Below are 57671 nucleotides of genomic sequence, written 5' to 3'. Positions count from 1 at the left end.
CACCAACTTCCCCATCACCTCAGCTGCTTTTCAAACCATCACTACTGGAGGAACTTTCAATGCCTTTGTCAGTAAAATAAATGCAAGTGGGTCTTCGCTTCTCTACTCTACCTTTCTCGGAGGAAGCACCGGTAGTAGCAGTACCGGAGAGGATATCGCTCTTGATGGCAGCAACCAAGCATATATCGTAGGCACTACCGACACGTCCAGCTATCCCATAACGAGCGGCGCCTTTCAAACCATTCTTCGTGGAACAAGCGACGCCTTTATCACCAAACTAAATCCCTTCGGCTCTGCTCTCGTCTACTCCACTTTTCTCGGAGGTAGTGAAGATGAAAGCGGAAATGGAATCGCTGTAGATGCCTCCAATCAAGCTTACGTGACCGGCCAAACGACTTCGACCAATTTTCCCACCAGCGCTAGTGCCTTTCAGCTCACTCGGCGAGGTCCGGCAGACGCTTTTGTTTCTAAACTAAACGAAGCCGGCTCTTCTCTTCTCTACTCTACCTACTTAGGCGGGGCAAGTTCAGAAGAAGGGTTATCTATCGCTGTAGATATAGCCGAAAATGCTTATGTCACCGGGGAAACGATCTCCTCCACCAGCTTCCCTGTAACTGCGAATGCTTTTCAAACTAGTGCAACACTATCAAGTGCCTTTGTCAGTAAAGTAAACAATACAGGAAGTGAACTCCTCTATTCTACCTATCTCGGGGGGAGCCTTCAAGACGGTGGGTGTGGGATTGCTGTTGATTCATTCGGAAAAGCATGGGTAACTGGTTTCACTGACTCAATAGACTTTCCTACCACTTCCGATGCCTTTCAAGATAGTTTAATAGGGCTAGGAAATGATGCTTTTCTCACTCAAATGAGCTTTTCTGGGGATGGTATCTGCTTTTCTTCCTATCTAGGCGGCACATCCGCTGACAGTGGGGTGGATGTTGCTGTCGACTCTTTTGGCAATGTGTACATTATCGGTGAAACAATTTCTGCGGATTTACCTACCACCTTCCAAGCCTTTCAACCCCGTATAGCAGGCTCTCAAGATGCTTTTGTCGCAAAAGTGGGAAGGTTTATCGTTACAGGAGCAACTGGTGCTACGGGCGCACTGGGTCCAACTGGCGCAACTGGGCCAAGTGGACCAGATGGTGCTGATGGTGCACGCGGGCCGAGAGGAAGACGAGGTCCTCGGGGACCGCGGGGAATCCGTGGAAGCGGAAACGGGGAGCTGTCCACCTGATTCCATTTGTTCAAAACAGAAATGAAAACCATCGCGTATAAACGCTGACCATGTCACCAAAGTCACTGTGATTCCATACTGTATGAAAATTGCGTTCATGGAGGGAGTTCATTGAAACATAAGGTACTTTTAGATTGTCCACTTCTCTTTCACAAGGTAAGCATGGGAACAAAACACCCTTCCTGCTTTATCGGAAAGGATAAAAACCTCACAGCAACCTTTCTTCCCGGGGAAGTTCGCTATGCGCATCGAGGAAATACATGTCTGCACTTTATTTTCAAAGATAGTAGACCTGCCCGACCTCAAGGCCAACATATTCACTCCTTAACTGAAAACACCAGCGCTTATAACGCTGTGATATATAAAGAAGTGTGGCAGGGAATTGATCTCCTGTTCTCAGGACAAGAGGGCTACTTCAAATATGATATCGTTGTTCATCCTGGTGCATGCGTAGATGATATTGCATTTACCTACAGAGGAAACACTCATCTTCTTCTCGATGAGGAGGGAGACTTAAGCATCTGCACAGCAAGCGGGATCTTTCACGAACAAGCGCCATTCAGCTATCAAGTAACCGAGGGAAAAAGGATCACAGTCCCTTCTTCCTTCCAGCTTCATTCCGATCACTCCATCGGCTTTAGAGTAGACGCCTACGACGTTTCCTCTCCTCTTATCATTGATCCCGTCGTCTTCTATTCCACTTTTCTCGGGGGAAGCTCTTCCGATATCGGGAACGGTATTACAACCGATACCACTGGCAATGCCTATATTGTCGGGCAAACTTCATCCACCAACTTCCCTATCACCTCTGGTTCGTTTCAGACTACTATCTCCGGGTCCCCCAATGCCTATGTAACAAAGTTAAATCCGGCGGGCACATCCCTGATCTACTCTACCTACCTCGGAGGAACACCTGCCCCGGGGGGAGGATTGGAAGACGCTGCAGATGTGGCTGTCGATATAAGCAATAACGCTTATGTAGTAGGTTCCACCTCTTCTACTAATTTCCCCATCACAAGTGGAGCTTTTCAAACCATGCTGCTAGGTACAATTAATGCGTTCATCACCAAATTAAACCCAACAGGATCCTCCCTTCTCTACTCTTCCTATTTAGGTGGAGCTGGAGTTGGTTCCCTTGGCGAAACACTCGGCCTCGGAATTGATGTGGACGCAAGCACACTTGCCTATATCGTCGGTTCAACCAGCTCTACTTCCTTTCCCATCACCTCCGGAGCTTTCCAAACAGTACTCAAAGGTTCAACGGATGCAATAGTCACAAAATTTAATGCCACTGGTAGCTCGCTCCTCTATTCTACCTATTTCGGGGGAGCAGGACTAGAATCAGGAAACGGAATTGCCCTCGATCTGTCCGGTCAAGCATATATTACTGGACAAACGACTTCTACTAATTTTCCTACTTCTACCGGAGCCTTTCAGGGGATGCTCAACGGACCTAGCGATGCGTTTGTCGCTAAATTAAATGCTGCAGGCAGCACCCCCATCTATTCTTCGTATTTAGGAGGGAGTGAGGCTGAGGAAGGTCAAGCAATCGATCTCGACGGTGCAAATAATGCTTATGTCACTGGACAAACTGCTTCAACCGACTTTCCTATCACCATCAATGCGTTCCAACAAACACTGGTGGTATTCCCAGGTACACCCCCCGGAGATGCCTTCGTCACTAAATTTAATAAGGGTGGGACTGCACTAACCTACTCCACCTTCCTCGGAGGTGGCGACACCGATATTGGTAACGGCATAGCCGTTGACTCCTTCGGAGAAGCCTGGGTAACAGGACAAACTTTATCTACGAACTTCCCTGTCACCTCTGATGCGTTTCAAGATAGCATAGGCGGGATTCCCGCTGCATTTGTCACACAAGTAAGTTATTCGGGACAAGGGATCTCCTACTCCTCCTATCTAGGGGGAGTAGGAGAAGAAAACGGGGCCGCAATCACTGTTGATGACGAAGATGATGCATATCTGACCGGCTTTACTACATCAAGTGACTTCCCCACCACCTCCCTCGCCTTTCAAAATGCTTTAGCAGGTGGGCAAGATGCCTTCGTGTTGAAAGTGGGACCGGAACCTTCTGAAGGGATAACTGGGCCCACCGGAGCGACAGGGGCAACCGGACCCACCGGAGCGACAGGACCTACAGGAGCTGATGGTGCACGTGGACCCCGGGGAAGAAGAGGTCCACGCGGACCGCGGGGACCAAGGGGTGTCAGCAATGGGGGCGAGACGAGTACGTAAAACGAGATACAAGTAAACAATAGATGAACCATTGTCCACTTCCTATTCTCGTCCTTCTTAACCAGCCATTATGAAAAAGGGAGCATATCCAAAAGAAGAACCCGGTGGTATACCAGGTTCTTCTTTTGGGCGGTTTTATCATTTCCTTTATATTAACGTAGTCAAATGCTGCTTTGCATCGTATTCTACCAGGTCTTTACCGTTTTTTATACGCTGGAGATAGTCAGGATTGGCTATCAGAGGACGCCCAAATGCAGCCACATCCATAGTTCCTGCACGCAATCCATCTTCTGCTGTAAGAGGATCCAACCCACCTACTCCTATAACGGTTCCCTTCCAATGTTTACGCACGAGTTCATGCAAGGTTTTTCCATCTGCTATAACTTGTGTATAGTCCATCGTTGAGGGATGAATCATCGTCACGCCCACTTCATGAAAAGCCTCAATAAAGGTGCGAATTGCTGTCTCAGGGTCTTCCCACATATAATCCAACTGGTCTATTTTCAGTGCAGAGAAGCGAATCAATGTGCGCTCTGTACCTACAACATCTATGACAGCGCGCAATACCCTCTTCATAAAGGTAAGACGATTAGCAAGATCTCCTCCGTACTCATCCGTGCGTGTGTTGGAAATATCACTATTAAACTGATCAATCAAATACCCATGCGCTCCATGAATTTCAACACCGTCAAAACCGGCTTCCAAAGCGTTTCTAGCCGCTTGTGCGTACTGTGCAATCACGTTATCAATCTCTTCTTTACTCATCTCTTCGGGAACATCATATGGCTTACCAAAACGACTTACTTTTCCGTCTATACCAATAGCGGAAGCAGATTGTGGTAACATCCCCTCTAATAAGTCCCGATGCGAGGCACGCCCAACATGCCATAACTGTGCGATAATTGTGCCTCCTTCTTCATGTACCGCATCTGTAACCCGCTTCCACGAATTCGTTTGCTCCTGCGTGTAAAGTCCAGGAATCCCTGGATTCCCTTTACCACGAGGACTTACTAGTGTTCCCTCTGTAATGATCAGTCCAATCCCATCTGCTGCTCGCTTGCGATAATATTGCACGATATCTTCCCCAACAACTCCCGTGTCATCATCAGCAAAACAACGTGTCATCGGTGCCATCGCAGTCCGACTCTGTAATTGCCATGCCCCTATCTGCACAGGTTCAGCTAATTTGATTACTTTGTTTTTGGTTTCCATTTTTCATTCTCCCTCTATTTTATCTGTGTCTGTATCCATCTCTCCAAGTCGCGCAACTGCTGTGGTGAACAATTTGTTTCCATCTCCGTTACCATCTTTGCTAACGTCTCTTCTTCCAATACCTGAACCCATGCAGCTTCTGCTCGTGCCATCAACCTGGCAAAAGTACAATCGCTCCCGTCTGCCATCGATTCACATGAAAAAAAGCGATCCTTCACACCCTCTGCTCGATAAAGGGATCCCTTCCCCTCAACCGCTTGATACACTTCTAGCATCGTAATTTGAGAAGCAGGACGTGCAAGCGAAAACCCGCCACCTACCCCTGGTGTAGAACGAACTAAATCTGCAGTTACGAGCTGTCTCATCCCCTTTTTAAAATAAGATGTGGAAACAGACAGCCTCGTACTAAGAGCTTCTGCACTTAAACTTGTTCTACTCGGAATTTTAGCAAGAAGTGCTAACGTATACATAGCATGTTCCATACCCGATTTCATTCGCATCATCATCGATCCAATCAACACAAATATAGATAAAGATTATCTACAATAACCATAATAAGAAAGAGGAACGATGTCAAGGAAAATAGACGTCGCTCCTCCTCAGATTTTCTTTTACCGTTCTCCTGGTTCAAAAGGAGAAACAGGTTGATACTCCGCTGGCTCCTCTTCTTGTTGATTCTCTTTTTTAAAAATAGAGAGGATCTTGACCAGCGTGGTACGAGCCCCTTCTTCTAAACCTGTCCCCACTTGATTTCCCCATATTGCCAATTGATTGGAAGAGGGACCAATCGTCGCCTCGCTTGCTTCCTGTTTCAATGTTTCGACCGCTCGAATGTTAATCTTGTCCACTGGATACTCTGTCGTAAACTCTTCGCCCAAAACCTCTATCTCTACCCATCCATCTTCAGGACGAATCTCCAATGCTTGCGAAGCGCCCTCCTGCCCCTGCATCTCCTGAATGCTATCTTCTGCCGTATCTATTCCTAGAAATATGCCAAAGAGGAGTACGAGCAGGAGCAAGGTTACTTGTCCAGTATATTTCATCTTCTTGTCATCTCCTCAATCACTAGGTTTTGCATCTACTGGCGTCGCTTCAAAATGAATTTCAGCCAACACATTGGCTAATGCCTCCGAGGTTCGATACGCCTCTTCCATCGTATTGTCTACACCGCCCACTTCAACCAATACGGCTTTAGCAGAGAGGGATTGATTGTACTCGCCGTTGCCCATAGCGCGACTCTTGCGAAAGACTCCTTTAGATAATCCCGGATAGAGTTCGTCCAATTTCTTGTGTAACTGCAGGGCAAACGCTTCATTTTTCTGCCAATTCTTATGTGCTGTTCCAATCACAAATGCTATACGAGCATATGACTTCTCTTTAATTTTTATCGTGGTTTTATCTCGGCGCTGAGAGTCACGATGAATGTCGATAAAATACTGTAAATCATCTTCGCTTTTCATCGCTTGTACAACAGATTCGCGTGAGGCTCCATAAAGCTGATTCCAACCTACTTTATATTGCGTATCCGATACTTCTGCTCCGATTCCCAATTCGGCTAGCTCCTTGGCAAACCGTTTACCCACCATCGTTATATTGGTCTTCGCGTCGTACGCTTCATTCGGTTTTTTCTTCGTCTTCAGTTGCGGCAGGTACGATTCGCTATAATGTGTATGGTATATAAACACCCGCTTTTTGCCAGTAACAACAGGCTTGTCTGTCTTTTTTTGCTCATTGCTCGCCTTCGCCGTTTCCCCCGTATCGCTTGTTGCCAACTTCTCCTCCACAGCTGCAGGTGGCGCAGATTCCATCGGAACCGACGTGTAATCCACCCCTTCTCCTGCCACCACAATTTCTGTATCGAACAGGGCAAAGCCAGGAAGCTCTCCTCCCAAAAAAGTGCGTGGATCTTCTGGATTCACACTAGTAATCAGTTCAAAAATTACCTGTGAAAATATCCCTTCCTGCTGCGCTGCCTCTTCTGTTATTCCTAGGTATGGAACTTCTCTTCCCATTACCATCATCAGCGATTGCACGGACAACTGAGACGTCACCCTACCCAAGTGGATCCCTGTAACGCTTCGCTCTGCTTCTGCCATCGCTACTAAGCCGCTTATCATCAAGACACATACCATTGCCAGTATGATGATTACCATGATTTGTCTTGCCCGAGGCTTGGCCAAATTTACTTCAGTAAAGCGACTACCTCGGCTCCCACTACTCATGGTTCATTCCCCTCTTTCTCTTTCATATCTCTTAAAAAGAGCCTATGTAAATGAAAGATAGAGTAGAACCGATCAGCTAAAGGTTTTAGTGAGAATGAGCGGCTACATTATCCATCGTGACAGCTTCATGCAAAGCACAATTAAGACCGCTTGCGATCAGTTGTGCCATATCACCGATAAAATCATCTACTTCTTTCGGTGTAACAATCAAGTTTTGACCTAACGGACTTAGTACTTCATGAATGAGTGCACGCTTCTCATTCTCTTCTAACCCTCCCATTAGACCCAAGTAGTTATTGCGTGTCGTCTCATCCACTGTCATTCCTTGTAGTTCACGCACTGTGGCACGATTTAATGGATCAAGGGGATTAGTCGGCTTCTCGTTAGATACTTGTCGCTGTAGATGTGCCAGAATGAAGTCGATCGTATCATGAGTAATAGTAACCGCATCTACCACTGTTGGAATACCAATAGCGATCACAGGTATACCCAACGTCTCCTTCGTTAAGCCCTTTCGTTTGTTTCCCACACCCGAACCAGGATTTATCCCTGTATCTGCAATTTGAATTGTTGTATACACTCGGCTGAGAGCACGAGAGGCAAGTGCATCAATCGCAACGATGAAGTCAGGTTTACACTTTTCTACCAATCCATGAATAATTTCACTTGTCTCCACGCCTGTCGTTCCCAATACACCGGGGGCGATTGCACTGACCGGACGATAACCCTGCTCCACTTGCTCCGGCATCAATTCAAACAGATGACGGGTTACCATTAAGTGTTTCACCACAAAGGGACCTAACGCATCTGCCGTCACATTGCGATTCCCTAACCCTACGACCAAACAAGAAGCATTCGGCGCGATCTGGCACTCCGTCAAGAATTGAGCAAAGGTTTGAGCAAAATGAGCCGTCACCCGTTTTTGCAGATTTGAATCCTTACTACGCAAGCCAGGAACCTCCAAAGTTAGATATGTGCCTGGCATTTTTCCCAATCGATCAGCTGCATTCCCTTCTTCAATGCGAATCCAACTCGTAATAATACCGTCCTGTTCATATTCTTCATTTTCAATCCCTTGTATTCCACTTTCATCAGACTCTCTTTGTGAAGCCATATCATGTGCTTCACGGGCGAGATCGGTACGGATCGAATAATCCTCCAAGTTACTTAAAGCTCCTTGCATCTGTTCTTCCTTTGCCATGTTGAAACCCCCAGTCCCTACTACTTACACCTTCCTCCCCATTTTTTCCAATATGCCCTCAATTTTATTCCCATCTTGCGTTTTCTTCGTTCACATGGTAGAATGCAGGGTGTTGTTCGATTAGGAAATCGATCGGATTGAAGAAGTTTTTTGCTTCTTAGGAGGTGAAACCTAATGCCAAACATTAAATCTGCCATCAAACGGACTAAAATCAACGAAAAACGTCGCGAACACCGTGCTATGCAAAAGTCGGCTCTGCGCACTTCCGTGAAGAAGTTCTTGGTTGCCGTTGAAAAGCAAGATAAAGAGCAAGCACAACCTTTGCTACAAGATGCACTTCGCAAATTGGACAAAGGGGTGACCAAAGGCTTGTTGCACAAAAATACAGCTGCTCGCCAAAAGTCCCGCTTAACGCAAAAACTTAACAGCCTCTAAAACTAAAAAACGACCCGCACGGGTCGCTTTTTTAGTTGGGACGTTATGATTGCACCACATCAATAATCACATCGCCTTTCTTATGGCCCAAATCGACGTATTGATGTGCCTCCACAATCTCTTCTAATTGGTAGTGTCGATCGATAACAGGCTTTAACTTCTCTGACTCCATCAAATCTCGCAGAAAATCGAGATGTTCCACCTTGCTGTCTGCTATTCCGCCCATCACTTTTTTCTTTCCCATAAGCGATGTCCACAGCATCAATGCTACTTGGGGGAAATCAAAGACAGCGAGGAGATAGCGTCCATTCTCTTTTAATAATGCTTTATAAGAAGAGTACGTTGTTTTGCCCACCGTATCAAAAATGATATCGTATGTACGGTCCGTCAGAGTAATATCATCACAGGTGTAGTCCCAAACGTGATCTGCCTCCAAGGACTTTACCAGTTCCGCATTGGCACCACTACATACCGCTGTCACTTCCGCACCAAAATACTTCGCCAATTGAATCGCATATGTACCGACACTCCCTGAGGCTCCATAGATTAACACCTGCTGTCCCTCACTAATTTTCCCTTGATTTTTTAAGAAATGAAGCGCTGAAATCGCCCCAAAGGGAATGCCTGCTACCTCAGCATATGAAAGATTAGCAGGTTTACGTGCAATAGCACGCTCCTCTGACACTTGAATATATTCTGCATACGTTTTCCCACATGAACCATATACTTGATCACCAACACGAAACCGCGTCACGTTCTCTCCAATCGCTTCCACTTCACCTGCGAAACACATCCCCAGAATCGGATTTTTCGGTCTCCTCCACCCAATTGCCAACTTCGAAAACGGCCACAGTGGAAGGCGCGCACGTAAACCGCTCCGAATGCGTGTATCCCCCGAGGAGACAGCCGTAGCATAAATGCGAATTAGTACCTCCTTTCCTTCTGGTGTCGGTTTTTGAACCTCTTTCAGCTCTAAAACCGCAGGAGGTCCATACCGATCACAATAAACTGCCTTCATCTTTTTCACTCCCCTTTCGTTCTTCACTTCATTATATGTCACTACCTTGCTCACGTATATGTAATCAAATGATTATTCAGACTTTACTTATAAATCATTGTTTGGATGCGCTATTCTTAACCTTACACTGGAGCATTTAAAAGAGGCGGACATTTTTCGTCCGCCTCTTTTACTATTTCCGATAAGGTGAGACTAAGCCCATCGCAGAACGCATCCGCTCTAACACTCCTCCTGTTACCTCTTGCGCTCTTTTGGCACCTGTTATCAAGATCTCTTCGATCTCCCCCGTCTCTACTAATTTTTTATAACGCTCACGAACAGGTGTAAGATGATCAATAATCACTTCTGCTGTTTCAATCTTCAACTTCCCATAGCCTGCATCGCTATATTTTTCTTCTAAAGCAGAAATCGACTCTCCAGACAGCAAACTGTGAATCTCAAGGAGATTGCTGACTCCTGGCTTTTGCTCACGATCATAACGAACCACGTTCTCTGAGTCCGTCACCGCACGCTTCAACTTTTTCATGATCGATTTCGGATCTTCCAATAAGGTTATATAATTGCTTGCGCTTTCCGCACTTTTGCTCATCTTCTTTTCAGGGTTATCTAAACCCATGATGCGCGCTCCCTGCTCGGGAATCATCGGTACAGGCACTTTTAACACCTCACCGAAACGATGATTAAAGCGCTCCGCTAGATCGCGTGTCAATTCGATGTGCTGCTTCTGATCCTCGCCCACAGGAACAATATCCGCATCGTACAATAAGATGTCTGCCGCTTGTAAAATAGGATAGGTGAAAAGCCCCACTCCAGCCGTCTCCTCTCCTTTTCCTTTCTCTTTGAATTGCACCATCCGGTTAAGTTCACCCATACGTGCGATGCATTGCAATAACCATGCACCTTCTGCATGTGCAGGCACATGCGACTGAATAAAAAGAGTTGCTTTATTTGGATCAAGCCCTGCCGCCACATAAAGTGTCGCCAGTTCCATCGTTTTTTTTCGCAGCGCCTCAGGATCTTGCGGAAGGGTAAGCGCATGCAAATCTACCACGCAGAAAAATCCATCCCCCTCTTCCTGGTATTTAATATATTGCTTAATCGCTCCAAGGTAATTTCCTAGATGTAAATTCCCGGTCGGTTGACTACCCGAAAAAATTCGTTTCATCTGACTACTTCCTCCTTTATGTTTGTCACTGACACGAAAAAATCCCGCCCCTCCATAAGAGAAGGGACGAGATTACCCGCGGTACCACCCTGCTTCATCAGTATCCTGATGCGCTTTACTAAATAACGGTTAGTACCGGTTACTTCTACAGTTATTATCCGTAACTATAGCGGCAACAGCTCCAAAGCCCATTCACACAACCGACTGATTGGCTTGCACCTACCGCCAACTCTCTGAACAGTCCGTATCGTGCTACTCTTCTTCTTCTGCGCATGTCAGTTATGTCTCGTTTGCCCGATTAGTATTACCATCATACAATGCTTGTCACTTGGATGCAAGCTCGTTCGCTTACACTAGGGATTGTGTTAGAATGGGGGAAAGACGTATGTATTTTACGAACGGAGTGAACCACAGTGATCGCGTTACATCCCTATCTACCTTATGTAGCTACAATTGTTGCCATTATGATGGCAGGTGCGGCGGCTGTCGTTCGACTTAGATCTGCAAAAAAACCGATAAGCGCAAAAAAGATTCTGCTTCCTCCCTTGGGAATGAGCACGGGCTTTTTTATGTTTCTCTTTCCCTTTACACACATCCCTCTCTCATGGGCATTGATCTCTTTTACCACCGGGATGATTTTTTTCGCCTATCCACTCATTCGCACTTCCAATATAGAGATTCGCGAGGGCGATATCTACCTTGCCCGTTCCAAAGCATTTGTAGTCATTCTCCTCGCACTGCTTATCATCCGGATGGCACTTCATAGTTATGTAGAAGCACATATCTCCATCGCACAGACCGGCTCCGTCTTTTTTCTCCTTGCTTTTGGCATGCTCCTTCCATGGCGCATGGCGATGTATATTCAATTTGTCCAAGTACGAAGGCAGCTTCAACTAGCGGAAAAAGCCGCTTCTAACACATAAGCGGCTTTTTCTTATCTAGCAGGATACATATCACATAAGATCAGTCGCTGTAAGGCAAAACTTTTTTCAAGGCGACCTGATTTAATAGCTACATCGGTTTCTATCGCTTGTTGCAACAGAACTTGCAATGCTTCCACTGTAAAGGATTCCCCTTGTTTACGCGCCAATTTAACTGGATAAGGGTGCGCACTTAGTTGTGTAGCAATCTCTTTATCTGTCAATCCATGAACTGCTAATACCTTCACCTGCATTATTAAACGAATCTGCTTAGTCAAAAGCACCAAGATGCGCAGAGGTTCTTCGCGATTAAGCAATAGATCATCAAGAATGGATAATGCCTCTTTCCCTCTACGATTCCCTACACTATTTACCAATTTAAAAATATCTTCTTCCAGCGTACGAGGCACGAGCTCCTGCACCATCCCCGCCGTAATCTCCTCTTCTACCCCTGCATAGGTGCTCAGCTTTTCACATTCATTATCTAAAAGTAAGAGGTCTTTTCCAGCCCAGGTTACTAACCGTTTCAGTGTATCCATCGTAGCCCGCTTACCTCTCAACTGTAAGCGTTGCTCCACCCACTGTAAGAGCTCCCGCCCTTCCAATGGAGGAAATGGATGTACATCCGCCTCTTTTAACAATGACTTTACTACTTTTTTACGCTGATCTAATTTATCTACAGGCACGGTGAGCACCACTACATTATCTATAAAGGGATGTTGAATATATTCATGCAATATTTCTATATCATGCTCAACCTTTGCTTTTTTGTTTGAGGTAGTTAAGAAACGTGCATTCCGACCGATAATCACCCGACGCCCTCCAAAAAACGATGGAGTCTGAGCTTCTTGAATCAACACTTGGATGCTCTCTTCTTCCAGATCTCGCTCCACTAGATGAAAGGCTGGTTCTTCTTCTGGTAAGGCTCCTTCCTTCAGGACGCGACACGCTTCTTCAATCAAAAAAGGCTCACTTCCATAGAAAAGATAAACCGGTGCGATCTTCCCTCGCTGTATAGATTGCTTCAATCTTTGCGACACGTCCAGTTCACCCTCTCACTTCATCTATTTCCGTCAAAACTATTGTATCCCTTGCATGCAAAAAGCACTACCCCACCTCAGTTTCAGGTAGGGCACTCTTATTACTCCACTTTTTCTGTTTTTTCCTCAATATTAACCACTCGTGTCTCTATTGGTTGCATCTGTGAGATATCATCTACACGCGGATAAATTTGTATCGTTAATTCTGCTGTTGTCTCCCAGTTTACCTTCGCCTGTTGATTGATTCCCCACTTTGAGGATTGAAAGTATACGTCTCCCTCCTCCGTCAACACCTGCAACGCACGTGCACCGACGACTGCCCTATACTGGCGATCGGGAGAATAAATAATCTGTACTTCTTCCTGTGTAGCCGTACCTTTTGATTCTTCTCCACCGTTGTTCTCTTTTTTCTCCTCATCTGAAAATCCACTCACAGCTGGGTCATCTTCCGACTGCCCCCCATTTTCCTGAAACATAGAGATATCCGACTGTGATTCCTCTATACTCGCGTTTTCAGGGGCACCACCCTCACCCTGCCAGAAGAAAAAGCTAAAGAGAAACATCGCGGCCACACCTCCACTAATCCACCACTTTTTCTGTCTAACAAAAAAAGATGGCTTCTGCTGGCTCGTCTTTTCGATATGCTGCCCTTCGTCCTCTAACTGAGGAATCAACTGATCTACTATACTATGAGTGAGTTGCACAGGTGGCAGTGTAGAAAAAGCTTCTGCTAGATTTTTTAGTTTTTCATCCTCGTTGCGACAAGAAGGACAATGTGCCAAATGTGACTGCAATTCTGCGTCTTCTTGTGCCAATAACATTCCATCCAGGCGGAGCTGGAGCGCATCTCTTGCCTTATCGCACTTCATGCTTTCCACCTCCCTCATTATAATTGGAAAGCCACTCTTTTAACTGATTGCGTGCTCGGAACAAATGCGACTTCACTGTATTTAATGGAAGATCCAAGGTATTTGCAATTTCTTGATAGCTATAATCTTGCACATGCCGCAGAACGACAATAACCCTTTGCGGATCAGGTAACCGATTGATGGCAGCTTGCAAATCTTGTGTGACGTCCGTTCGTTCCATCTCCATCCAGGCTCGAGCATCAACAGGCTCTACTTCCTCTAAGAGAGGTACACTCTTTTTACGACGGCGAAAAGTATCCATACAGATATTAGACACGATACGTTGGGCCCAGGTTTCCAGCTTGGATTCACCTTTGAAAGTATGAATGTTTTTATAGATACGTAATAGTGCTTCTTGCGTCGCATCCCTAGCATCATGTTCATTCCCCATCAAATAAAAAGCTGTTTGATACAAGGGGGTTTCCAGATCGCGCAATAATTGAATCAGTGCCGCTCGATCCCCTTGTGCCCGTTCTACCCGATTCACCTCCTCCACTAGCCATCCCTCCTATCTTTTTAGACGTAAGATCATTGTATAAAGTTGCGTCCACTTTTTCTCATTTGGCTAAAATGATGTTATCTGTAGGGATTATATCTCCATAACCTCACTAGCTTTTAATGGATCATGTTGATCTTCTTTAGCCCCTCTCTATCATTTTATCATTCTTACTTACCACCTACCTCATCGTTTCAATTAACATGCCTTGCTCTGATATAAGTATGGTAATCGCACCGTGTTCATCCGTACGAAAAAGGGTGCTCCCTTCTGTTTCAATTCTTTCTACCACTTCTGGTGCAGGGTGACCGTAACGATTCTTTCGTCCTGCTGAAATAATCGCCACCTGTGGTTTCACTCTCTTCATAAACAAGGATGTCGATGAAGTTCGGCTCCCATGATGCGCCACTTTTAACACGTCAACAGCCGTCAATTCCCACTTTGTCACGATCTCTTCTTCCCCCTCTGCTTCAATATCACCTGTAAAGAGCAACTGATACCCATATGCTTGCAGATACAGTACTACAGAAGCATCGTTTCTTCCTTTCTGTTCTATCCCCTCTGTAGCCGACGGATGAAGAATCGTCCACGTTATTCCCTCTTCCACCTCTTGACTTTGCCCGTCTGTAGCCATTTCCACACGACTTCCCTGCTCATGTAATTGATGAAGCAAGGTAATCCCTTCCGGCGATTCATCCAGTCCGCCACCATAGAGAACGTGTTTAACTGGAAAACGATCCATCACAGCAAAAACACCGCCCATATGATCTTGATCTCCATGGGTGAGCACAATAAGATCAAGTTGGCGTACACCACGATAAGTTAGATAAGGAACAACTACACTTTGTCCAGGGTCTTGCGGTCTCCGTCGCTCTTGCCACTTCTCTTTCTGAAAAGGCAACACCCCTCCTCCATCAATCAGCATCGTATACCCCACCGGAGTTTCAATCACAATCGCATCTCCTTGCCCCACATCAAGAAACGTAACTCGTAGAGATTCTGTTCCCCATGGATGGACAGCATAACCACACACGAGTAAAAAAAGGGAATAACTAACGATCCGTGCGCGCCAGCGACTCTTCATTACACTGGTTTCAACTAGAAAAACTAAGACACATATCAATCCATAAAGCGAAATCCACCATAAAGAGGGAGGACGCCATGACCAGTGTAGGAAACGCCATTGGGAAATAACTTCTGTCAGTGCGAGTAGGTAGGTTAAGACCGTCGAAACAATCCAACTAGGTAAAAAAGCAAACACCTCACCTAGAGGAAAGGCGGAGAGCAGAAGTGATAGGAAAGCACCTGGAATAACGATCAAACTGATAATAGGCACAAGCAAGAAATTACTCACAGCAGACAGGAGCGAATATTGGTGAAAGTGCAGAATAGCTAAGGGAAAAGAGGCTAGTTGTGCAATGATCGTAACCGCCATCACTGCTGATATCCATTTTGGAGCGAGTAGCAAGCGACGTAAAGGGGACACGCCTACAACTAAGGCCCACGTAAGCACAAAGGAGAGTTGGTAACCTGCTGTGAAAAGAGCATACGGATTACATAACAGAATACATAGAGATGCCAGTGCTAAAAAAGAAAGGGAATCGGTGTACTTACGAAATATCACTGCTACGAGCATCATCCCTGCCATAATGGCGGCGCGCACCACGGGAATACCAGCGCCCGTCAACAACACATAAACAGGAAGTAACATGAGTGTTACTCCTGCCGCAACCTCTCTTATCATCCCTATCCATTTTAAGCTCGAATAGATACAGGCAACCAGCACCCCCACATGGAGTCCAGATATAGCCAGAATATGTACCAATCCCAACCGTTTAAAGTCCTCTTCAATTTCATATGGCACTTCCGTACGTAGTCCTAACAGCATTCCCTTTACTAGACCTGCTATCTGTTCAGGAAATAGTGACTCGATGCGGGCACTAAACCGTGACCGTTGCTCATCAAACCATGCTTGTAGCCACTGTCCACTTTCCTTTTCCGCTAACTGTATCCCATCTAACCCCTCATGCGAGCCCATCCAATGGATATGCTGACGATATAAATATTGTTTATAATCAAACGCACCTGGATTAGTCGCCGCTAACGGAAGACTTAGCTCTAGTGGCATCTGTACCTTCCAACCACGCTTCCACGCTAACACTTTCTCTTGCTCCTCTTGTCCTTGCAAACGCACCCACACCATCACTTCTTCATTCTGGATCGCTAGCACAGGTTCTCCTTGTTGGGATAGCTCCTCTACCACTAAACGGAAGCGAACTTGATCCCCATCCACCAGCGGCGGCGAACCTATTTCCCCGGAAATCAACACTTGATAGGTTTGCTCCTTACTACTTGTCGGCGCCGAATTTAAACCCAAAACCTGCGTCAGCTCAGAGTTATTACGTCCATCCAGCCAAATATAATGAACAGCTCCGAAAGTCCAAGAAACGAGAAAAAGCGCCAGCATGAACAACTGGCGATCATTATAATACAGCCATCCTCCCCATACCAACACTGTACCTAACCCGCTTAATCCCAAAATGAGGGGTGCCGGCAAGTAAGTAGCCCCTACAATACCCAATATCTGTCCTACTGCTAAGATAACGAGCGGTCGTCTCATCCGCCTTTTCCCCTTTGTTCCAATAACAGGATTCGTTATCTTCTATACTTTCTCCTCCATAAACATAAATTCCTACTAATCATACTTCCATATATAAAAAACTTACCATGGGTGCATACTCCCCTATATCATTTACGCTACTAACGAATAATCATCGTTACCCTCTCGTCCGGTTCACTTTTCTTCCTCTTTTTCTTTACGCGCTTGTAACAGTGTGGTGGAATGCTCTCTCCCCCACTCCATCATTTGCTGAATAATGGGTGCCAGAGTGTATCCAAACCGGGTAATGGAGTATTCTACTTTGGGTGGTACCTGCTTATATACTTTGCGATCAATAATCCCGTCTCGTTCCAATTCTCGCAATTGCAACGTAAGCATACGCTGTGTAATCCCTGGAATTAAACGACGAAGTTCATTAAACCTCCTCGTCTCTTTCAGCAAGTGATACAAAATAATGCTCTTCCATTTGCCACCGATCACATTGATCGTCACTTCCACTGGACAAGAAAATCCATTCACTTCCCAATTATCTCTATTAGTAATTACCACGAGAAACACCTCTAAGTATAAAAAAGTATACTATACAACAAAAATGTGCGTACTATCCACTTTGTATTATATTTTTTATAATGTATAAAGTAAAGTTTATTTACCACAAAATATCCCTAAAATACACTTAAGGAGTAGGATTTCACCATGGATAAAGAAACGAAAAAGAAGCAAATCATAGATGCATACCACTTTCGACATGCTTGTAAGGAGTTTGACCCGCAGAAAAAAATTTCTCCAGAAGACTTTACCTTCTTGTTAGAAACGGGTCGTCTCTCCCCAAGCTCGTTTGGCTTTGAGCCCTGGAAGTTTGTTGTTATTCAAAGTGAAGAACTGCGAAATAAATTATTGCCTATCACATGGGGCGGTCAACGCTCACTGCCAACAGCTAGCCATGTGATGGTGATCTTGTCTAGAAATGCAGAAGATATGCACTATAACTCTTCTTACATTTCCTATATGAATAAAGAAATACAGCAGCTACCCTCTGATGTGATGCAATGGAAGTATGAGGCACTAAAGAAATTTCAAGAATGTGATTTTCGTTTACTGGAAAGTGAGCGTGCCTTATCCGACTGGTCAAGTAAACAAACGTACATTGCCCTTGGCAACATGATGACCGCAGCCGCACAAATCGGTATCGACTCCTGCCCGATTGAAGGCTTTGACAAAGAACAAGCAGAAGAAATCCTCCGTAGCGAAGGCATTATTGCAGGGGAGCAATTTAGCATCTCTACCATGGTTACCTTTGGATACCGTGCACAGGAACCTCGTGCCAAAACGAGACAACCGTTAGCAGATATTACTTTATGGGTATGATTATTTCCATAACACAAACACAAAATAAAAAGAGCTCAGTTTGACTGGGCTCTTTTTACAGTGCATCACTGTAACGTTATTCTAAATCTACCTTAGCTACTTGTTGTCAATTTTAATCCCATCACACCAATGATCACTATGGACAAGAAAAAAAGGCGCCATCCATCACGGGACTCATGAAAGAAGAGCATTCCTACAAGTATACTGCCTGCCGCTCCAATCCCCGTCCAAACCGCATATGCCGTTCCCAAAGGTAAGGTTTGTAGAGCCCATGAGAGCAGTATAAAGCTCATCAGCATCGCTAACGCAAACAACAGCGCCATCCCTTTTTTCTTCAATCCATCCGACAACTTTAGTAACGTAACCGAGATTACCTCCATCAGTCCCGCCATAAGCAATACGAACCATACCATGCGACTCCCTCCTCACCCATCACTATTGATCATTCATACAATAATGTTTAAGCTGTAACTTCGTCACGCTCCGTACTTGTTGACATCTTCAAACCAATTATCCCGCTAATTAATAGGAAAGAAAAAAAGAGGCGCTTCCATGACGCCGGTTCATCGAGAAAAAAGATGCCCACCATCACCATGAAGAATGCTCCTAACCCCGTAAACACAGCATATACAGTGCCGATCGGCAATACTTTCACTGCGCGGGACATAAATAGGAAACTTAATACGATCAGGAGCAACGTCACTCCTGCTTGATACCAATGCGTCGAGTACTTCAAGCCAACTGCCCAACCCACCTCTAACAGACCACCACTTAATACATACAACCATGCTTTCGTTTGTAGGTTCATCTTCATCCGTCTCGCCTCCCTAACGATCGTTCGTTTGTAATTAACCAAAAATGAAGCTAGCGCTTCTTACGCCTCATTTTCCCGTTCGCTTTGCTGCTCACACTGAATTCCTGACCAGAAAATGTTCCAGATCGCATCAATACGGTGCTGAATTTCTGCCGGGGTTGAATATCGCACCTCTACCATCAAGCCATCGAGAATACTACAGTAAGCAAGTGTCATCTCAGCCACATTACCTTCCTTCACTTCGCGGGCATCTATTCCTTCTTGAATCAACTCCCGCACAATCGCAAAAAAGGTATGATCATATGTGGTCACTTGTTGGTGAATCTTCTCTTTTAACTCCAATGGCGGAAAAAATACCGCTCGTGCCCAAAATAGTTGCTCCGTCTCATCGCGATACTGCTGACACGTTGCGTTTAATAATTGATATAGTCGTGACTCTGTACGTTCCTGTTTCGTCTCCCGCACAAATTGATTTAAAGAGTACAAGTCTTGGTTTACACAATCCTGAAGAACTTCTAGAAATAATGCTTCTTTATTTTCAAAATGTGCATAGATCGAAGATTTCTTAATCCCTACGCCGTCTGCAATTTTAGAAAGCGAAGTTCCCTCGTATCCATGCTGTGCAAATAACGGCTTCGACACTTCTTTTATCACGTTTGCAGTCATCTGTTCGCACCACCTACCTAACGACCGTTCGTTTTCATCCTCCTATTATAATATATGAGAGGATTTGTTGACAAGAGGGACGAGAAAAAACCGATCTCTCAAGTTGAGCGATCGGTTCATCTGATTAATTTAAACATGTTCCGGATCCGAGTAATAAATATCCGGCTTAACATTTACAACACCGGATACAGAAACAATGGCAAGCGCAAAAACAAGTGTTATAGTAAGACTAATACACTTAAATAAGAGCAAGGCGCAACAAAGCTTGTTGCTCCTGTTCAATATTTTGATTTGTACTGGCAAGTGCTAAGCCCTTCTTATAATAAGAAATGGCTTCATTGGTATATCCCATATTTTTTGAGACATCGCCTTTTGCAAGATATGCCGACTCTAATCGAAAATGATCACCATATTTTTTTCCATTTTCAATAGCCAGATCTAAATAGTTATTTGCCTTTTCATTCATCCCTTTTTGAATGTATAGAATACCAGCTTGGGTATATGTGTGTGTAGATAATCTCTGATCATCCGACCCTTTTTGAATGTGTCGAGCGAGGTGGATATAACGTTCCGCATCATCCAATTCTTCAAGTTTAATATGGATTTCAGCAAGTAGAGAGAAGCACATCGATGCATGCTTAGGAAGAAGATTTTGGTGGGCAGTATGCGCACCTTTTAAAGCGAATTGCTTCGCAGCTTCATAATGTTTGGTCTTTAAACTGAGGCTAGCCCGAGTGTGATAAAGATGGGTTATGACAATGGGATTTTGAATGAGATGAATCTCTTCCACCATCTCGTCAAGAGTTACAATAGCCTCCCCAACACGATTTAGCTTATCGAGAAATATCGCTTTATTTTGAATGAGAAAGTAGCGAATATGCTCCCTCTCCCCACCTTCAACAAATGTCCTCAACCCTTCATTTGTCCGATCCAGTGCTTTAAATAAATCATTTTGGTGAAATGCCACATATCCCAGGTTCGCCAAGCTCCCTGAAATAATATTACTTTTAGGATTATTACAGGCATGAATTGCTTCATTGAAATTCACCTCTGCTAACTTCCATTGACGCTCTTCGAGACTGATTTTTCCTAATACAAAACTCTTGAGCGAATAAAGAGGATCACTTGTATTATTAACTTCTGCTCGTCTCAGCATTTCCTTTGCTTCTTCAAGGTTACGAAAATCGGAGAGGCTCTCAGCAGCCATAATTAGATCATATTGTTTAGTGTGTGATTCTTTTAGGTTGGCAAGCAATTCAGGGAGTTGATGATCACTAATATCTAATTTGCTCAAAAGATATCGTATCTTACCATAAAGAACCTGAGGAACACCCCGTTCGATATTACTGATCGTAGCTGGTGAGATGTTAGTATCAGCCAGATTTTCGAGTGTTAAACCACTACTCTTACGAATACTCCTAATTAGTTCCCCGATTTCTTTTCTTTCCAACTGCTCGAGCACTTGTTCCACTTCTCATCACTCCCCACTTTCATAATAATCCCATCACGACTGATTATATGATATTGAGGTCAATTTGAAAACTATAATGATAGACTTTTTGAAAATTTCCTATAGTTAATCTTACCCTATTCGTTTATCTTTACGCAAAGTGGTTGTTTATCGTTATCCATTAATCCTTCTGCACTACAAGATTTCTTCCGAGAATCATGCCAAATGCCTACTTTTTATCCAGCCTGTTGATTACACGTAATAGTGAAAACACTAAATTTCTACCTCTCCAAGAATCCAATAAAGGACCGACTTACTTATAGAGTTCTTTGCACTAAGCAAACATAGATAAGAGCCCGGTCCTGAATATAGCAGAAACTACCTAGTTCAACTCCACCATGCGTCTCATTTATCTATAGAGGGATGCAACTACTCCGCTCGCTTTTGCTTCGCATCATCATAGTTGCCTTCAAAGCGCGTGCACGTCCCTTCTTCTAACCAGTACACTTTAGCAAATAGCTTATTGATAAAGTAACGGTCATGCGAAATGGCAAAGATGGTACCGGGAAACTCAGTCAGTGCCTCCTCTAGCACCTCACGCGAATCGATATCCAGGTGGTTGGTCGGCTCGTCCAGTACCAAGGTGTTCACCTCTTGGTGCATCAGCTGGGCCAATCGTAAACGCATCCGTTCCCCACCGCTCAACTCTTTTACGCGGCGAAAGACAGCATAACCATGAAAGAGGAACTGTGCCAACAACTGTCTCGCTTTTCCTTCATCTACCGGCACCTGATCACGAAAGGCTGAAAGCACCGTCTCATGATCGTAACCCTCCAAACCCAGTTGCGATAGGTAACCCATCTTTACCCGACTACCCACACGAACTTCACCTACATCTGGTCCCACTTCACCTAATATCATCTTGAGAAGTGTCGATTTACCCGCTCCATTTTCACCTACCAGCGCGATCCGCTCTTGGAATTGCACGCGCAAATTCACATCATAAAAGAGAGTCCGTTCGCCAAACTGCTTCCCCACCTCATCTAAAATAAAGACTTCCTTTCCACTTCGCTCCTCTTTACCAAATGCTAATCCCATCTTCTTCCGGTCTCGTACAGGACGATTCAACTTCACCATCCGCTCAAGCGCCTTCTCCATACTTTTAGCGCGGCGGTGCATGCCCGCATTGGGAGGATTCGCACGATTTGCCCATTCCTTGAGGCGCTTGATCGTTTCTTTCATCTTCTTGATCTTTTTCTCTTGCTCTACATATGCAGCAAACTGGTTATACAGGAACTCCTCCTTCGCTTTTACAAAGGTAGAGTAATTCCCTCTATACGTAATCAGTTCGCCATCCTCCATATCCCATATCTGCGTTACTGTACGGTCAAGAAAATAGCGATCATGTGACACAATGACCACTGCCCCTGTAAACTGAGCAATATATCCTTCCAACCATTCAATCGCATGCAAGTCGAGATGGTTGGTCGGCTCATCCAATAAGAGAAGCTGTGGACGAGATAGTAAGACCGTAGCTAATCCCACCTTCGTCTTCTCACCACCGCTCAAGCGATGATAAGTTTGTTCTAATAATGGCGTCAAACCTAATCCATTCGCTACTTGCGCTACCTGCGCCTCGATTTGATAGCCCCCATCTTCTTCAAACCGATGCTGTAGCCGTTCATATTTACCCATTAAACGCTCTAATTGATCCGGATCACCGTCTCCTAATCGCCCCATCTCTGCGGTCACTTCTTGAATGCCTTCCTCTATCTGTAAAAGAGAGCGAAACGGTCGCTGTAGTACCTCATAAACTGTAAGCTCTTCTCCCCTCTCTGGGACTTGAGCTAGATAGCCTATCCTCGCCCCTTTCTGTATAGAAATCGTACCTTCATCCACCTGCTCTACTCCGGCGATACTTTTGAGCAATGTGGTTTTCCCACATCCATTTACGCCAACCAAGCCAATCCTCTCACCACTTTTCACTTCAGCACTTAACCCTTGAAAAACCCAACTTCCACCATACATCTTTCCTACACTATTCATCCCACAAATCATCATTTTCATTTTCCTCCCATATAAAAAAAGCCGCGAACTAGGTCTTGGCATACAAGTCCCTTGTCCGCGGCTACGCGTCATTATTTATATCACTGGTTAACACTTACCATGGCACATCAGCCATAGTGTAAAAAAGGGCTACAAAGAATGAGAAACCATCGTCTTGGCATTTGTGACAGACCGAAACGTCTCCGCTCTCTTCCCACATAACAATATTAACAAGGGAGCGCTTATCATGGCACAACTCATACTTTTACCCTATATACCGAGTGATGAAGGGATACTTGTATATCGGTTTGAACAGTTAAAAATGGACAGACGTGTCCCGTGGTTAACAAAACCATGGGTTATGGAAATAGCTTCCACGACCAGCCATGTCATACACTGTTCCAACGTGTTGATATACAAGCCCCTTCACCTCCTTAAGTTCAGATAGCTTTATTTTAGCGAATGAACCCCTGTTTGGCAATGGGTATTTGCAGTTTTCTCAATACTGGCTTGACATCCTTCTGATTAGTACTGTATAGTTCTACTATGTCGACGAAAAGAAAAACAAATCGTGAACACGTTACTCAGGTCGCTGCCGATTTATTTTGGCAACATGGCTATCACCTTACTACGATGGATGAAGTGGTGAAAGTGAGCAATGTTGCGAAGTCCAATATCTATTATCACTTTAAAACAAAAGAAGAACTCGCTCTTGGAGTATTGCAATGGCGCATTGGACAGTTTATGGAGACGATGGAGACAATCCTAGCAGATGAAACATTGTCTTCAGTAGTAAAGCTTAGCTCCTTGCCTACACTTATCTCACAAGAGAACTGTACTCCCCACCACAGCAAAGGAGGCTGCCCTTTTATTGCACTCCACTTACAAGCATCTGAGCAATCCCCAATGATTCAAGCAGTTGTCAAGCAATTTTTTGTGGATCTGCTTCCCGTAATAACGGAATTGATCCATAAAGGACAAAAGAAAAAAGAGATCAAAAAAGAGCTACACCCTGATCAGACAGCTCGCTTTATCCTTGCTTCATTAGAAGGAGCGTTAATCATGACAGAAGTCACTTCTGAAGCTCGTTATATGGAGGATTATAGCAGCATGATCCCTCATCTCTTCTAAATTTTTTTACCCCCTTCTAGTACTTTATAGTACTAATTTATAGGTGATTACAAAGGAGAGTTATCATATGTCAACCATTCTCTTGACAGGTCCTACAGGCTTTATCGGAAAGGAAGTATTAAAACAGCTCCTGCAAACAGACCATACTATTATGGTTCTTATACGGACTGAGGAAAAGTATATCCGACTACAGCATGAACTTCAGCTTACGCATCATAACGTTCAACCTATTATCGGCGACTTAACACTACCAGAATTCGGATTAAGCGAGTGCGACAAACAACTAGTATTGAAAAGTGATTCCATCATTCATACTGCGGGGCCGATGGATATTACGATTGACAAAGATACAGCTAAACAAGTATTTCTCGATGCAGCCAATCAATTGATGAACCTATGCGAAGAGATCATAAAGCAGAAACCCTTTGCTCACTTTTTACATGTCGTAGGATATAAGAGCCCATTTAACGAACAAAACATAGACCTAACAAGTGATCCATACAGCCTTTCTTCTCGGTTTCCTGAAGAAGGGCCATATGAACAAATGAAATTTGCCGCTGACTTGCTTATCCGTCAACGAGCGCGAGCATTAAACATTCCCTTGTCCGTCATCAACCCTTCTACCGTGATCGGGGATCGCCGTACTGGAGAGAATGAACAACTAAGTGCACTCGGACTATTTATCCATCTGATTCGTAATGATCTGGTGAAAGCCATTCCAAGTCAACAAGGGGAGTGGCTCCCGCTTGTAAGTAAGAGCGATCTGGCTCAACTCATCGTGAAATTGGTCAATCAACCACACCCTATAAGTGAAACCTACTATCTACTCGCTGAAAAGGAGAGCACCCCTGATATCGAACAGCTATTTCTCCAGATGTTTCACGAATTAAGAAAAGACACCCCGCAACTTAAGGTCTCTGTCTCACAATTAAGGCAAGATTGGCCCTCACAAGCTTCTTCAGTTGGCTTTCCTAAAGAGACGCTTAGCTTTATTATTTCTGACGATCGCCCACGCACCTCTGTTCAAAAAGTTTATGAAGAACCTCTTACTGTAGAAAGTATTCTTCCTCATATTATCGCCGATGTCGATTATCGTCTCTCTCATCACACTCCTATTCCCACCACTGTGATACGAGGGCGTCGAGGAAATCTAGCCACACTGGAAGCCTCTCATCGAGGAACTGGAAGCCCCATAATACTACTGCACGGCTTATGGGGTGGAGCCGACTCTTGGCTGCCCCTGATAGATCAACTTTCGACAACCCATCCCATTATCGCTCCCGACCTTCCAGGATTCGGGCGCTCACCCTATCACCATCAATCCAGTCCTATCGCAGGAACTATTACTGCTGTCGTTGAGATGATTCAAAACATCAATGAACCTGTTACTCTCATCGGACACTCACTTGGTAGTATCATCGCCACCCATGCCAATCAACATATACCCGATTCCATTCAACAGCTTATTCACATTCATCCGCAACTGGATATAGAAGAAGAGCAGACCGTTAATTTCTCTACACTGCCTCATGAAGAGGAGCACTTGGCAGAATTTCTCGTCTCAACAGGTTTCTTCTCACAAGCTACCGACATTCCTGTACCCTTTCTCGCTCATCTCGTAGCCGATCTTCATTCTCCACGCATTCGTCACACTACGCGTGATATGCTACACGAACTACAGTATCAAAAAGAACGATTCCCACTACAACTACCACCTAGCAGTAAGGTGACTATCGTTTCAAACGTGCCAACGGAAAAACTTAATACACCCGCACACCTCTATCTTCCTTTTTCCAATTCAGCCCCCATCACTCATCCCCAGGAAACAGCTAATTTAATCACAGATATTATGACGAGCAAGCTACCTCTATAAAAACAAACACCCTTATTCTCGCACAAATAGTGCAGAATAAGGGTGTTTTACTAAGCATCATCATTTGTAAACTCCCCTTTATCTCGCATGCTTCACCATGATCTAATCCACAAAAAGCATCCCTGATGCAATACCAGAGATGCTCTTTAAAATGATAATATCTAATATTTCTGAATAATTGATCCATAGAAAGGAACGCGACTCCTTTGCTACTCGCTGGGAGTGGAGATGTTAAACGGTGCTTCACTCGGTGTGGATGAGTCGAGTGCGATTCCAACTTGAGTAGAAACGAGGGCAACAGTAATCATCACTGTGGCGAGGAGCAGTTTAAATGATTTCGTCAATCACTTCATCCTCCTTTAACTCTTTCTTTAACTCAAACATATTCGCCAACTGCTCTTTAAATTCCACTTGATCCGTTTGTTGCAAGCATAAAGTTAAGCGGTGAAGCACCGCATGCTTTTTCTTTTTCAAGTCAATGCGATCCGATATGCCCAGTGCATGCCGATAGTGAACCAAAGCATCTTCATACTGAGCTTGTGCATTCTTTAAATCGCCCATCACAACATATGCATCGATCAAGTAAATGTCGGCATGTAGCTCCTTGCCCAAAGCAATCGCTTCTTGCAATTTCTCTTCTGATGCTCGCCACATTCCCTTACGCATATAGAGGATACCATATTTGGTAAGAGTAGAAACAAAATAATAATGCCCTTGTGCCGCTTCGCTAAAACTCATTGCCGATTCAAAGCAGATCTCCGCATTTTCTAGATCTTCCGTACGCAAATAGACACTTCCTAACGCATCCCAAAGATCCACATGCCGGTTGTACTCTTTAACTAGCTGCGCACGCTTTACTCCCTCTAGTCCCACTTCGATCGCTTCATTATAGTGGTCAGTCTTACGCAATAAATTTACTTTTAAATGATACAGATGGAGCAACAATTCTGGGCGTTTAATCGTCTCTTTCCGTGCCCATACTTCATTTAGTAAAGCAAAAGCTTCCCCTAGTCGATTCAGTTTCTCCAAATAGGCCAGTTTATTCACAAGTAACATATCTAAAATATAGTCTCGTTCCCCTTCTTGTTGAAAAACAGAAAGACCGCGCTCTGTATAAAATATCGCTTCTTCTAGGTTGTTTTGATAAAAAGAGAGGGCACTTAACAAATTATAAGCGCACGCTTCAATGTTTTCGAGAGGGTCGTTTTTCGACAGACGCACCGCATTAAGTAGCTCTCTTTTTGCTTTGTCCCACTGCCCGTTTAATCGATAGCATCTCCCACGCAAATAATAAACGTAGGGGGCAATTGGATGTTCCGAACTTAAAGTGTCAAAATTCTGTATTTTCTGAAGAGAATCATCTACTTTCCCAATCTCCACTGAGGATTCAATAGCGATCATCTTTAGCTTTAATGAAGCTAGCTCTTCATTCACACCGACTCGTAAGCTTTTGACCTCTACTTCATTCGTTTCCAATCGTCCCATCAAATACTTTACTTTCCCTGGGAGAACATGAGGTACTCCTCTTTCAATATTGGATACGGTTGCAGGAGAAATATTATCGTCAGCCACATCCTCGAGCCGCAATCCTTTCCCTTTACGAATTCGCCGCAGAATCTCTCCAATTTCACGTGTATGCATTCCGTCCATGTCCACTCCTCCTCTAAATGTCCGTCATACTTTGTCCCTATTATAACCTAATTCAGAATTATTACAATATAGTTCCTAAAATTCGTAAACAATGTAAGGGGAATTGCTGATCCACCCCCGTCAAACACACTATCCCACTCTTGTTGATAATCTCATTGTAGTTCACATTATTACTTTTTAACGTAAAGTATACCTCTTCTGTTGTCGCAAAGCCTATCATATCTTCCGCCCTCCCTCTCCTATCCCTTCCATTCAACCACTCAGCAGATTACACAATTATATAGTTCTTCTAGCAATCACCCACGCAGATTACAGAAAAGCTTAATATATTATGATGACTGATTTAAAGAAGGATGGTGTACTGTGCGAATAGGATATAAGTGGAAGTATGAGATGGCGTTTAGAAAAAGTCCAGAGGTTCATAAATATCTGCCAGAGACACATCTGTATAGTTATAAAAAATTACAAAGCATGCTAGATCGCCATACTACGGTTGTGCTGAAGCCTTCCGGAGGTACAGGCGGTCAGGGTGTATTTAAAATTAGTAAAGAACATAAGGATCGTTACCTTCTCCACCATCATATGAAAAGAATGCTCTTATCCGAAAGAAGATTACAGCTCTACCTAGATCAGATTCTGAAAAAATCTACCTCTCACTACATGATCCAGAAGTGTATCCCTCTTCTGACCATCAATAATCAGCCGTGTGATGTTCGCGTCATCGTGCAGCGCAAACATTTTCGCTCCCCATGGGTAGCCACTGCAACCTTAGCCAAAGTAGCAGGGAAGAATTTCTTCATCACCAATTCCCGTAGTCGTGGGACAGTATATCCATTAGAAGAAGCTCTTAAGCGAGCTGGTTTACAAGCACAAGCCAGAAAAGTAGCAAGTCAACGCCTTTATGAAGCATGCTTAATAGCTGGTAAAGTTTTAGGTAAAGCCGATCGCGGCATGAAAATTTCCGGCTTCGATATGGGAATCGACCGCCATCTCAATGTATGGATTATTGAAGCCAATCCAAAACCAAACTTTAAGCGGTTCAAAAAGATGAAAGATCAAAGCCACTATCGCCGCATCATGAGTTATATGTAGTAACTTGCCCCTAATAAAAAAGACGCCCTGTTGTCACATCTATGACCAACAGGGCGTCTTTTTTATTGATCCAGGTGTACTTATTCACCCCAGAGTTATACTTTTGGCAACGTGATTCCACGCTGTTCTTGGTACTTCCCCTTCTTGGCTTTATACGAAACCTCACACACTTCATCACTTTCGAGAAAGAGTACTTGGCACAAGCCCTCGTTAGCATAGATTTTAGCTGGTAGGGGAGTCGTATTTGAAATCTCAAGGGTAACATGGCCTTCCCAACCAGGTTCAAACGGTGTCACATTCGTAATAATGCCGCACCGGGCGTATGTAGATTTTCCTACACAGATCGTGAGAACATTTTCTGGGATACGGAAATATTCTACTGAACGCGCTAAAGCAAACGAATTAGGAGGAATAATACACACATCCCCGGTAAAATCGAGAAAAGAATCGGAGTTGATCTCTTTCGGATCGATGACGGCGGTCAATGCATTATGAAAGATCTTAAACTCATTAGAAACGCGTAAATCATATCCATAACTGCTGAGTCCATAACTGATCGCCTCTCCTTTTCCTACGTTACGATCAATGAAGGGCTCGATCATTCCATGTTCCTCTGCCATTTTCCGAATCCATTTATCTGCTTTAATTGACATGTTCGGTTGCTCCTTTTATCTTCTTCTCTCCCTATTGTACAAGAAAACAAGGCGAAACAAAAAGGTATCTCTCTAGATTTTATACTCCCTCCTGTGAAAGCAGAAGAACGATCCCTCTTGTTCACTACATTACCAAAGGATAATCCGACGGTATTAGAATCCTTTTACAATTAATCCTTTAAGCTGTTACACCAGCACCTAAATCAAGAGAGAAAGGGTTCTCGAAACCCACCCTTGGTGGTACACTTATTGAGTGAAACCATTTCTGTTCGCATAAACTATATAACAAAGATAAAGGAGGCTGAAGCGACATGTCCCATAATCAAACCATCATTGAGCGTACGGATCGTCACGGCGCACAAAACTATCATCCGCTTCCCATCGTCATAGCAAAAGGAGAAGGGGTATGGGTTGAAGACGCAGACGGCAATCGCTATATGGATATGCTAAGTGCTTATTCTGCTCTTAACCACGGACATCGTCACCCTCGTCTCATTGCAGCGTTAAAAGAACAAGCAGATCGAGTCACCTTGACTTCACGCGCTTTTCATAACGATCAATTAGGGACTTTCTATGAAAAAGTGGCCAATCTGACTGGTAAAGATTTGGTACTTCCCATGAATACAGGAGCCGAAGCGGTTGAAACTGCGATTAAAGCGGTACGTCGCTGGGCATACGATGTAAAAGGCGTACCTGAAAACAAGGCAGAAATTATTGTGTTTGATCAAAACTTCCATGGTCGTACCACCACCATCGTTTCCTTCTCCACCGATGAAGGCGCACGTCGTGGATTTGGTCCATATACTCCTGGTTTCACCATCGTTCCTTATGGTGATCTTTCTGCACTGAAAGAAGCGATAACATCCCATACTGCGGCTGTAATCATGGAACCGATCCAAGGAGAAGCAGGTGTAATCTTACCTCCTGAAGGCTTCATAAAAGCGACTGCCGATTTGTGTAAAGAAGAGAATGTCCTCTTTGTTGCCGATGAAATTCAAACCGGTTTTGGCAGGACGGGAAAACGCTTTGCTTGCGATTGGGAAGATGTTACTCCCGATATGTACATCATGGGGAAAGCCCTCGGAGGCGGTGTTATGCCCATCTCCGGCGTCGCAGCCAATCAAGACGTACTTGGGGTCTTCGATCCAGGCTCCCACGGTTCCACCTTTGGCGGAAACCCGCTAGCTTGCGCCGTTGCTATTGCTGCACTCGACGTACTCGTAGATGAACAGCTGCCCGAACGCTCACAAGAACTAGGTACTTATTTCATCAATGAACTGCACAAGATCCAAAATCCCGCCATCAAAGAAATCCGCGGAAAAGGACTCTTCATCGGTGTAGAACTTCATGAAGCCGCACGCCCCTATTGCGAAGCTTTGATGAAAGCAGGTCTGTTATGTAAGGAGACTCATGAAAACACCATCCGCTTTGCTCCTCCACTTATTATCAATAAAGAAGAGCTAGACTGGGCACTAGATCATATTCGCCGAGTGTTGTCTGCTTAAACGCGCCTGCCCATAACACGAATCCATCCCCCTCTATTTTAGAGGGGGATGGATTTGTTTTAATGATAAGAAACTAAGAAACTAACTTTAGACTCTTACAACCTCGGATCGAGTGGTTCGCTTTCTAATGCCATTACACCAAAAACGCATTCATGTACTCTGCGCAGTGGTTCTCGTCGCCCAAAGCGGAGCAAGCCTTCCACACCTAGTGAAAATTCTCGTAAGGCAAGCGACCTCTTCTTCCGCAATCCCCGTACTCGTAAGCGTTCCAGGTGTTCTTCTTCTGTATAGTCGGGACCATAGATGATACGTAAATACTCACGGCCCCGACATTTAACAGCGGGTTGAATCAATCCACGCTCCCCTTTTACGACAAAGGATTTAGGTTTAACCACCATTCCTTCACCACCATGTGAGATCATCTCTTCCCACCACTTCACCGTATCTGCTCGAGATTCTTCATCTTTAAGGTTTACCACTCGATAGCGCGTCGCTAATAGGAAATCAGGGTCTGCTTGACTAAGAAGCGCTAACTCCTCCATGTGCCAGACATGATCTTGATCGATATGAACCTTGCCTTCTGTTGCTAACAAATGAAACGGAGCTAACTTTAAGTCTGAGAGACTCTCCACTTTCCAGCAATAATTTCGATATGCAGAGACAAACCGCTCACTGTTCTTCCATCGTCGCCGGTACTGCTCAAGAAGTGAGTGCACGGGTAACTCCCTTTCTTCAGCCTTCTCCAACATCTCTATAACTTGTGGCAATGCATTCTGGGAGGCCGCACCTACAGCAGCATACTGTTGCCGCAATAATTCTTGTGCCTTTGCCGACCATGGCATCAGTTCACTATCGAGGCAAACCCAATCTGTTTGCCACCTTTCCCACAGCTTTGCCTTCCCCATCGCTTGTTGTATACGCAAAATAAATTGAGACTCTAACTGATCATCATCAAAAAAGCTTCTACCTGTGCGCGTATAACACACACCCATTTTGCCATCTGTGATCCCAAATCGAACTTTTGCAGTCATTTCATTTCGACATACGATCACAATGGCACGTGAGCCCATGTGTTTCTCCTCACAGACGACTTCCTTCACCCCATGCTGTTCATAATAAGAGAATGCTTCCTGCGGATGTTCCAGCCATCCCTCCAGTTGCGATGTATCGGAAGGAGACATCGTTGGCGGTAAATAGATCAACCACTTCGGATCAATTGCAAAGCGGCTCATCGTCTCTAGCGCAACTGCGGATTGTCCCACTTCAATTGTCACATCACGATTCCACGTTGCAATCCGCCGTTTTCCTATGACATCCTCTAGATAAAGTTGATCGTCAGACTGCTGCTGCACATCTCTATGTTCGTTCTCTTCATCATCAGAAATTGGATTCTCATTTTTAAATGGACGAATGGACTCTACATACATTTGCTGTGCGGGCACAGAAACCGTCTCCTGTTCAGGATAACGTAACGCGGTCAATGCTCCACCAAAGACGCAACCCGTATCAATGTTGACTGTACCATTAAGCCACTCTGGTTCAGCAACAGGTGTATGACCGTATACAACCATGGCCTGACCACGATAATCTTTCGCCCACTTTAAGCGAACCGGTAATCCATACTCATCCTTCTCCCCCGTCGTTTCTCCATAAAGGGCAAAGTCTCGTACTTTCGAAGATGCACGTCCATGCATCAACTCTTTTAATCCAGCATGGGCAACGACAAGCTTACCCGCATCTAACACATAATGACTAACTAAGCCGTCTAAGAATGAAGAAGCTTTCTTTACGAAGGAATCTGATTCCTGCGCTAATTGTTCAAGGGATTCCTCCATTCCATGACGTACCGTCACATCTCGACCTTTTAGTTTGCGCGCTAATTTAGCATCGTGGTTTCCTGCAACGCAGAATGCAACGCCTTGCTCCACCATCGCCATCACCAACTTAAGTACTTCCGGTGTCTTCGGCCCTCGATCGACGAGATCGCCCACAAAGATTGCTCGCCTCCCATCCTCATGTGAAACCATATAGCTTTGCTCATTGTCCTCGTTCATTTGTTCCTCTATGACATACCCTAGCTTCTCTAATAACAAGACGAACTCATCATAACATCCGTGGATGTCCCCAATAATATCGAATGGACCTTTCTCTTCTTTTCGATTGGTCCATGCCTTGCGCTGGCTTACCGTCACAGATTCAATATCAGCAACAGAGCGCAACCGATGAATATAACGGAACCCTTCCCGCTTCAATCCCCGAAGCGACCGGTGCAATTGCTGTACCTGCCGACGTACCACGTATGCACCGAAGTTCCGATCGCCACGGTCTTGATTTCGTTGCTGGCATACCTCCTCTGGCACATCTAATACAATTGCTACAGGCATAAAATGATAAATACGGGCCAACTCAATGAATGTTTGTCGTGCTTCCTTCTGTACATTTGTAGCATCAATTACCGTTAGTCTGCCTTTTTCCAGACGTTTGCGAGCAATATAATGTAACACTTCAAATGCTTCCTTACTCACTGATTGATCATTCTCATCATCTGCCACCAACCCACGACAAACGTCAGAGGACAAAATTTGCGTGGGGAGGAAATGTTGCTTGGCAAAGGTAGATTTCCCTGCTCCTGATGGCCCGATCAAAATGACCAAGGAGCACTCTGGTATCGAAATTTCCATCATTGTTCGCTCCCTCTCCACTTCTCTCTTTTAGCTATTTTTTTTGTAAATACAGCCATTTGTGTAGGTGAACCCACCTCTTCATCCACAGGTCCGATGGGGTGAGATAATACTTCATACCCAAATGTGTCAGCCACCTGCTGCGACCACTTGGAAAATTGCGCTCTCGTCCATTCGAAGCGATGATCCCCGTGTCGAAACTTACCATGCGGAAGATTAGCAAAGAGCTTGTTATACTCTGCATTGGGAGTAGTCACGATAACTGTTTTTGGCTGGGCAAAAGCAAAACATGCCCGCTCAAAAGCTTGCAAACGAGCCTCGTCCAAATGCTCAATTACTTCTACTACAGTGGCAGCATCAAACCCAACCAGGCGTTTATCCGCGTACAACAGGGAGCCTTGCACCAAACGAATACGCTGCCCTTTTCCATCTACCTGCCCATCGAGACACAATCGAGACTTTGCTCTTTCCAGCACTATCGGCGATACATCCATTCCTACAAGTTCGGTTATGGTTGGTTCACGCAACATGTATTGGAGTAGCTTCCCTTCACCACACCCAAGATCAAGCACACGCTCTGCTCTCTTCTCCACTAATACCTTGGTAACACTTTCGTATCTTTGTTGGTTTAGACTTTTCTCCTTTCTTTCAAGATGAGACGTATGAGATGTGTCTTCTTGCTCTTCATCTGCCAATCTCGCTAATGCAGCTTTCACCAACTTTGTTCGATTCCCTAGGTAACGTGCTGTAATCACCTGTTGTTCAGGGTGGTCAATTAGCCAACTAGCTCCATGTTTTAAGAGTTTCTCCTTTTCGTCCTCTCCAATCCAATAATGCTTATCACGATCTAGGACAGGCAAGAGTACATACAGATGAGAAAGCAGTGTTTGCAAAGAACAGTGATTTTTCAGGGTAACTCGATAGTATCCGCTTTTTCCCCATTCTGGAAATTGATCATCTAGCATTGCATCTTTAACATCTATCTCATAACCAAGTGGCTCAAACAATTTGCGTAGAAAGACTTCTCCTCCCCTACTGGAAACCACAGATAGCATCGCTTCTAGACGCAATTTTTCCTGAACACGTCCCGCGCGCTCTTTGCTTCTACCATTGAGAGCACTACCAAACACTTTAGCAATCGCGCTACTCATAAAAGAAGAAGCAACATACGGTCGATCATTAACATAATGCCCCAGAGTTGGCGACTCTCCTTTTACCTTTTTACGCCCACGCACCAAACCAATTGGGTCCAGATCAAGCAGTAAAGCTACTTGAGACTGCTCCTCACTTAATAGTGGGTAAAAGATATGGGCTTTCCCAAAAGAGAGAGAAAAAGTTTGTAAACGATCCGGGTGCTTATGTAGAAGGAACCCTAAATCGCTGGGTGCAGAATCAATTAAAGTAATTGTTAGTAACACATCTTTCACTCCAAGCTATACATTAGTAATCATCATACACATTTAAAAATTAAAGGGATTATACAACTATATTAATTAGATTATATATTTCATCATAAATAATAGCTAATAAATTGCTTGTACAATCTATTAATATCACCATCACACATTGAATGAAGACCACTAGTCTCTACCATCCATTGAAATTAACTAACTTAAATGATATAATCAAAAAATGGATTGATTGGGAAAAATCCTTTTAGCGATATTTAAAAAATACGAATATAACTGATATCACTTATTAACGGGAAAGGAAGTATACCTATGGATGTGAATAATCTCCAGAAAGTTTTTAATGATAAAGAAGAAACACCTGCTTTTGCTGGCGCGGTTCTGATTAGCAAAACAAAAACCCTATACGAACAGCAATATGGACTAGCTAATAGAAGTGAAGAAATCCCCATAACGCCACATACGAGATTTGGCATGGCGTCAGGTTGTAAAATATTCACTGCCGTGGCAATTTGTCAACTAGTGGAGCAGGGATTAGTAGAGTTTAGCACCAAAATTAAAGATTGTCTCCCTATCTCTTATCAATATATTGACCCTGATATTACGGTTAGCCAACTTCTAACCCACAGTTCCGGTGTTCCTGATTATTTCGACGAAGAGATCATGGACGACTATGAAGAGCTATGGCGGGATAAGCCCATGTACTCCATGAATCATCCCAAAGACTTTTTACCGATGTTCCAAAACCAACAGATGAAATTTAAGAGTGGTAAGCAGTTTTCCTATAGTAATTCTGGCTACATACTATTGGGCTTACTTATTGAAGAGCTAACGGGTATGACCTTTGTCGATTACATAGAGAAAAATATTTTTGAGCGTTGTAATATGAAACAATCAGGTTATTTCCGAATGGATATGTTGCCTAAAAACGTAGCTATTGGATACATCGATGATGATCATCTCTCCTCTTGGAGAACAAACGTATATTCACTTCCTTTAAAAGGAGGACCGGATGGTGGTGCTTATACAACTACACACGACTTAGATCTTTTCTGGGGTTCACTTCTCAATAACCAATTATTGTCCAAATCATATACTGATCTATTACTAACCCCTCACATAGAAGTAGACGAGGGCTTGTACTATGGATACGGCGTCTGGATTTCTATGCATAACGATGAAGTATTTAAGTACTTTATCTTCGGATATGATCCTGGTGTCCGACTAAGTTCATCTGTATATGCAAAATCCCATATACACAGCCATATCCTGTCTAATGTAAATATTAATGTAAATATGTACGCACGTGAAATTGATAAACTAGTAAAGACTACTATCTAAAGAAGTGCTATGAGGATGCCTCATTTGTACACCGGGCATCCTCTATATATAGATTACGAAATCTAGACAGCCAAAAAAGTTGCTAAGTAAAGGTCATAGGCAACACTAGAAGATATAAAGAGGTAGTCATCCCTTTACCTTTTCCTTTTATGTATGATCTTCTTTAAGATGAATATATATATCCATCCAATGATTTGAATGATCATGCTTCCTATACCAGCAATAATGTATATAACGGCTTCCAGTTCAATAATATTCCCCTCAACATAACCTCCGATTATAAATATAGTAGTAATCAATAATATAATCCAGTTGAAAATACCCCAGAGTGAAGGGGCTCGAGGTTTATACAGCGATGAGGATTGACAAGTCCTAAAGAATCCTCATCGCTTACTTCTATATTAAAGGAAAGAGTAGTTATACACAGATACTAGTTACCATTATACACCTGACCAAAAATTAGATTGACACTCTCCCACAATACGTGCTCTTCCACTCATCACTAGAAGGATTTAAGACGTGTTATCACGAATCGAAAAGAAAATGAGTTCATATACTCTGAACGTGTTCATGTCTGGTCAAGATCATCACTATTGTGGGAGGCGGCTATGAGCCAAGTGAAGGACACATCAGTAGTTCAAGGGTTATCCCAATCAGGAAGATCCACCCCTCGGGAGAATAGTCTTTTATCTGCACTCTCTCCGAAAGAGGACCAAGTGATTTTAACCTGGACAGGGATTCGCAAAGTGCTAGCACCACTGATCTATCAGCTTGAGTCAGAAGAGACTGTGCAAATTGGTCTTTGTGTAGCGATCTATAACAAACTATGGTCTGTCTTTACCGCGCAAGCAAAAGGAGATACGTTAAATCAAGAAGGTTTATGGTCATGGTTATGTATGCAAAATGAGCAAGTGGTTCAATATCGCACGCCACAAGAGAATCAATATTGGAAACAAACATTAACTCAGTTAAAACCATTTCTCTTGCGACACACCCCGCTTTCACCCTCCACAACTTCAAGTAGCTTCACGGGACAGTAATGTAGGGACGAATTTGCTCCACTGTTTTCTCACCAATTCCGCTGACTTCCTTTATCTCATCTATCGTGGAAAACAAACCATGTTCACTGCGATAAGCAATGATGGCTGCTGCTTTCGTCGGCCCAATTCCCGGAATTCGCTCTAACTCATCTGCACTGGCACGATTTAGATTTACTTTGTCACCCTCTGCACTTCCTTCTTTCCCCGCTTGTTGAGAATACGAGGTGGGAAGCTCTTCTCCTTCCGTTGGAATATATACTACCATCCCATCTGTAAGTGGCTGGGCTCGGTTGATGCGGGAAATATCTGCTCCCGAAGAAAGTCCACCTGCTTTAGCGATGGCATCTTCTACACGGGCATCATTTTCTAACTGAAGCACTCCTGGATGTTTCACCGCTCCTTTCACATCTATTACCACCGTCGATTTTTCCTCAGTTACTTCCGGTGTGTCCACTTTCTCTTTTACTTCAGCAGATTGAGCAATCGGGAGGTATTCTGGTGCATCCTCTTTCTGGCCATCTTCAAACCATCCAACATATATGACTAAGCCTGCTATCACTATAATCAATAACCCGATGGTACCTGCCATCCATCGTTCCCTCGGAGTCCACTCACCTGGTAGCATTTTTGCTTCTCCCCTTCTCTACAGTATCCAATCATAATTCCCTTTTCTTATGCGTACATATAGACAGAGAGTAACGTAGCATATCACATAACAAAACCACCTCAAGGAGGTAAAAGTACCCATGAATATAGGGTTTATTGGGACGGGAAGCATGGGAACAATGTTAGTTGAATCCTTCATTGAAGCAGAAGCCCTCCAACCGTCCGAAATCATGGTATATAATCGGACTCCAGCAAAAGCACACAAATTAGTGGAAGCACATCCAGGTATTCAGATGGCCAGTAGTAACGCACAAATATCTCAACAATGTCCTTGTCTATTTCTCTGCATCAAACCAAAAGAATATCGAACTGTGATTGAAGAAATTCATTCCTACATCCAACCTGCACAAATGGTGATCTCCATTACCAGTCCTGTATTAATAGAAGATTTAGAAAAATATTTGAGGGCAAAAATCGCTAAAGTAATTCCAAGCATTACACATGCAGGTTTAAGTGGAGCATCGCTTTATATTCCGGGCACACGCTTAACGGAGGCAGATGAGATCTTTTTACACAATCTCATGTCTAAAATTAGCACTCCGCTGCCAGTAGATGAAAATTATACGCGTATCGCTTCAGACCTGGCTTCATGTGCACCCGCCTTCATTTCTAATATCTTTCAGCAGTTGATTGAAGCCGCCGTCAAAGAAACCGGACTGCCACGCGAAGTGGCTACTCCGCTCGTCATTCATATGGCATCCGGTGTGGGGACACTGTTAGCACAGGGGAAATTTTCACTTAAAGGCTTGGAGAAGCGCGTCGCCGTCCCTGGCGGGATTACAAAAGAGGGATTGAAACGCTTAGAATCTCAGTTTGTTCCTGTTTTTCGTGATCTCTTTCACATCACTCATAAGAAATATGGTCAAGATATATCGGAAGTAAAAGCAATGTTTGAAAAAATGCACGTTGAACAGTAACCCACCGTACAGGAGTAAAATACGTAATCGTGAAGATGCAGGCGGGATTCCCCACCTGCATTTATTATTTTGCTTTCACTATTTCTACATCGACTCTATATAATTCCTTCAACAAACAAGGGATATTTCCTTTAATATGATAATCCTTTATCCTCTTAACCTTTTTAGGTTGCGGGTCGGTTTACGCCTGTTCTTTTCTTTTCTTGATTGGCTTCAACTGCAGAACCTAAAGGTTCTCCTTTCTGAGCCAACTGATCATCGCGTGCCTTACTACTTCCTACAGAGGGCATTTGATCCTCTATATACTGACCATTTTTCTTCTTCATCGCTACTCCCCCCTTCTAAAGCGAGATCCATTCTTCATCTATCCTGCGTCTTATTTGGTTTCTCTATACAAAAAAAGAAGAGGGCTGTATCGCCCTCTCCCCCTCTAACTCATCACTTCGCTACAATATTAACCAACTTACCCGGGATGACAATTACTTTGCGAATCGTTTTATGTTCCACTTGTGCTTGCACCCGCTCATCGGCGAGAACCCTCTTTTCGATCTCTTCCTGACTCGCCTCTTTAGCAACGACTACTTTACTTCTCACTTTTCCATTCACTTGCACTGCTAATTCCACTTCATTTTGAACCAAGGCTGTAGGGTCAAAAGAAGGCCAGCTCTCTTTATGAATACTGGTGGTATGCCCCAGTCTACTCCACATCTCCTCTGTAACATGAGGCACAAATGGTGCGAGCAACAGCAACGTGCTTTCAATTGCATCTGCCAATGTCCCTCGATCCGCCTCTTCAGGATAGAGGTAGATGGCGTTTACCAATTCCATAATGGCACTAACCGCAGTGTTATACTGATCACGCTCTTCGATATCATCCGTCACCTTTTTGATCGACTGATGCGTTAAGCGGTGTAAAGACTGAGCAGCTTTATCTGTCAGTACAGGATGCGAGCGAGTCCCCTGGAAGAGAGAATGATGCTGCTCCACCATCCGCCATACCCGATTTATAAAGCGATAGCTTCCCTCTACACCCGCATCGCTCCATTCCATATCCCGCTCAGGAGGAGCTGCGAATAAGATGAAGAGACGGGCGGTATCTGCACCATAACGTTCAATAATCTCCAATGGACCGACAACATTGCCCTTTGATTTAGACATTTTGGCCCCGTCTTTGTTCACCATTCCCTGTGGCAATAAACTTTTAAACGGTTCGTCTGCTCCCACCATTCCTGCATCATACAGTACTTTCATAAAGAAGCGCGAGTAGAGAAGATGCAACACAGCATGTTCGATCCCACCAATATATTGATCGACCCCCATCCAACGATTCGCTTTTGCTGGATCGAATGGAAGTTGATCATTATGTGGATCGGTATAGCGTAGGAAATACCATGATGAATCCATAAAGGTATCCATCGTATCGGTTTCCCGCCGCGCTTTACCATTACAACTTGGACAACGGGTCTCCACAAAAGAAGCTGAAGTGGCTAATGGGTTGCTCTTGCCATCAAACACCACATCTTGGGGCAACATAACAGGTAGCTCTTCTTTCGGAACGGGCACCGTACCACAAGCATCACAATAGACAAATGGAATGGGACAACCCCAATACCGTTGGCGTGATACCAACCAGTCACGCAAGCGGTAATCGGTATGCGGGCCGCCTTTTCCTTGCTCTTGCAGGTGCTCAGAGATAGCAGTAATCGCTTGATCACTGTCTAATCCATTGAAGCTTCCTGAGTTGATTAACGTGCCACTCGCTGTGTATGCTCCCTCTATCTCCTCCTCTGTTCTTGGCTGAATCACTTGTCGGATCGGGAGTCCATACTTATGAGCAAATTGATAGTCACGCTCATCATGTGCCGGAACTCCCATCACAGCACCGGTACCATAGTCGCCTAAGACATAATTGGCCACCCAGACTGGAATTTCCGCCCCTGTGAGCGGGTGAACCGCCACTGCCCCTGTATCATACCCCACTTTATCATTATCGCCTGATGTCCGTTCAATATCAGTCGCCCGCTTCATCTCTTCTACAAAAGAGAGGATTTGTTCTTCGTTTGGTTTACCCGCAATCAGTGCCTTTAGCTCAGGGTGCTCAGGTGCAAGTACCACATAGGAGGAGCCGTATAACGTATCTGGACGGGTGGTAAAGACTGAAATGGACGTTTGTAATTGCGGCAGGAAGAAGTCGACCATCGCACCTTCACTTCTCCCGATCCAATTTCGTTGCATGCTCTTGATGCGCTCCGGCCATTTGGGCAGTCGATCTAACCCCTCCAATAACCCATCTGCATACTCTGTAATCCGCAGGAACCACTGCTCCAATTCTTTCTTCGTCACTTCGCTATCGCAACGCCAACACAGGCCGTTCTCCACCTGTTCGTTGGCTAAGACCGTACTACAGGTAGGACACCAGTTTACCGCCGCTTTTTTACGATAGGCTAATCCACGCTCATAAAACAGGAGAAACAACCATTGAGTAAAACGGTAATAATCCGGCTCGCATGTCCCCACATAACGATCCCAGTCGTAAGATACTCCTAGAAGTTTCTGCTCCCGCTTAATCTTCTCCATATTGGCACGAGTCCACTCACCTGGATCAACACCACGCTTAATAGCTGCATTTTCCGCCGGCAACCCAAACGCATCTGCTCCCATCGGATGAAGAACTTCATAGCCCCGCATTCGTTTGAAACGAGCAACCACATCTCCAATAGAATAGACGCGCACATGCCCCATATGTAGTCCTTCTCCAGATGGATATGGGAACTGCTCTAATGCATAATACTTTGGTTTTACCGCCTCATCATCGGTGCGGTCCACTTTGTGCTCGGCCCATGCTTGTTGCCATTTAGGTTCGATTTCATTTGCTTGATACTTCTGCATCCTATTCACCTCAACAAAATAGTAAAACCTCCCGCCCCCAGCTTATAGCTAGGGACGAGAGGTTGAATTCACAACTCCCGCGGTACCACCCTGGTTACATCAGAAGAATTCCTGATGTCCCTTGAAGCATCGTTAACGCCGATGAGACGCCAAAGAGTACTTGTCTTCCCCTTTGGAGCGATAAAGGCGAGTTCACGAAAACAATCTGATCGGCTTCCAGCAAACACCGACTCTCTGAGCAGATTATTCTTCCCTACTACTCCTCATCATAGCTGTGCGTTCTTGATTTTAATCAGTATTATATGCAATCTGCCAGGAGAATGTCAACGTTTTTTTGAAACTTTTTTCCCATATGTGTCTTACTGTACTTGAACGTGTTGGGCATCTCCCCACAGTCGTTCCAAACCATAGAAATCCCGCTCATCTTTGTGGAAAACATGAACCACGACATCACCGAGATCGATCAGCACCCACCGCGCTTGGTCATACCCTTCGATTCCTTTGAACAAGATGTTCTCCTCCTGCGCGTATTTCTTTATCGCAGTTGCAATCGCCTGCACTTGGGTTTCCGAATTTCCCTGACAGATGACAAAGTAATCGGCGACGACTGACAACCCACGAATATCCATGATGGTAACACGCTGAGCTTTTTTCTCCTCGGCAGCTGCGGCCACCTTTTTTGCTAATTCCACTAGATTCAATGAGATTCCTCCTTACAATTTTTTCTTTCATCCTCGCTCAGTTGATCATAGAGATCATTATACGCTAGTAGCGTCAACGGGTACACCTTTTGTTGTTGCTGCAGTAAAAATTGGACCGTGTTTCGAAGCGCCGACATCACCGCTAGGTCTAAACTGCCCTCAGCTTGCACACGCACCTCTTCGACTCCAGGAAAGCGACGACCGGGTTCGATATAGTCTGCTAAGAATATCACTTTTTCCAAAAGCGACATCCCAGGACGTCCCGAGGTGTGATAACGGATGGCATTAAGAACATCGACTTCCTCTACACCAAATTGTTCCCGTGCCACCTCGGCTCCAACAGGACCATGCCACAGTTCTTTATGAAATTGGAGTAATTCTACCGGCAGATGACATCGAGTAATCCATGTAGCAAGCTCTTTACGCGACCAATACTTGCAGTAGTCATGAAGCAATGCCGCCTGAATTGCATATTCGGATTCAATTCCTATTTTCTTCGCCAACTTTACTGCCGTTTCCTGTACTCGCACTGTGTGTTGCCAGCGGGCGGGGGGCAACGCCGCCTCTACTATCTTGTGCCAATTTTCACGTCTCATATAGTTTATGCTCCTCTACATACAATCTGACTCCGACAGGGGTCAAGTATTGGAGAGAACGCCCCCGTTTAATTTGATTGCGCAGATAGGTAGAAGAAAGATGAACAGAAACATCCAGCGGCACACGAGTAAATTTTTCGCGAATCCACGACGGCATATTTTCTTCATCCATCGTTACCCCTGCACGATCAATCCCCAATATGTGAACCACTTGAATGATATCTTTTATTTTGTACCAAGATGACAAGTCATTAACCATATCTGCACCCACCATTAAAAAAAACTCATGATGGGGATACAGCTTGGTCAGCGCTTCTACCGTTCTGACTGTATAGGAACGCCCCGCTTGCTCCACCTCTATCGCCTTCACATACAAAGATGGATGATCTTGGGTAGCCAGTTCTACCATGCGCAAGCGATGCCATGCTGGCGTCACCTCTTGCTCTTTCTTATGAGGGGGATCACCAGCAGGAATGAGCCATATTTCGTCCAATCCCATTTGTTGACGAGTTTGGTCCGCAATGATGAGATGACCTATGTGGATAGGATCAAATGTCCCACCAAATAATCCAATCTTCATGACTCCAACACCACTTTTTCCATCTCTATTAAGGGTGCCTCTTTTCCAGTCCATAAGTGGTATGCCAACGCAGCCTGATGAATCAACATGCCTATACCATGATGAAGACGAGCACCTTTTAGTTTAGCCGCCTGTAACAAAGGAGTGGTATGGGGTTTATAAATCAAGTCGCTCACCACCAGTCGATCATGGAGAAGAGCAGGATCTATAGGGGATTGATCGCTATGAGGAACCATCCCTACCGATGTCGTCTGTACTAAGAGAGTATACTCACTCAGTCCCAGCCGCTGTAATTCTTGTGTAGACTTGATGGATAAAAACGGTGCCGACGGATGTTGTGCACTAAGAGAATCCAGCAGTTCTTCCGCCTTAGCTCTCGTCCGATTTACAATCGTAATTGCCTCTATCCCGTAGGATGCAAGCGCATGTGCCACTGCACGAGCGGCACCACCAGCCCCCAGGATCAAGACTCGTTGACCCTTAAGGGAGATCCCTGTCTTTGCAACAAGTGAGCGCACATATCCCTCACCATCTGTGTTATAACCGATCCACTTGCCATTTCGACACACCACCGTGTTAACCGCTCCCATACACGCTGCCGTCTCATCCAGTTCATCCATCCATGAACACATAGCTACTTTATGTGGTATAGTGACATTCCATCCTACTGCGCCTAAGCTTTTTAACCCATGAACCGCTCCTTCTAACTCGGCCGGTGCAACATCAAATGCAAGATAACGGTAGTTTAAGCCCTGCATACGAAAAGCATGATTCATCATGAGAGGAGAGTGGGAATGACGCACCGGGTGACCCAAAAGAGCGACCAACCTCGTTTCTGCCGTAATGTCTTCTCGATTACTCCACAGGTGCTCTTTCAACATGAATCCTCCTCCTCTCAAATCATAGCTGGACGTGTTAAGACTGGAATCCCTTCTGGAAGCCAAATATGAATCGATGCTCGCTCCTTCACAGTAAGCCATCCCAATCCAGGAACGACGATATCCTCCTTCTCTGTACCACTAATCCGAATAACATGCCGTTTTAACGGTGGAAGCGAGTCCCGATCATGCGGAGGAGACAACATTTCACCACAGTGGGCCCGATATAGTGCATCGGCATTTTCCAGCTTGGTGCGGTGAATATATAGATCATTGGAGACGTAACAGGTAAATGGTTGACGCTCCCCTGCTACATAGTCAATACGAGCCAAGCCACCCCAAAAAAGCGTTTGCTCCGCACGAAGCTGAAAAATACGGGGCCGCATCTCCCCCTGAGGTGTGATGATGCGCAAATCTTGTGGCTGAACCCATTCACTCATGCGATCACTTCTCACTATTCCAGGAGTGTCCACCAGTTCCCGTTCATCGTCGAGCGGGATATGAATCGTATCCAGCGTGGTTCCCGGATAGGGTGACGTTGTTATAATTTCATCAGTCTCTTCACTCAAATGAGTGATGAGACGATTGATAAATGTAGACTTACCCGTATTCGTTGTCCCCACAACATAAATATCGCGCCCTTCACGATATTTTTCCATCGCTTCGACTGCGCGATTAATGCCAATTCCTTTATCTGCACTAATTAAGAGCACATCAATGGCGTGCACATCCCACTCTTTGGCTGCTTGTTGTACCCATTCTTTCAACGTTCCATGTTTGATCGACTTAGGAAATAAGTCTACTTTATTCGCAATTAATAAAAGTGGATTATCACCAATATGACGATGTATTCCTGAGATAAAGCTGCCTGCAAAATCAAACAGATCAACCACCTGCACCACTAAACTATCCGTAGAGCGTATCCCACCTAAGATTTTCAAATAATCGTCAGGACGTTGTTCAATCTGTGCCACATCGTTATAATGGCGAATACGAAAACATCGCTTACATACAGGATGTTCCCGCTTCAACGCTGATTCAGGAGCAAAGCCCTTTGCTCCTGAATCACTCGTTTGCAGCAGCGCCCCACACCCTTCACAGCGGATACCTTCATGAGTCACTTCTTTTCCTCCCATCTAGTCAAGCCACGCCGATGCATCCAACGAAATATATGGCGTTCCATCTGGCGATTGAAACGTGTAAAAAAAGCATCTTGCTCCGAAATAGGAGCGACTAAAATCGTATATAAGTGCAAGCGATTTCCTCCCAGCACGTCGGTAAGCAACTGATCTCCCACTACGGCCGTCTCTTCCCTCTCAGTCTGCATCTCGCGCATCGCCTGTCGAAAGGCAGGAGCTAAAGGTTTACGCGCTCGATGGATATAAGGAATCTGTAGCGGAATAGCAAACTGCGAAACACGGGTGCGATTATTATTAGAGACAATCACTACATGAAAACCCATCTCTTGTAATTGATGTAGCCACTCCAACAATTCTGGGGTTGCATCAGGACGTGTCGTTTCGACCAATGTATTATCAAGATCAAAGATTAGCCCTCTAATCCCTCTTTGCCACAACGCCCGATAATCAATTCGATAAATGGACGGTGCAAATAGATCTGGAATCATCCACTTCACAACTATCTCCCTCATTCACCATAATCTCGGGCTTAACTATACCACATGATGGTAGTCAATTCAAAAGCTTAATCCCCCCTAATTTGCACACCAAAAGAGGCCCAGTTATCTTGTGTGGGCCTCTTACAATCATTTATCCAACTATAATCCGTTCTTTTGGATAGCGGAATGGCGGGCAATGATGCGTCTGCTTTTGTACCAATAACAAAATCGTACCGAAGCCAACTCGTCCCGTCAGCATGAGGACGATCAGGACACCTTTTCCGATTGAACTAAACTGATCTACGATTCCCACAGACAAACCACATGTACCAAAAGCGGAAGCTGCTTCAAAAATAAGGAGTCTTAACTCAAAGGATTCCGTAATAGAGAGCACTGTTACAGCTCCTGTTACCAGCGCAACCCCAAACACGGAAACCACAAAGGATTTACGCACATCATAAAAGTCCAGCATCCTCCCAAACACATTTACATCGGACGTTCCCTTCGCATAACTTTTGACAGCCAAGTAGACGGTTCCAAAGGTAGTTGTACGTATCCCCCCACCACTACTAGAAGGAGAAGCACCGATAAACATCAGAAATGAAAAGACTAATAAGGTCGGTAACTGCAAAGTACTGATGTCTAACGTAGAAAATCCACCACTTCGTGTCGTCAGTGATTGAAACATGGCCATCATAATCTTATGATGCCACGCTTCACCTGCCAAACTCTTATTATATTCCATCGCCAGGAAGAAGAGGAAACCTACACCCCATAACAGACAATAAATCCATAAGGAAAAGCGGCTGTGAAGCGATAATTTCCGGCGCAAGCGATATGAAAACAGCTCAATAATAACAGGAAATCCAATTCCTCCAAAAAAGAGAAGAACCATCATTGTTCCATTTACAACCACATCATGACGAAAGTCGATCAAACTATTGCCAAATAGATCAAATCCAGCATGAGTAAAACCCGTGATCGAGTGATATATCCCGTAGTAATATGCCGTATCCCAGGCATAAAAACGTAAGAAATAGGTGCCTAATACAAGTGCACCTATCCCCTCAAAAAGCAAAGCGATCAATAAGATCTTCTGGATTAATGCCACCAGACCGGACAACGTAATCTGGTTTTGATCCCACTGAATCAACATCCGATCACGCAGACCTATTTTCTTCCCTAATATCAACCAAATTACCGCTCCCAATGTCATCATCCCGATCCCACCCAGTTGAATCGTAAACAGCAATACGATTTCACCAAATAGGTTAAACGTTTCCGACACATTTACCACCGTTAGCCCAGTCACACTGACCGCACTAGCTGCAACAAAGAGCGCATCAATAAAGGAAAGAGATCTCCCTGCTTCGTGGGTGATTGGCAATGCTAAGAGAAATGCGGAAATAAGGGAGAGGAGAACATAACCCAGCGCAATCACCTGGATCGGTTTTAAACGATAGCGTAAACTCAAACACTTTCACCTCATTTCTCTTATACAACCTCATCCCTATACTAGCTTAACTACATGTTTTCTTCTAGCATTGTGGTTAAGGATGCAAGCGCTCTGTCTGCATATTGTTTATTACGTTCTTGCTTTGGTTTCACCTTCCGTCCTAGTGGTGGAAAAAGACCAAAATTAGCATTCATCGGTTGAAAGTTGTCTGGATTGGCCGTAGTAATATAGTGTGCCAAACTTCCCATCGCAGTATCTTGTGGAAAGAGAATCAATTCTCTTCCCAATGCCCGTCGCCCTGCATTCATGCCAGCAATTAAGCCTGCTGCTGCTGATTCCACATATCCTTCTACACCCGTCATTTGCCCCGCAAAGAAAAGCGTGTCGCGATCCTTCAATTGATACGTAGGTGCCAATAATTTGGGCGAGTTGATAAACGTATTACGGTGCATCACACCATAACGCACGATCTCTGCATTCTCCAAACCTGGAATCAGACGAATCACGTTTTTCTGATCCCCCCACTTAAGATGGGTTTGAAAGCCAACAATATTATACAATGTTCCTGATTGATTATCTTGGCGTAATTGTACAACAGCATGCGGTTGTTCACCAGTACGAGGATCGACCAATCCGACTGGTTTCATCGGTCCAAACAGGATCGTTTGCGCCCCTCGCTTTGCCATCACCTCAATAGGCATACAGCCTTCAAAATAAATCTCTTTCTCAAATTCTTTAAGTGGTGTCACCTCAGCAGAAACAAGGGCTTCATAGAAGCGATGAAACTCTTCTTCATTCATCGGACAGTTTATATAAGCTGCTTCCCCCTTATCGTAACGAGAGGCGATAAAAACTTTATCTTTATCAATGCTATCCGTTTCTATAATAGGTGCCGCTGCATCATAAAAATAAAGATGCTCTCCCCCAGCAATTTCTTGTATTTTAGCAGACAGTGCATCAGATGTAAGCGGTCCGGTCGCAATAACGGTCACACCTTCGGGGATCTGCTCCATCTCCTCCGTCACTACTTCAATCAGCGGATGGTGATGTAAATCGTGTGTCACCTGCCGGGCAAAAGCTTCACGATCGACTGCTAACGCCCCTCCGGCTGGGACAGCATGTTGGTCTGCACAGCGCATAATAAGTGAATCCAATTTCCGCATCTCTTCTTTAAGAACACCTACTGCATTCGTTAAAACATTGCTTCTTAACGAGTTGCTACACACCAACTCTGCAAAATCTCCTGAACGGTGTGCCGGTGTTTTCTTTTGTGGACGCATTTCATATAGGCGTACTCGCACACCTTGGCTTGCGATTTGCCAAGCAGCTTCACTTCCTGCCAAACCCGCACCCACAACAGTTACTTGTTCGATTGACACTTGACATCCTCCTCTTTATCTAACTCAACCTTTTCATCAAGATCTTCCATTTATATGAATGGGCTTCATTTATGAACCAAGTAGTATACTCTACAGAAACACTATAATGTCTCTTCTTCATCGGTGCAACCCAAAAACCACTTTGCGCATCGCAGCTTCGCTATAACTTGATAAACATAGCAAAAGGAGCACCCTGCAGGGCGCTCCCTCTTTCATCGATTATATACCTTACTTATTTTATGGAATCTTCGCTTATTTAGCTTCGTCCATGAATGCATAACCGAAACAGTCGTCAGCCGTTCCATCACCACAACTGATCGCAACATAATGATATCCTGGCATTTCTTTTTCGATAGAGAGAGATTCTCCCGGCTGTAATGTTTTCTGATAGATAACAGGATCAGCACCCCAAATATCGCTCAAGACGCTAACGGTCATCTCTTCATCGCCTAGGTTAACCCCGTCAATCATCGCCGTCTTCTCGATAGAGGTAATCCCACCAGATGCGCTCGTTTCACCATAAGTGATCGTAGCGTAGCTATACGGGGTAAATCCATCCCCTGAGAAACCAACCATCAATGCCATCACTGCCACCAACGCGATCATGTACTTCTTCATTCTCTCCACTCCTATTCTCTTTTTTAGTTTAGCACCCTACTATGATTCTCTATTTTTTGTGTGTAAAATGGGTGCTAGAGGAAAGTGATTCCTCTGAAATCATTATAACCCACGGAGATATTTTCCTTCAACCGCACCAACCCTCTTCGACAAATTCACCCTTTTTTCTACAAGTATGTATAATTATTAGTATATCCCCTTTAAATCTAGCTTGGTCTGCACACATTTTTCATGTCTGTCCCACTCTTATAGGAAAAGAAGAGGTCACTCTAATGTAACAAATGAGTAAAGACAAGTTTTCCGTTTGTTGATATAAAAAGAAAGAATATAGTAAATAAAACTACATTTGTTTGCACATGCGGATTGTACTTTATCCCTATAAATTAACAATTCAACTCTCTCTATCTATCCATCACCCTCTTTCTCAATTATCGCTTAATAACCATTCATCTTTTTCATATATGACTCATCGGTCATATATATCATGCATTTATTTCAAATGATTGATTGTGTGTTTACAATTGACAATGACTATCTGGTCATGATAGGATCGCTCTAGTCATTGAGGGGAGAGGAGGAAAACGATGAATGATAAAAAGAGGCAAATCATTAGATCCGCCTTAACACTTTTTGCACAACAAGGGTTTCATGCTACATCCATGCAGGAGATTGCTGATCAACTTGGCATCGCGAAAGGGAGTTTATATCGATATTTTTCATCTAAACAAGAACTACTCCTCGCTATCTTCTCTTATCACCAACAAAATTTATTTGATCGAATGGCATTGGCCACACAAAACCCCTCTCTGTCAGCAAAAGAAAAGTTAGCACTACAAATTTACGTTCACTTCGAAGAGTTTCATCACAACCATCATTTCATGAAAATGAGTATGAGGGAAAAGCTGAACACAGATAGTAAAGAAGTAAGTAACCAATTGATGCAGACGACTGCTAAGATATTTAGTTGGTACAAACGAGCTATTGTAGAGATATATGGTGATCCCATCGTTCCACACCTATGGGATGCTGTTATTATGTATCACTCGATCGTCAAAGGATATGGCATGTTACTTATCTTTGAAGAGCGCAAATTAGATACCAAACGATTAGCCTACTTTATCGTTGATCGCATGGATGAAATGATCCTTGCCATGATCAAACATCAGCCTGACCCCATCCTTACACCGACGATGATGATGGATCTGGAAAGTCCCCCATGTGATCACCCTACTCCGGAACAAGCTCTACATGCCTCATGTGGGCAGATCAAAAGCATACTTTGTGAGCTACCTTTAAGTAAATCCCAACGAGAGGAATATGTGGCTGCGGTCGACTGCTTATATGAACAACTTACTTCTAACGAACCACAACCTTTTCTCGTTAAAGCGATGATCTCATTTCTTTCTGAAAGGGAAGAAATACAGCCACAACTTCATGTGATCCGAAGCACAATAACATAAAGCACGTTACCCTAGTTCTATATTACTATCTACTACTAACCACAAAGGAGGGACAGCGATTATGGAACACCTAGAGCAGCGTACAAAAATCGCCATCATGATTGCCATCATGTCTACAGTACTCTTCTCCAGTATCAACATGACTATTGTCGGTACATCTTTACCTAAAATTATCGCTCAGATCGGCGGAATGGAGTACTTTGACTGGGTTTTTACTGCCTATATGTTATCTGCTACAGTAACAGCTATGTTGGTGGGGAAGCTTTCCGATATGTATGGTCGAAAAGTCTTCATTTTAATCGGGATCGTTGTCTTTATGACCGGAGCATTCTTTTGTGGGACATCCGATAACATTTACCAACTTATTCTTTTCCGTACCTTACAAGGGTTTGGAGGAGGAATGATTATGTCTTCTGCATTTGCCACCGTCGGAGATTTATTCTCTCCACGGGAGCGTGGAAGATGGCAAGGGCTTTTAGGAGCTACTTTTGGCTTATCCAGCGTAGTTGGCCCAACCTTGGGTGGATACATCGTTGATAACTTCGATTGGCATTGGGTATTCTGGATTTTTCTCCCGATCGGTTTTCTTGCTTTTACATTGATTTGGCGTTTATACCCCAAACATGATCAGGTTGTAAAAGAAAAAATCGATTATCTTGGTTCCATTAGCCTATCTATCTTTATTATTAGTCTCTTATTAGGCTTCTCATGGGCGGGTAGTAAATACGAGTGGGGATCCGCCCCGATTATTGGCCTTTTTTCCTTAGCCGCATTTTCAATTCTCGCCTTTATCTTTATTGAGAAAAGAGCAAAAAGCCCTATCTTACCCCTTTTTCTTTTCCGCAACAGCACATTTACACTTTCTAATATTGCGGGCTTTCTTATAGGGATGGGTATGTTCGTCGTCATTATGTACACACCCTTTTATGTACAGGGAGTATTAGGGCGATCAGCTACGGTCTCAGGCTTAGTAGAATTAGTCATTACTATTACAATGGTTATCTCCAGTATTATCGTAGGGCAACTGATTACTAAGTTTGGTAGATATAAGGCATTAGCAGTACTGGGGACTAGCTTAATGGCGGTAGGTCTGTATCTAAACTCTTATCTCACCGCTACCTCCCCTCTTACGCAAATGTTGGTCAATTTAGTTATCATCGGTCTAGGTCTCGGTATAACGATGCCCGTTTTTACAATCTCCATTCAAAACTCAGTGAAACATAAGTATCTCGGAGTTTCCACATCCGTTATGCAGGTTTCTCGTCAGATTGGGGGTACAATCGGGGTGGCGATGATGAGTATGATAATGGGCAATCGCATGGAAGATCGTTTGCAAGATAGCTTGCCTCCACAAGAACCCTTGCCCTCTCTTGGAGACGAAATGAATGTACAAGACCCGCGCTTGCTGATGGATCCTGGTCAATTGGAAAATATTCGTTCGGGGCTACCTTCCACCTTAGAACCTGCCTTTGATACTGTGATCACTACATTACGGGAAGCACTTAGTTACTCTGTAACGAGCATTTTCTTTATCAGTTCCATCATTATCACAGTTGCAGCATTCATTACTCTTTTCATTAAAGAGATCCCACTTCGCACCTCCAATATCGATGAGGATGAGACAGATAATAACGATGATGTTATTTTAAAAGTTGCGGAGCAAAACACTTAAGCTCAGCCATATCATAAAGACCTCTCTTATCAGCTTACAAGTTGATAAGAGAGGTCTTTTTCTACATCATCCACTTTATGAAAACAACGGTTAAAAGCGCACCGGTGATCACATACAGTGTAGATAAGCGCAAACATGCAATTCCCACAGCTACTATGCCTCCTAACAAACCAATCCATGGAGCATCTTTTACAACCGTTAATACCCCAGGAAATGTTAGCGCCCCCAGTGCTGCATATGGAATATAGCTTAACCATTCTTTCACCCATGGTGGAGGCGAGAAGCGATCTACTATCCAGATAGGAACTAAACGAGGAAGTAAGGTTACAATCGACATCCCCACGATCAACCACATCAAATTTTCCATCAGCCCTTACGCCTCCTCATCAAAGGAACTCCGGCTAATGCACCCACTAATGTGGCAATGACAATCGACCATCCACTACTCAACCACATTCCAATCAATGTATTAATGGCCATGCTGATAAGGGCAATCACGCCATAGTGCCAACAAGTGCGTACTGCAGGTACAAGCAGAGCGATAAACATCGCGTATAGTGCTATAGACATACTTTCACTTATCCCCGCTGGGATAATGTGAGAAACCAACGCCCCCACGACCGTCCCACCCACCCAAGCGAGATAGGAAGATCCTGTAAGGCCAGCGATATACGATGGGGTTGCTCTCTCCTGATTAAATGAGGTGACGGTAAACACTTCATCTGTTAGTGCAAGTGAGAGCGTTAGCTTCCACTTCCGCGATAACTTTTCTAACTGGTTCATTAATGCCAATCCCATCACAAAGTGACGAAAATTAAGGATAAACGTTGCCAATACGATCTCTAACGCGCCAGTACCTAAGGCTAACATATTAAGAGCCATAAATTGACTTGCACCTGCAAAAACAAGACTTGACATTAAAAAGGCATGAGAGACTGAAACGCCCATCTGCTGAGCCAAAACACCAAAGGTGATAGCCACCGGAAAATAGCCAATAACAATAGGTAACCCTGCAATCACACCTTGTATAAAAGTAGGCTGTTCCTGCTGTAAAATAAGTGAATCTGCTCTCTCCATAAAACTCTCCTTTAGGTAAAACCCACAGTAGCTTTTGATCACTACACACTGGGCTAAAAGTTACTTCCACCAACGCCCCACTAAGGATTTTTTCTTTACATCTTTCCATTCCCACAGTACCCCTTCGTGCCCCAAGGTACCTTTACGCTTCAATTCTTGCTTGATCAAAAGATACGTTTTTAATTCTTTTACAATGTGATGCAGTTCCGCACGCGTTTCAAACTCTTCACGATCTCGAGGAAGTGGCGATTCTTTAAACTCCAAACGCATCTCCTCTAACTCTTCTAGGAATTGGGTTGCTGTATTATATGGCCCCAGGGCATCCGCCACTTTCTCAAGAAAGTGAGCAATCTGAAGTGCTTGTGGATAAAACGCATCTACAGAAGAAAGCGAGGTCATCATTCGTTCCAGCACTTCAAACTGCTTCTCCCTCATCTCAAAATACCGATAGTAATTATATTCTTCATTATAAGGATGATTCTCCAAGTCTTTGAGAGCAAGTGCCTTCGCCTTTGTCAATCGCTTTGAAACTGAGATGAGCTCTTTACCATCCCAGCTGGCATCATTTGTTTTTAGGTAGTGAGCAAAGTGAAAAAGAATGGCACTAAAATCTTGTTCAATTTTACGGCGATACTCTTTTAATATGCTCTCCACGTTGGGCATGTAGAGGTTAAGAAGTAGCGCAATTCCTACCCCGATTATGATCAAGGCCATCTCGTTCACTATAAGCCCCCAGCTTACTTCTTCCAAGATATAGAGATGTAAAATGATAACCAAACTGGTTACCACACCTTCTATCGCTTGTAACCAGACAGCCAAGGGAATCATAAAGAAAAGAAAGAGAGAGACCGACCAAGGATGGTAACCGATTGTTTCAAACAAAGCCACTGATAATACTAAGGCCAGCACGCAGATCAGGATGCGTTGCCATGCACTAATATAAGAGCGCTTCTTCGTGCTTTGTATCGATAACATAGCAAGAATCCCAGCCGATGTATAAAACTGTAGATCCAATCCCTGTGCGATTGCAATCGCAATCCCGGTAGCGATCGCCGTTTTCATCGTTCGATAGCCAAATCCGAATTTCATCTGTATCCTCCTACTACCGCCAAAGTCCACTATTTGGACGAACTCCTATTGATTATACATGAAGAGAGCTTAAGCACAAGGTGGAAAGGAACTAGATCGATCACTCATTCTCCTGCAAGCCTATCCCTTTAATAATAAGAAAAAGAACATCCTGACAAGGGTGGTTCGTCAGCATGTTCTTTTTCTTATTATGATCTCGTATTTAATAGTACCCCTGATGTTGTACCCAGCGGAACTAGAACAACTTCGATAACAAAACAGCCAAAGCTTGATTAATCTCTTCTATATCATCTTCTGAGATACCCTTAATTCTATCTAAGAACTGTGTTTCTAAAGCGGTGAAATAGTCAGTGACGAGACGATCTCCCTTTTCTGAAAGATTAATATAAACCTTTCTCCTATCTTCACGAGAAGGGTTCTTTTGAATTAAATCTTGCTCTTGTAGCTTTTTTAATTCGCGGCTTGCATTAGGTAAGGAGATTTTAAGATAATCGCAAATTTCACTAACAGCAACTGGTTGATTAAACTTCAAATATTTTAAGAGGTTGTATTGACACGTCGTAAACTGGTGTTCCGATCCTCGGCATAAATCGATCGATAGCTGATTAACTTCTGAAGACAAAGCAATAAATTGCGTAAATGTTTGTTTGCGGTTCAAGATAACCACCTCAGTAATAAAATTTATCATTATAGTTATCAAAAAACAACTGTATATATATAATTTTATTTTTACAATTATCATTTGACAACTAAATAAAGGTTTGTTAAGCTTACTCTTATGATCAACTTGATTTGATTTGTTTATGACAAATTGAAAGGTGTGTGTAAAATGAAAGCAATGACTGTAGAAAAATATGGAGCGGATCAACAACTGCAACTAACTGAACTGCCAACACCATCGATCGGCGATGATGATGTGCTCGTTCGCATTTCCGCAGCCAGTGTCAATCCCATTGACTATCTTGTTCGAAATGGGAATTTTCGACTTGCCTTTAAAAATACATTTCCTCTCATCCTAGGTAATGATATGGCTGGGATAGTGGAGAAAATCGGCCCCAATGTAAGCAAATTTAAGGTCGGAGACAAGGTATACGGTCGGCCTAACCCAAACAGAATCGGCACATTCGCTCAATATATTGCCATCCATCAACATGATCTCGCGTTAACCCCACAAAATCTTACGATGGAAGAAGCAGCTGCCATTCCACTCGTTGGATTAACCGCATGGCAAGCATTAAATGATATATTGCAGCTGAAGAAAGGGCAAAAAATATTGATTCATGCAGGGGCAGGCGGGGTAGGAACCTTCGCCATTCAACTTGCCAAACATATTGGTGCATTCGTAGCTACGACAGCAAGTGAAAACGGGGAAGCCTTAGTAAAAGAGATGGGTGCAGATCTTTTCATCAACTATAAAACAGAATCATTTGAAGATGTGATCGACCACTACGATGCAGTGTTTGATACCGTAGGCGGCGACACCTTAGAGCGATCCTTTCGCGTTTTAAAGCCAGACGGAAAATTAGTTTCAGTATCTGGTCCTCCTACAAAAGAAGGAGCAATCGCGTATGGACTTGGCTTTCTACCCAAAATGTTATTTTCGTTAGCGTCCAAAAAAATTAGAAAGACCGCCAAACAGTATGGAATCCCTTATCACTGGTTAGGGATGAAACCTAATGGAGAGCAGCTCAGCCAAATTACTGCACTCATTGAAGGAGGAATCATTCGCCCGGTTATTGACCGCACCTATCCCCTTTCACAAGCGCAAGCAGCCATCGAACATGTAGAATCTAAGCGCGCAAAAGGGAAAGTGATTATCACGGTAGAGACTTCTTAACCTATCTACATTCAGGGTATCGGAAAACCGATAACCCTCTTTTTTTATGAAAAGTGAAGAGCTTCCGCCACTAATACTTTATCATAACTTAGAATCCAAATATCTGAAGAATACCATTCTGGCAATGAAAGCAGATTACGCTCCATTTACTACAGCCATCTAACTTTTATTCTAAACGGATATATTCTCTTACAATAGAAATGATAAGATATGTTTATGGTATGCTCTTTTAAGGGTATTACTCCCCCTATATTATGCATATCAATGAACGACTAAAGGAGTGGCACCTAACATGGACAACTTTACATTTCATAATCCAACCAAATTGATATTTGGTAAAGATACACTTTCTAGCATCAAAGAGGAAATCCCGCGTTTTGGTAAACGTGTGTTACTCGTATATGGCGGCGGCAGTATCAAGCGTAATGGTATTTATGAACGTACTCTCCGTTATCTGGCGGACATCGGAGCAGAAGTTACTGAGCTCTCTGGTATCGAACCTAATCCCCGCCTCTCTTCGGTACACAAAGGAGTAGAGCTATGTCATAAACATAACATTAACTTCATCCTCGCTATCGGCGGTGGAAGTGTCATCGATGCCACTAAAGCAATTGCCGCTGGTTCTCATTACGATGGTGATGTTTGGGATATTATAACGAAAAAAGCAGAGGCTAAAAGTGCCCTCCCCTTCGGAACTGTACTTACACTAGCTGCAACCGGATCGGAGATGAACCCAGGCTCAGTTATTACTAACTGGGAGACGAAAGAAAAGATCGGCTGGGGTGCGCC

Annotated in this window: 54 protein-coding genes, 1 pseudogene and 2 other annotated features (2 of these 57 running past the window's edge); of the genes and pseudogenes, 16 read left to right on the top strand and 39 right to left on the bottom strand. The window is 44.0% G+C overall.

What is annotated here, in order from left to right; translation table 11 throughout:
* On the top strand, positions 1–1237 hold the 3' portion of the coding sequence (locus NXZ84_RS02460) for an SBBP repeat-containing protein (protein ID WP_309495483.1). 872 nt of this gene lie to the left of the window's left edge; 1237 of the gene's 2109 nt are visible here — the last part of the coding sequence; its start codon lies beyond the left edge, outside the window; the stop codon is at positions 1235–1237.
* A gap of 111 nt (positions 1238–1348) precedes the next feature.
* On the top strand, positions 1349–3493 hold the full coding sequence (locus NXZ84_RS02455; RefSeq protein ID WP_309495481.1) for an SBBP repeat-containing protein: 2145 nt from the start codon (positions 1349–1351) through the stop codon (positions 3491–3493).
* Between the two features lie 147 nt (positions 3494–3640).
* On the opposite strand, the pseudogene NXZ84_RS02450 reads toward NXZ84_RS02455, so the two are convergent.
* The 5 genes and pseudogenes from NXZ84_RS02450 to gpr form a co-directional block, all read right to left on the bottom strand.
* Positions 3641–4681, bottom strand: a pseudogene (locus tag NXZ84_RS02450) (alkene reductase); the annotation flags it as partial.
* 38 nt (positions 4682–4719) lie between these two features.
* Positions 4720–5205: an Rrf2 family transcriptional regulator gene (locus NXZ84_RS02445; protein WP_258838708.1), complete on the bottom strand. Its 486-nt coding sequence runs from the start codon at positions 5203–5205 to the stop codon at positions 4720–4722.
* 111 nt (positions 5206–5316) lie between these two features.
* Positions 5317–5748 (bottom strand): DUF3679 domain-containing protein, encoded by a 432-nt coding sequence (locus tag NXZ84_RS02440; RefSeq protein ID WP_258838707.1) that lies wholly within the window; start codon positions 5746–5748, stop codon positions 5317–5319.
* A 15-nt stretch (positions 5749–5763) separates the two neighbouring features.
* Positions 5764–6927: a stage II sporulation protein P gene (gene spoIIP / locus NXZ84_RS02435; protein WP_258838706.1), complete on the bottom strand. Its 1164-nt coding sequence runs from the start codon at positions 6925–6927 to the stop codon at positions 5764–5766.
* Positions 6928–7012: 85 nt separating this feature from the next.
* Entirely contained in the window at positions 7013–8128 is a 1116-nt protein-coding gene (gene gpr / locus NXZ84_RS02430) for a GPR endopeptidase (protein WP_396653995.1), read from the bottom strand.
* Positions 8129–8302: 174 nt separating this feature from the next.
* Between gpr and rpsT the strand changes: the two genes are divergently transcribed.
* Complete coding sequence (gene rpsT, locus NXZ84_RS02425; protein WP_258838705.1) at positions 8303–8563, top strand: 30S ribosomal protein S20; 261 nt, start codon at positions 8303–8305, stop codon at positions 8561–8563.
* A gap of 43 nt (positions 8564–8606) precedes the next feature.
* On the opposite strand, the gene NXZ84_RS02420 is transcribed toward rpsT, so the two are convergent.
* Together NXZ84_RS02420 and trpS are read right to left on the bottom strand one after the other, a co-directional pair.
* Positions 8607–9581, bottom strand: coding sequence for an NAD(P)-dependent alcohol dehydrogenase (locus NXZ84_RS02420; RefSeq protein WP_258838704.1), 975 nt, complete (start codon positions 9579–9581; stop codon positions 8607–8609).
* Between the two features lie 172 nt (positions 9582–9753).
* Positions 9754–10746 (bottom strand): tryptophan--tRNA ligase, encoded by a 993-nt coding sequence (trpS, locus tag NXZ84_RS02415; RefSeq protein ID WP_258838703.1) that lies wholly within the window; start codon positions 10744–10746, stop codon positions 9754–9756.
* Between the two features lie 59 nt (positions 10747–10805).
* Positions 10806–11024: a binding site (T-box leader), on the bottom strand.
* 135 nt (positions 11025–11159) lie between these two features.
* Between trpS and NXZ84_RS02410 the strand changes: the two genes are divergently transcribed.
* Positions 11160–11669: a CcdC family protein gene (locus NXZ84_RS02410; RefSeq protein WP_258838702.1), complete on the top strand. Its 510-nt coding sequence runs from the start codon at positions 11160–11162 to the stop codon at positions 11667–11669.
* Between the two features lie 11 nt (positions 11670–11680).
* Here the strand turns inward: NXZ84_RS02410 and holA are convergent, their stop codons facing one another.
* From holA to NXZ84_RS02385, 5 genes are all read right to left on the bottom strand, one after another.
* Positions 11681–12706, bottom strand: coding sequence for a DNA polymerase III subunit delta (gene holA / locus NXZ84_RS02405; protein WP_258838701.1), 1026 nt, complete (start codon positions 12704–12706; stop codon positions 11681–11683).
* A gap of 101 nt (positions 12707–12807) precedes the next feature.
* Positions 12808–13575, bottom strand: coding sequence for a zf-HC2 domain-containing protein (locus tag NXZ84_RS02400; protein ID WP_258838700.1), 768 nt, complete (start codon positions 13573–13575; stop codon positions 12808–12810).
* On the bottom strand, positions 13562–14110 hold the full coding sequence (locus NXZ84_RS02395) for an RNA polymerase sigma factor (RefSeq protein WP_258838699.1): 549 nt from the start codon (positions 14108–14110) through the stop codon (positions 13562–13564). Before NXZ84_RS02395 ends, NXZ84_RS02400 begins: the two co-directional genes overlap by 14 nt.
* Before the next feature lie 181 nt (positions 14111–14291).
* Positions 14292–16730: a DNA internalization-related competence protein ComEC/Rec2 gene (locus NXZ84_RS02390; protein ID WP_258838698.1), complete on the bottom strand. Its 2439-nt coding sequence runs from the start codon at positions 16728–16730 to the stop codon at positions 14292–14294.
* Between the two features lie 174 nt (positions 16731–16904).
* Positions 16905–17273, bottom strand: a complete 369-nt coding sequence (locus NXZ84_RS02385) for a winged helix-turn-helix transcriptional regulator (RefSeq protein ID WP_258840309.1) — start codon at positions 17271–17273, stop codon at positions 16905–16907.
* 153 nt (positions 17274–17426) lie between these two features.
* Between NXZ84_RS02385 and NXZ84_RS02380 the strand changes: the two genes are divergently transcribed.
* Positions 17427–18098, top strand: a complete 672-nt coding sequence (locus NXZ84_RS02380; RefSeq protein WP_258838697.1) for an NAD(P)H-dependent oxidoreductase — start codon at positions 17427–17429, stop codon at positions 18096–18098.
* A 92-nt stretch (positions 18099–18190) separates the two neighbouring features.
* Here NXZ84_RS02380 and NXZ84_RS02375 read toward each other — a convergent pair whose 3' ends face one another.
* The 5 genes from NXZ84_RS02375 to abc-f form a co-directional block, all read right to left on the bottom strand.
* On the bottom strand, positions 18191–18511 hold the full coding sequence (locus NXZ84_RS02375) for a DMT family transporter (protein WP_258838696.1): 321 nt from the start codon (positions 18509–18511) through the stop codon (positions 18191–18193).
* Between the two features lie 47 nt (positions 18512–18558).
* A complete protein-coding gene (locus tag NXZ84_RS02370) occupies positions 18559–18912 on the bottom strand; it encodes a DMT family transporter (protein WP_258838695.1) in 354 nt (117 codons plus the stop codon).
* A 60-nt stretch (positions 18913–18972) separates the two neighbouring features.
* Complete coding sequence (locus NXZ84_RS02365; RefSeq protein WP_258838694.1) at positions 18973–19578, bottom strand: TetR/AcrR family transcriptional regulator; 606 nt, start codon at positions 19576–19578, stop codon at positions 18973–18975.
* 238 nt (positions 19579–19816) lie between these two features.
* The gene (locus NXZ84_RS02360) at positions 19817–21049 is read right to left on the bottom strand and encodes a hypothetical protein (RefSeq protein WP_258838693.1); all 1233 of its coding nucleotides are present in this window, start codon (positions 21047–21049) and stop codon (positions 19817–19819) included.
* A 408-nt stretch (positions 21050–21457) separates the two neighbouring features.
* Positions 21458–23086 (bottom strand): ribosomal protection-like ABC-F family protein, encoded by a 1629-nt coding sequence (abc-f, locus tag NXZ84_RS02355; RefSeq protein ID WP_483869635.1) that lies wholly within the window; start codon positions 23084–23086, stop codon positions 21458–21460.
* Between the two features lie 534 nt (positions 23087–23620).
* On the opposite strand from abc-f, the gene NXZ84_RS02350 reads away from it, so the two are divergent.
* Together NXZ84_RS02350 and NXZ84_RS02345 are read left to right on the top strand one after the other, a co-directional pair.
* Entirely contained in the window at positions 23621–24205 is a 585-nt protein-coding gene (locus NXZ84_RS02350) for a TetR/AcrR family transcriptional regulator (RefSeq protein ID WP_258838691.1), read from the top strand.
* A gap of 67 nt (positions 24206–24272) precedes the next feature.
* Positions 24273–26078 carry an alpha/beta fold hydrolase gene (locus tag NXZ84_RS02345; RefSeq protein WP_258838690.1) on the top strand — a complete coding sequence of 602 codons (1806 nt, stop codon included), beginning with the start codon at positions 24273–24275 and terminating at the stop codon, positions 26076–26078.
* A 209-nt stretch (positions 26079–26287) separates the two neighbouring features.
* On the opposite strand, the gene NXZ84_RS02340 is transcribed toward NXZ84_RS02345, so the two are convergent.
* The 3 genes from NXZ84_RS02340 to NXZ84_RS02330 form a co-directional block, all read right to left on the bottom strand.
* Positions 26288–26422 carry a hypothetical protein gene (locus tag NXZ84_RS02340; protein ID WP_258838689.1) on the bottom strand — a complete coding sequence of 45 codons (135 nt, stop codon included), beginning with the start codon at positions 26420–26422 and terminating at the stop codon, positions 26288–26290.
* Positions 26406–27728: a helix-turn-helix domain-containing protein gene (locus tag NXZ84_RS02335; protein WP_258838688.1), complete on the bottom strand. Its 1323-nt coding sequence runs from the start codon at positions 27726–27728 to the stop codon at positions 26406–26408. Before NXZ84_RS02335 ends, NXZ84_RS02340 begins: the two co-directional genes overlap by 17 nt.
* A 61-nt stretch (positions 27729–27789) precedes the next feature.
* Positions 27790–27948: a hypothetical protein gene (locus NXZ84_RS02330; RefSeq protein WP_258838687.1), complete on the bottom strand. Its 159-nt coding sequence runs from the start codon at positions 27946–27948 to the stop codon at positions 27790–27792.
* Positions 27949–28091: 143 nt separating this feature from the next.
* On the opposite strand from NXZ84_RS02330, the gene NXZ84_RS02325 reads away from it, so the two are divergent.
* Positions 28092–28820, top strand: a complete 729-nt coding sequence (locus NXZ84_RS02325; protein ID WP_258838686.1) for a YheC/YheD family protein — start codon at positions 28092–28094, stop codon at positions 28818–28820.
* A gap of 95 nt (positions 28821–28915) precedes the next feature.
* Here the strand turns inward: NXZ84_RS02325 and dcd are convergent, their stop codons facing one another.
* Positions 28916–29473, bottom strand: a complete 558-nt coding sequence (gene dcd, locus NXZ84_RS02320) for a dCTP deaminase (RefSeq protein WP_258838685.1) — start codon at positions 29471–29473, stop codon at positions 28916–28918.
* Between the two features lie 311 nt (positions 29474–29784).
* Here dcd and NXZ84_RS02315 point away from each other — a divergent pair, with 311 nt between their 5' ends.
* Positions 29785–30978 carry an ornithine--oxo-acid transaminase gene (locus tag NXZ84_RS02315; RefSeq protein WP_258838684.1) on the top strand — a complete coding sequence of 398 codons (1194 nt, stop codon included), beginning with the start codon at positions 29785–29787 and terminating at the stop codon, positions 30976–30978.
* 95 nt (positions 30979–31073) lie between these two features.
* Here NXZ84_RS02315 and NXZ84_RS02310 read toward each other — a convergent pair whose 3' ends face one another.
* Positions 31074–33659, bottom strand: coding sequence for a polynucleotide kinase-phosphatase (locus tag NXZ84_RS02310; RefSeq protein ID WP_258838683.1), 2586 nt, complete (start codon positions 33657–33659; stop codon positions 31074–31076).
* A complete protein-coding gene (locus tag NXZ84_RS02305) occupies positions 33659–35077 on the bottom strand; it encodes a 3' terminal RNA ribose 2'-O-methyltransferase Hen1 (protein WP_258838682.1) in 1419 nt (472 codons plus the stop codon). The genes NXZ84_RS02310 and NXZ84_RS02305 overlap by 1 nt, the downstream gene beginning before the upstream one ends.
* A 303-nt stretch (positions 35078–35380) precedes the next feature.
* On the opposite strand from NXZ84_RS02305, the gene NXZ84_RS02300 reads away from it, so the two are divergent.
* Entirely contained in the window at positions 35381–36409 is a 1029-nt protein-coding gene (locus NXZ84_RS02300) for a serine hydrolase domain-containing protein (RefSeq protein WP_258838681.1), read from the top strand.
* A 608-nt stretch (positions 36410–37017) separates the two neighbouring features.
* Positions 37018–37449 (top strand): hypothetical protein, encoded by a 432-nt coding sequence (locus NXZ84_RS02295; protein ID WP_258838680.1) that lies wholly within the window; start codon positions 37018–37020, stop codon positions 37447–37449.
* On the opposite strand, the gene NXZ84_RS02290 is transcribed toward NXZ84_RS02295, so the two are convergent.
* Positions 37436–38074 (bottom strand): helix-hairpin-helix domain-containing protein, encoded by a 639-nt coding sequence (locus NXZ84_RS02290; RefSeq protein ID WP_258838679.1) that lies wholly within the window; start codon positions 38072–38074, stop codon positions 37436–37438. The genes NXZ84_RS02295 and NXZ84_RS02290 overlap by 14 nt on opposite strands.
* A 121-nt stretch (positions 38075–38195) precedes the next feature.
* On the opposite strand from NXZ84_RS02290, the gene comER reads away from it, so the two are divergent.
* Complete coding sequence (gene comER / locus NXZ84_RS02285; protein ID WP_258838678.1) at positions 38196–39032, top strand: late competence protein ComER; 837 nt, start codon at positions 38196–38198, stop codon at positions 39030–39032.
* Positions 39033–39196: 164 nt separating this feature from the next.
* Here comER and NXZ84_RS02280 read toward each other — a convergent pair whose 3' ends face one another.
* From NXZ84_RS02280 to NXZ84_RS02230, 11 genes are all read right to left on the bottom strand, one after another.
* A complete protein-coding gene (locus tag NXZ84_RS02280; RefSeq protein ID WP_258838677.1) occupies positions 39197–39358 on the bottom strand; it encodes a hypothetical protein in 162 nt (53 codons plus the stop codon).
* 112 nt (positions 39359–39470) lie between these two features.
* A complete protein-coding gene (gene leuS, locus NXZ84_RS02275) occupies positions 39471–41921 on the bottom strand; it encodes a leucine--tRNA ligase (protein WP_258838676.1) in 2451 nt (816 codons plus the stop codon).
* 47 nt (positions 41922–41968) lie between these two features.
* Positions 41969–42200, bottom strand: a binding site (T-box leader).
* Positions 42201–42280: 80 nt separating this feature from the next.
* On the bottom strand, positions 42281–42628 hold the full coding sequence (gene rsfS, locus NXZ84_RS02270) for a ribosome silencing factor (protein ID WP_258840308.1): 348 nt from the start codon (positions 42626–42628) through the stop codon (positions 42281–42283).
* On the bottom strand, positions 42619–43218 hold the full coding sequence (gene yqeK, locus NXZ84_RS02265) for a bis(5'-nucleosyl)-tetraphosphatase (symmetrical) YqeK (protein ID WP_258838675.1): 600 nt from the start codon (positions 43216–43218) through the stop codon (positions 42619–42621). Before yqeK ends, rsfS begins: the two co-directional genes overlap by 10 nt.
* Positions 43208–43798 carry a nicotinate-nucleotide adenylyltransferase gene (locus tag NXZ84_RS02260; protein ID WP_258838674.1) on the bottom strand — a complete coding sequence of 197 codons (591 nt, stop codon included), beginning with the start codon at positions 43796–43798 and terminating at the stop codon, positions 43208–43210. The genes yqeK and NXZ84_RS02260 overlap by 11 nt, the downstream gene beginning before the upstream one ends.
* Positions 43795–44679 (bottom strand): shikimate dehydrogenase, encoded by an 885-nt coding sequence (aroE, locus tag NXZ84_RS02255; RefSeq protein ID WP_258838673.1) that lies wholly within the window; start codon positions 44677–44679, stop codon positions 43795–43797. The genes NXZ84_RS02260 and aroE overlap by 4 nt, the downstream gene beginning before the upstream one ends.
* A gap of 14 nt (positions 44680–44693) precedes the next feature.
* The gene (gene yqeH, locus NXZ84_RS02250) at positions 44694–45812 is read right to left on the bottom strand and encodes a ribosome biogenesis GTPase YqeH (RefSeq protein WP_258838672.1); all 1119 of its coding nucleotides are present in this window, start codon (positions 45810–45812) and stop codon (positions 44694–44696) included.
* On the bottom strand, positions 45794–46303 hold the full coding sequence (locus tag NXZ84_RS02245) for a YqeG family HAD IIIA-type phosphatase (protein ID WP_258840307.1): 510 nt from the start codon (positions 46301–46303) through the stop codon (positions 45794–45796). Before NXZ84_RS02245 ends, yqeH begins: the two co-directional genes overlap by 19 nt.
* Positions 46304–46445: 142 nt before the next feature.
* Entirely contained in the window at positions 46446–47768 is a 1323-nt protein-coding gene (locus NXZ84_RS02240) for a TrkH family potassium uptake protein (protein WP_258838671.1), read from the bottom strand.
* A gap of 50 nt (positions 47769–47818) precedes the next feature.
* Entirely contained in the window at positions 47819–49129 is a 1311-nt protein-coding gene (gene trmFO / locus NXZ84_RS02235) for an FADH(2)-oxidizing methylenetetrahydrofolate--tRNA-(uracil(54)-C(5))-methyltransferase TrmFO (protein ID WP_258838670.1), read from the bottom strand.
* A gap of 252 nt (positions 49130–49381) precedes the next feature.
* Positions 49382–49747, bottom strand: a complete 366-nt coding sequence (locus NXZ84_RS02230) for a hypothetical protein (protein WP_258838669.1) — start codon at positions 49745–49747, stop codon at positions 49382–49384.
* A gap of 584 nt (positions 49748–50331) precedes the next feature.
* On the opposite strand from NXZ84_RS02230, the gene NXZ84_RS02225 reads away from it, so the two are divergent.
* Together NXZ84_RS02225 and NXZ84_RS02220 are read left to right on the top strand one after the other, a co-directional pair.
* Positions 50332–51207 (top strand): TetR/AcrR family transcriptional regulator, encoded by an 876-nt coding sequence (locus tag NXZ84_RS02225; protein ID WP_258838668.1) that lies wholly within the window; start codon positions 50332–50334, stop codon positions 51205–51207.
* A gap of 61 nt (positions 51208–51268) precedes the next feature.
* Positions 51269–52879 (top strand): MDR family MFS transporter, encoded by a 1611-nt coding sequence (locus NXZ84_RS02220; RefSeq protein ID WP_258838667.1) that lies wholly within the window; start codon positions 51269–51271, stop codon positions 52877–52879.
* Positions 52880–52940: 61 nt separating this feature from the next.
* On the opposite strand, the gene NXZ84_RS02215 is transcribed toward NXZ84_RS02220, so the two are convergent.
* The 4 genes from NXZ84_RS02215 to NXZ84_RS02200 all read right to left on the bottom strand — a co-directional run bounded on the left by NXZ84_RS02215 (position 52941) and on the right by NXZ84_RS02200 (position 55703).
* Positions 52941–53246 carry an AzlD domain-containing protein gene (locus NXZ84_RS02215; RefSeq protein ID WP_258838666.1) on the bottom strand — a complete coding sequence of 102 codons (306 nt, stop codon included), beginning with the start codon at positions 53244–53246 and terminating at the stop codon, positions 52941–52943.
* Positions 53246–53956 (bottom strand): AzlC family ABC transporter permease, encoded by a 711-nt coding sequence (locus tag NXZ84_RS02210; protein WP_258838665.1) that lies wholly within the window; start codon positions 53954–53956, stop codon positions 53246–53248. The genes NXZ84_RS02215 and NXZ84_RS02210 overlap by 1 nt, the downstream gene beginning before the upstream one ends.
* A gap of 60 nt (positions 53957–54016) precedes the next feature.
* Complete coding sequence (locus NXZ84_RS02205; protein WP_258838664.1) at positions 54017–55045, bottom strand: aromatic acid exporter family protein; 1029 nt, start codon at positions 55043–55045, stop codon at positions 54017–54019.
* A gap of 235 nt (positions 55046–55280) precedes the next feature.
* Positions 55281–55703, bottom strand: coding sequence for a MarR family winged helix-turn-helix transcriptional regulator (locus NXZ84_RS02200; protein WP_258838663.1), 423 nt, complete (start codon positions 55701–55703; stop codon positions 55281–55283).
* 171 nt (positions 55704–55874) lie between these two features.
* On the opposite strand from NXZ84_RS02200, the gene NXZ84_RS02195 reads away from it, so the two are divergent.
* A complete protein-coding gene (locus NXZ84_RS02195; protein WP_258838662.1) occupies positions 55875–56882 on the top strand; it encodes an NADP-dependent oxidoreductase in 1008 nt (335 codons plus the stop codon).
* 292 nt (positions 56883–57174) lie between these two features.
* Positions 57175–57671 carry the 5' end (the start) of an iron-containing alcohol dehydrogenase gene (locus tag NXZ84_RS02190; RefSeq protein WP_258838661.1) on the top strand. The gene runs 667 nt beyond the window's last position, so the window shows 497 of its 1164 coding nt (coding positions 1–497); its start codon is at positions 57175–57177; the stop codon falls past the right edge of the window.

The organism is Mechercharimyces sp. CAU 1602 (assembly GCF_024753565.1).
In the GTDB taxonomy this organism is placed as follows: Bacteria; Bacillota; Bacilli; order Thermoactinomycetales; family JANTPT01; genus Mechercharimyces.
The sequence above is the reverse complement of the archived record's forward strand: the minus strand, read 5'-3'. Positions and strand labels throughout refer to the sequence as shown.

Excerpts from the sequence above, each read along its gene's own strand:
- yqeH (WP_258838672.1), bottom strand. The coding sequence starts at position 45,812 with ATGGGAGGAAAAGAAGTGACTCATGAAGGTATCCGCTGTGAAGGGTGT.
- NXZ84_RS02370 (WP_258838695.1), bottom strand. The coding sequence starts at position 18,912 with ATGAAGATGAACCTACAAACGAAAGCATGGTTGTATGTATTAAGTGGT.
- NXZ84_RS02225 (WP_258838668.1), top strand. The coding sequence starts at position 50,332 with ATGAATGATAAAAAGAGGCAAATCATTAGATCCGCCTTAACACTTTTT.
- aroE (WP_258838673.1), bottom strand. The coding sequence starts at position 44,679 with ATGTTGAAAGAGCACCTGTGGAGTAATCGAGAAGACATTACGGCAGAA.
- NXZ84_RS02375 (WP_258838696.1), bottom strand. The coding sequence starts at position 18,511 with ATGGTATGGTTCGTATTGCTTATGGCGGGACTGATGGAGGTAATCTCG.
- yqeK (WP_258838675.1), bottom strand. The coding sequence starts at position 43,218 with ATGAGACGTGAAAATTGGCACAAGATAGTAGAGGCGGCGTTGCCCCCC.
- comER (WP_258838678.1), top strand. The coding sequence starts at position 38,196 with ATGAATATAGGGTTTATTGGGACGGGAAGCATGGGAACAATGTTAGTT.
- gpr (WP_396653995.1), bottom strand. The coding sequence starts at position 8,128 with ATGGCAAAGGAAGAACAGATGCAAGGAGCTTTAAGTAACTTGGAGGAT.
- NXZ84_RS02245 (WP_258840307.1), bottom strand. The coding sequence starts at position 46,303 with ATGATTCCAGATCTATTTGCACCGTCCATTTATCGAATTGATTATCGG.
- dcd (WP_258838685.1), bottom strand. The coding sequence starts at position 29,473 with ATGTCAATTAAAGCAGATAAATGGATTCGGAAAATGGCAGAGGAACAT.
- NXZ84_RS02205 (WP_258838664.1), bottom strand. The coding sequence starts at position 55,045 with ATGAAATTCGGATTTGGCTATCGAACGATGAAAACGGCGATCGCTACC.
- NXZ84_RS02440 (WP_258838707.1), bottom strand. The coding sequence starts at position 5,748 with ATGAAATATACTGGACAAGTAACCTTGCTCCTGCTCGTACTCCTCTTT.
- NXZ84_RS02260 (WP_258838674.1), bottom strand. The coding sequence starts at position 43,798 with ATGAAGATTGGATTATTTGGTGGGACATTTGATCCTATCCACATAGGT.
- abc-f (WP_483869635.1), bottom strand. The coding sequence starts at position 23,086 with ATGATTTGTGGGATGAATAGTGTAGGAAAGATGTATGGTGGAAGTTGG.
- NXZ84_RS02345 (WP_258838690.1), top strand. The coding sequence starts at position 24,273 with ATGTCAACCATTCTCTTGACAGGTCCTACAGGCTTTATCGGAAAGGAA.
- NXZ84_RS02230 (WP_258838669.1), bottom strand. The coding sequence starts at position 49,747 with ATGAAGAAGTACATGATCGCGTTGGTGGCAGTGATGGCATTGATGGTT.
- NXZ84_RS02390 (WP_258838698.1), bottom strand. The coding sequence starts at position 16,730 with ATGAGACGACCGCTCGTTATCTTAGCAGTAGGACAGATATTGGGTATT.
- NXZ84_RS02290 (WP_258838679.1), bottom strand. The coding sequence starts at position 38,074 with ATGCTACCAGGTGAGTGGACTCCGAGGGAACGATGGATGGCAGGTACC.
- NXZ84_RS02445 (WP_258838708.1), bottom strand. The coding sequence starts at position 5,205 with ATGCGAATGAAATCGGGTATGGAACATGCTATGTATACGTTAGCACTT.
- NXZ84_RS02220 (WP_258838667.1), top strand. The coding sequence starts at position 51,269 with ATGGAACACCTAGAGCAGCGTACAAAAATCGCCATCATGATTGCCATC.
- NXZ84_RS02420 (WP_258838704.1), bottom strand. The coding sequence starts at position 9,581 with ATGAAGGCAGTTTATTGTGATCGGTATGGACCTCCTGCGGTTTTAGAG.
- NXZ84_RS02330 (WP_258838687.1), bottom strand. The coding sequence starts at position 27,948 with ATGATAGGCTTTGCGACAACAGAAGAGGTATACTTTACGTTAAAAAGT.
- NXZ84_RS02350 (WP_258838691.1), top strand. The coding sequence starts at position 23,621 with ATGTCGACGAAAAGAAAAACAAATCGTGAACACGTTACTCAGGTCGCT.
- NXZ84_RS02400 (WP_258838700.1), bottom strand. The coding sequence starts at position 13,575 with ATGAAGTGCGATAAGGCAAGAGATGCGCTCCAGCTCCGCCTGGATGGA.
- trpS (WP_258838703.1), bottom strand. The coding sequence starts at position 10,746 with ATGAAACGAATTTTTTCGGGTAGTCAACCGACCGGGAATTTACATCTA.
- NXZ84_RS02210 (WP_258838665.1), bottom strand. The coding sequence starts at position 53,956 with ATGGAGAGAGCAGATTCACTTATTTTACAGCAGGAACAGCCTACTTTT.
- NXZ84_RS02335 (WP_258838688.1), bottom strand. The coding sequence starts at position 27,728 with ATGGACGGAATGCATACACGTGAAATTGGAGAGATTCTGCGGCGAATT.
- NXZ84_RS02365 (WP_258838694.1), bottom strand. The coding sequence starts at position 19,578 with ATGACTGCAAACGTGATAAAAGAAGTGTCGAAGCCGTTATTTGCACAG.
- spoIIP (WP_258838706.1), bottom strand. The coding sequence starts at position 6,927 with ATGAGTAGTGGGAGCCGAGGTAGTCGCTTTACTGAAGTAAATTTGGCC.
- NXZ84_RS02310 (WP_258838683.1), bottom strand. The coding sequence starts at position 33,659 with ATGGAAATTTCGATACCAGAGTGCTCCTTGGTCATTTTGATCGGGCCA.
- NXZ84_RS02300 (WP_258838681.1), top strand. The coding sequence starts at position 35,381 with ATGGATGTGAATAATCTCCAGAAAGTTTTTAATGATAAAGAAGAAACA.
- NXZ84_RS02195 (WP_258838662.1), top strand. The coding sequence starts at position 55,875 with ATGAAAGCAATGACTGTAGAAAAATATGGAGCGGATCAACAACTGCAA.
- NXZ84_RS02315 (WP_258838684.1), top strand. The coding sequence starts at position 29,785 with ATGTCCCATAATCAAACCATCATTGAGCGTACGGATCGTCACGGCGCA.
- NXZ84_RS02280 (WP_258838677.1), bottom strand. The coding sequence starts at position 39,358 with ATGAAGAAGAAAAATGGTCAGTATATAGAGGATCAAATGCCCTCTGTA.
- NXZ84_RS02295 (WP_258838680.1), top strand. The coding sequence starts at position 37,018 with ATGAGCCAAGTGAAGGACACATCAGTAGTTCAAGGGTTATCCCAATCA.
- rpsT (WP_258838705.1), top strand. The coding sequence starts at position 8,303 with ATGCCAAACATTAAATCTGCCATCAAACGGACTAAAATCAACGAAAAA.
- NXZ84_RS02380 (WP_258838697.1), top strand. The coding sequence starts at position 17,427 with ATGGATAAAGAAACGAAAAAGAAGCAAATCATAGATGCATACCACTTT.
- leuS (WP_258838676.1), bottom strand. The coding sequence starts at position 41,921 with ATGCAGAAGTATCAAGCAAATGAAATCGAACCTAAATGGCAACAAGCA.
- NXZ84_RS02215 (WP_258838666.1), bottom strand. The coding sequence starts at position 53,246 with ATGGAAAATTTGATGTGGTTGATCGTGGGGATGTCGATTGTAACCTTA.